Here is a 57671-nt window from a genome sequence, read left to right as displayed (position 1 = left end):
GCGACCGGCTGGTCGTCATGGGGGCGGATCAGGCGCAGGTTTTCGGCGACGAGATCTATCTGAGGGCCGATCTGATCGAGCAGCTTCTGCCCGTCCGGCTGACCGTCGACACCAGTGCGCAGGTGCTCAGGGTGCAGCCGACGGAAACCCTGCCCTTCCAGTCCCGGATGGAGCGTCGCGCCCGCGCGGCGGGTCTGGACGGCCGATCGGGAGCGCCGGACATCGTGCGGCTGGAGGCGCCGTATCAGGCGTTCAGCCCGCCCGTGTTCGACGTAAATGTGGGCGGCCTGATCACCCGGGACGGGACGGACAGCGCCCGCCGGTTCGACGTGCGCGCCGCCGGGGACCTCGCATGGGGCACGGTGCAGACGTTCGCGGGTTCGAACGACGAGGGCGAGCTGTCCGACGTACGACTGTCTTGGAGCCGGAAGGATCCCGGAAACCGGGCTCTGGGACGGTTCGGGGGCACGCGGGTCGGCTTCGGCGATGTGTTCACGCCGTCCATGCCGATCGGCGTCGCCGGGCTGGCGGGGCGGGGCGTCTATTATTCGTCGGCGTCGCTGGAGGCGCTGGACATCGCCACGCCGCTGAACCTGCGGGGTGAACTGGCGCTGGGCGAGGAGGTCGAGCTCTACGTCAACGAGGTGCTGCAAGCGGCGCAGGCGGCGCCGGATCAGGGTCGCTACGAGTTCCTCGATGTGCCGCTGACGCACGGCCTGAACACGGTCCGCCTGATCTTCTACAGCCCGGACGGGCGGACGCGGGAGGTCGTGCGCCGGATCAACTTCGGGGCCGGCCAGGTCGAGCCGGGGCGGCTGGTCGTCCGGTTCGGTGCGGTGGAGCAGGGACGGGCGCTGATCTCCGTCGGCGACAACGAGGACCCGTTCGCGACCGGCGAGCTGAGGCTGGCGCTTCAGGCGGACTACGGGCTCAGCGAGGCGTTGACGGTGACGGCGGGACTGGGCCTGCATGACCCTGCCGGCGAAGGCCAGCGCATGGTCGGGCTGGCTGGCCTGCGGGGCTCGCTGGGCGGCGCGGCCCTGCAGTTCGATCTCGGGGTCGATGATCTGGGCGGGTCCGGCGCGACCGGAGGCGTGTCAGCACGGCTGTTCGGCGCCTCGGTGGTGGCGCGGCATTCGGAGTATCGCGGCGGCTTCATCGACGAGACGCGGCAGCTGGGTCTGATCTCGGCCCTGCCGCTGCTGCGCGCCACGGATCTGAGGGCGGACTGGCAGGTGCGCTTGCCGTCGGGGCCGACGCTGCCGCTATCACTGGACGCGCGGCGTCTGGAGCGGGTCAACGGCGAGGCGGCGACACAGGTTTCGGCCCGGATGGGTGCGCCGATCGGGCGGTTCTATGCGTCCAACAGCCTGACGTGGGAAAAGATCGACGGCGCGCCGGATGGCGGCGCGCTGTTCGGGGCGACCGATTTCACCACCCTGATCAGCAGCGCCGTCCAGTTCAGGGGCGGCCTGAGCTACGAGTTGAGTCCGGAGGCGCGTGTGGTCACCGCCTTCGCGACGGCGGACGTGAACCTGAATGAGCGCCAGACCCTGAGATTCGGCGCGGTCCGCGTGGTGGAGACGGGGGACACCAGCCTGCAGGCGGCCAGTCTGTGGCGCACCCGGGCCTTCGATGTGGCGCTGAACGGCGCCTATGAGACCGACAGCGGCGAATGGCGCGTGGGCCTGCAGTTCGGCGCAAGCTTCGGCTTCGATCCGGAGCGGGGACGATACGCCGCCATCCGGCCCGGCGCGGCGACGGGCGGGGCGGCGCGGCTAAACGTCTTCGTGGACGACAATGGCGACGGGCTGAGACAGGTCTCCGAGGAGGGCGTGCCGGGCGTGGTGCTGGAAGGACCGGGTGGAGCGGTGACGACGGATGCGGGCGGCCATGGGTCGATCAGCGGTCTGGGCGACGCCGCGACGGCTCGCCTGCGGATTGATCTGACGGCCGTCGAGGATCCGTTCCTCGCGGGCGGCCCGACCGATCTGGAGGCCACTCCCCGGCCCGGCCACACCATCCAGATCGACTATCCGATGACGCGGACGGCCGAGGTTCAGGCCGTGGCCGAGATCGTGCGCGAGGACGGAGGGGCGCGACCGCTGTCGGCGCTGGATGTGGAGCTGGTTTCGGCGGATGGCGCGCGGGTCGTATCCGGACGTACTGACCATGCCGGACTGATCTATTTCGAAGGCGTGCGGCCGGGTTCATACTCGCTGCGACTGGCCGAGCAGGCGGGCCTGCTGGGTCTGGAGCTGGTCGAGCCGCTGACGGTCACGGTGGGGCCGACGGGCGGCTTTACCGATGCCGGACGGCTGCGGGTTCGACGGCAGGCGTCGCCGGCCGGACAGGGAGGACAGGAATGAGGCTCGCTCTCGCGACGATGGCTACGGCCCTGTTCATCGCCGGGCCCACCTGTGCGCAGGACGCGCTGGCGGGCGCGACGCTGGAGGTGCATTCGGGGCTCAGCGTCTCCACGCTGCGGCCCATGCGCGTGCCGGTGACCGAGGACGGCTCGATGCTGGGCCTGACGGCGCTGGAGCTGGCCAACGGACCCGCGCTGGTCGAGGTGACCGGCGACGCCAACCGCGTCTACCGCCTGCAGATCACAGGGGATCGTCTCGGGACGACATCATTCCAGATCTGGAGCAGCAACGTCGGCGATATCAGCGCCAGCTGGATTGCGGTTATGGATGACGAGGGGCGTGACCTGCTGCGCATCGGCGGCGATCCTGACGAACTGCGCCGCCTGTTCGGCGAGGCGGGACGGATACCGCTGAGCATTCAGTACGAGTAGCTCAGGCCCCGGGCGAGGTCGCGCTGACGGTCGCTGCGCGCTGGGCGAAGGTCGGAATGACCAGATCGTCGGCGGCCGGCTCGGGCGGGCTGCTGGCCACAGGCGAGGGCAGCGCAAGGACCGGAGCCGGGGTCGGGCGGCGCAGGCGAAGCCAGGCGAAGACGCTCCCCACCCCCGCCAGCCAACCGACGCCGAGCGCCAGAAGCCATGACAGGTCAGGCGTGTCCGAAGGCGGAGCCTTGGCGGCGGTGGTCTTCGGGGCGATCGGACGCGGGGCCAACGCAGGCGCGGCGGCGACAGGCGCGGCTGTGGCTCCGGCGGGCGCGGCGACCAGCGCGGCGCCTTGGGCCAGAGCCGCGGGAAGGGCTGCTTTCGGGATCAGCCACAGACCGTCGGAAGGACGCTCGATCAGGGCGACATCGGCGTTCCACAGGCGGTCGGCGAGTTCGCGCACGAGGGCGCGGGGGCCGTACAGGCCGTCGACCTTGAAGCTGATGCGCGCGGTGACGGCCGGGTCGACCTTGAATGGCAGACCCAGCGCGTCGCCGAGCACGGCGTCGGCCACGTCCTGAGCCGGCGTGTCGGTGAGCGACATCAGGTAGTATTGCGGCTCGGCCTGAACGGCGGCGTCGTCCAGCACATCGGCCATGGCCGGCGCCGTCGTCGAGAGGGCGAGGCAGGCTGAACAGACGGCAAGAAGGCGCAACGACATCAGGGAGCGCCTAGCACGCCAAGGTGACGGATCGTCGACAGTCGGTCACCCCAGGCCGATGGGGCCGAGCACCCACGTCAGCCATGCGCCGATCGCGATGAAGGGGCCGAACGGCAGGGGCTCATCGGCGGCGAGGGGGCGGCGCAGCAGGGCCCGGGACGCGACCCAGCTGAGCCCGGCTGCGCAGGCCCACAGCAGGACCGACGGCAGGCCCATCCACCCCACCCAGGCGCCGACCGCGCCGAACAGAAAGGGATCACCGCCTCCGAGGCCCTCTCGACCCCGCAGGCGGCGATAAACCTCGCGGACCAGCCATAGGGAGACAAGGCCCGCGACGGCGCCGACCATGGCGGCGAGCACGGTGGTCTGCGAAAGAAGGGCCGCAGCGGCGAGACCGCTCGCGGCGAGCGGCAGGGTCAGACGGTCCGGTATCCAGAGCGCGTCAGCATCCACCAGCGCGATCAGCAGAAGCTGCCAGCCAAAAAGGGCGGTCAGCGCCGCGTGTATTGGCGAGGCTGACGCGAGGGCCGCCCAGACGCCGATTGCGGCGCCGGTCAGCTCGACGAGCGGGTGACGGGCGGAAACGGCCTCTCCACACCGTCGGCAGCGGCCGCGCTGGGCCAGCCAGCTGAGGACGGGGATCAGTTCGATCGGCTGGAGGATCTGGCCGCAGCAGTCCGTCCGCGACCGCGCCATCGCGATCGGTTCGTCCTTCGGCAGGCGCATGGCGACGAGGTTGACGAAGCTGCCGATCACCAGACCGACGACGCCCAGAAGCGCGGCGAGCGCCATGGTCGTCGTGTCGATCATCAGGGGCCCCGCGAGCATCCGCCCTCGTTGCCCTTACCCGTCGCCGGGATCAACCGGCGGAGTAGCTGGTCTTTGTCTGCGTGAAAAACTCGACCGCCGCAAAACCCTGCTCGCGCGGACCGTAGCTGGACGACTTCGTGCCGCCGAAGGGCACGTGATAGTCGACGCCGGCCGTGGGCAGGTTGACCATGGTCATGCCGGCCTTCGCGCGACGCTGGAAGTCGCGGGCGTGCTTCAGGCTGCTGGTCACGATGCCGGCGGAGAGGCCGAATTCGACGCCGTTTGCGATGTCGAGGGCCTCCTCATAGCTCTTCACGCGGATAGTCGAGGCGACGGGGCCAAAGACCTCCTCGGTGTTGATGCGCATGGCGGCGGTGGTGTCGGCGATCAGGGTCGGCTGGACGTACCAGCCGGGCTTGTCGAGGTTCAGGCGGTCGCCGCCGGTGACGACGCGGCCGCCCTCGGAGGTGGCGATGTCGATGTAGCGATAGGAGGTCTCGCGCTGGTCCTCGCTGACCGCCGGGCCGATGTTGGTCGAGGGGTCGAGCGCATCGCCGACCTTCAGGCCCTTCAGCTTTTCGGCCAGGGCGGCGACGAAGCGGTCGTGGACGCCGTCGTGCACGATCAGCCGGCTGGAAGCGGTGCAGCGCTGGCCGGTGGCGAAGAAGGAGCCGTCCAGTGCGATCTGGACCGCGCGATCCAGATCGGCGTCGTCGAGAACGATCAGCGGGTTCTTGCCACCCATTTCCAGCTGGACCCGCGCCTGCCGCTTGACTGCGCCGGCCGCGACCCCCGCGCCCACGCCCTGCGAGCCGGTGAAGCTGACGCCCGCGACATCGGGGTGGTCGACAATCGCCTGACCGACACGACCGCGTCCGATCACCATGTTGAGCACGCCCTTCGGCAGGCCCGCTTCATGCAGGATCGCGACCAGCGCCTCTGCAGTGGCCGGGGTTGGCCCGGCGGGCTTGATGACCACGGTGTTGCCGAAGGCCAGCGCGGGGGCGGCCTTCCATGCGGGAATGGCGATCGGGAAGTTCCAGGGCGTGATCAACCCGTACACGCCGACCGGTTGCCGATAGGTCTGGATCTCGACGCCCGGCCGCACCGAGGCGAGGTTCTGGCCGTGCAGGCGCAGGGCCTCGCCGGCGAAGTACTTCAGGATGCGGGCCGCGCGGACGGTTTCGCCGATGCCCTCGGGCAGGGTCTTGCCCTCTTCCCGCGACAGCAGACGGCCGACCTGCTCGCGGCGCTCCATCAGCAGGGTGCCGGCCCGGTCCAGAACGTCGGAGCGGACCTCAGGGCTGGCCTCGGACCAGCCGGTGAAGGCGTCCCTGGCCGCCGCCACCGCCGCATTGACCTCGGCATCGCCGCCGTCCGGCGTGCGGGCGACCAGATCGCGGGTGTCCGAGGGGTTCAGGCTTTCCGTGGGCCGGTCCGACTGCACCTTCTCGCCATTGATCCAGTGAGTCAGGTCCAGCGTCTCGGTCATGGTCGGCGTCCTCGGGGAAGTGTCAGGCGGATGTAGGCGCGCCAACCGGCGTCGCGAAACACAAAATAGGCATGGATCGCGACGCCTGCCGTATTGATTGCCGGATCAGCCCGTCATGTCCTCCAGTTCGCGGCCCCGCGTCTCGTGCACCCAGCGCTGGACCAGGACGTACGAAACCAGCGCGCTGGCTGCGTAGAAGCCGTAGGTCAGGGTCAGGCCCAGACCCGACGCCATGGACGGGAAGCTGACGGAGATGGCGAAATTCGCGATCCACTGGGCGAAGCCGGCGATGGCCAGCGCCGAACCGCGCATCTGGTTCGGGAACATCTCGCCCAGCATGACCCACATCACCGGGCCCCAGCTGAAGTTGAAGAAGACGACATAGGCGTTGGCCGCGACCAGCGCGATCGGGCCAACCGCGCCGGGCAGGTGAGGGGCGCCGTCGACGAGCTGCGACTGTGAGAAGCACCAGGCCATGACCGCCAGCGTCACCGCCATGCCGGCCGAGCCGATCAGTAGCATCGGCTTGCGGCCGATCTTGTCGATCACGGAGATGGCGACCAGACAGGCGATGATCGACAAGGCGCCGGAGCCGATGTTGATCAGCAGGGAGTCGTTCTCGGAGAAGCCGACCGACTGCCAGAGCACCGCACCATAGTAGAAAACGATATTGATGCCGACGAGCTGCTGGAACACCGCCAGGATCAGGCCGGCCCACAGGATCGGGCGAACCTTCCTGCTGATGGGGTCTAGCACGTCGGACAATTTCGGCTTGTGGTCGCTGTCCAGCGTCGCGCGGATTTCGGCGACCTTGCGGGCGCCGGCTTGCGGGCCGAACAGGCGACTGAGCACGGCCTCGGCTTCGGCGTCGCGGCCCTTGACCACGAGGAAGCGCGGGCTCTCGGGAATGGCCAGCAGGGCCAACAGGTAGATGGCGGCCGGAATGACCTGCAGCCAGAACATCCAGCGCCACGCCGGATAGCCCATCCAGAACTCGGCGGTCGATCCTCCGGCCGTGGCCGCCAGCGCATAGTTGGCCACGAACGCCCCGGTCAGGCCGGTGATGATCATGATCTGCTGGACGCTGGACAACCGACCCCGGATCGAGGCCGGGGTGACCTCGGAGATGTAGGCCGGGGCCAGCACCGATGCGGCGCCCACGCCCAGACCGCCGATGAAGCGGGCGATGATGAAGTGGAAGGAGCTGTCCGCCGCGCCGGCCCAGATCGCCGAGACGATGAACATTCCCGCCGCCCAGAGCATGACGCCACGGCGACCGATCATGTCTGACAGCCGGCCCGCCCCGAACGCCCCGAAGGCGCAGCCCAGCAGGATGGCGCCGACGTTGAAGCCGGTCCCCAGCGCCGACAGGTTGAAGGCCACCTCGAGCCCGTCCTGGGTGCCGTTGATGACCCCGGAATCGTACCCGAACATGAAGCCGCCGATGGTGGCGACCGCCACGATCAGGGCCACGAAGGCCATGTTGACGCGGTCCCCGCCCGCGATGTCGGGGCCCGCGCCCCCTGTCGGTCCTGCCATCGATATCCTCCCCCGCCCGTCTGAAGCGCGGGCGCAGGTCAACGAAACCCGATCGTCCGTCCCCGTCCACGATTTTCAGCGGCCTGAAATGAAACGTGCGGTGGAGCGCGGGCGGCTAGGTCTTGCGGCGGAAATCGGCGGGGCTCAGTCCGTGCCGGGCCAACTTGTCGTAGAGCGTCTTGCGGGGCAGGCCGAGGGTCTGGGTCACGGCGCGCATATCCCCGGCGTGAGTGGTCAGGGCCTCGCGGATGATCTCGCCTTCGTAGAGCGCCACTTTTTCGGCGAGCGTGGGTGTGGCCGCTTCAGGGCTGAGCGACGGACGGATGCCGACCAGCACCTCGCTGGCGTAGTTGGAAAGTTCCCTCAGGTTGCCGGGCCAGTCGTGCTCGACCAGCCGGCGGCGCACTGCGTGATCCATCTCGGGAACGGACCGGCCCATGCGCCGGGCGGCCCGACCGAGAAAGCGGCTGTAGAGCAGGGGGATGTCCTCACGTCGTTCCCGCAGCGGCGGCACCCGCAGGCGGACGACGTTCAGGCGGTAGTACAGATCCTCGCTCAGCGCGCCCCGCGCGACGGCGGCGGCCGGGTCGGCCTTGGTCGCGGCCAGAACCCGCAAGTCGAGTCCCACGGGCTCGGAGGCGCCCAGCGGGAAGATTTCCCGCTCCTCCAGCGTGCGCAGGAGCATGCGTTGGACCGACCGCGGCGCCTGGTCGATCTCGTCGACGAACAGGGTGCCCAGGTGAGCGCGTGCGATCTGGCCTTCACGACGACGCGTGGCTCCCGGGAAGGCGCCGGCCTCGTGGCCGAACAACTGGCCCGGCGCGTCGGCCTCCGAAAGCGCATCGAAGGCGATGGGAACGAACTCTTTCAGGCGACGCCGACCGGACGTGTGTATCGAGCGGGCGACGGCTTCCTTGCCCACGCCGGTTTCACCCTCGATCAGGACGTCGACCTGCGCGTCCGCCAACTGTGAAATGGCGGCCCGAAGGTTCACCGCCGCACGGCTGTCGCCGTCGAGGGGGATGGCCACTTCACTTGCGCCCGCCAGAGCGGCGAGCCGGCGGTTGTCCAGCACCAGCGCCCGCTTCTCCAACGCCCGCAGGATGGTCTCGATCAGGCGCTCGGGGGCGAAAGGCTTGGTGATGAAGTCGTAGACGCCGAGCTTCATCGCCTCGACAGCCTCGGCGACGTCGCCGTGGCCGGTGATCATGACGACCGGCAGGTGGGGGTCCATCTCGAAAAGGCGGCGCGCGAGGTGGCGGCCATCCATGCCCGGCATTCGCAGGTCGGTGACCACGACGCCCTCGAAATCCGGACGCAAGGCCTTGATCGCGGACTCGGCGCCGGCGTGAGCGGACACGTCCAGACCCGAGAGTGACAGGCGTTCGACCAGCGCCTGACGGAAGGCGTCGTCATCCTCGACCAGCGCGACCTTCGACAGAGACTGGAAGGTCATTGCCGCGCCCGCTTCAGGGTCAGGCGGAAGACGGTGCCGCCGGGGGAGGGCTCATGCATCAGTTCGCCGCCGAACCCGCCGACGATGTCGCGGCTGATGACCAGCCCGAGGCCGGTGCCGCGTGTCTTGTCCGTCGCGAACGGCGTGAAGAGACGATCGCGAATGGCGGGGGACAGGCCGGCGCCGTTGTCGATGACGCGGATGGTCACGGCGTCCTCTTCAGCCCGAACGTCCACGATGACGGAGGGCGCGTCCACGCCCTCGACCGCCTCGACCGCGTTCTGGATCAGGTTGAGCAGGACCTGCTCCAGACGGTTGCGCTCGGCCATGACCAGAAGGCCGTGTGGCTCCGGGCGGGACAGGGCGACGCCGCGCTCTCGCAGCCGCGCGCCAAGAAGCATCAGGGCGCCGTCGAGGGCGGCGTCGACGTCGACCGCTACCGTGGCCGAGCTGGTCTTGCGCGAGAAGGCGCGGAGTTCGTCCGTGATGCGGCCGGCCCGGTCGGTCAGGTCCGCGATCTGGGCCAGGGAACGGTTCGTGGCGGCGGGGTCTCCGCGTTCAAGATGCAGGCCGGCGCTGTCGGCGTGGGTGCGGATAGCCGCCAGCGGCTGGTTGATCTCATGGGCCACGCCGGCCGCGATCTGGCCAAGGGTGGCCAGCTTGTTGGCCTGTATCAGGTCGTCCTGCAGCGCCTCTCGCACCCGCTCCAGCCGGCGCCGTTCGTCGGCTTCCCGGCGGAGCTTCTGGTTGGCGGACTTCAGCTCGCCGGTTCGCAGGTCGACCTGACGTTCCAGATCGGCGCGCGCCTGCTCGTCCTCGACCGCGCGGCGGGCGGCGCGGTGGCGTCGACGCAGCAGAAGGCCCGCGGCGCCGGCGAGCAGAAGAACGCTGAGCAGGGCCAGTCCCCGCGCCGCGCCGGTCGCGCGCCGGATCGTGGGGTCCGCCGGTGTCAGGATATGCAGGGTCCAGCCCAGATCGGCGGCGTCGGTCGCATGCGCATAGAGGCCGGGCGGCAGGTCGCCGGAGATGCGAACCATGCCCTCGGACCGCGCCTTGAACGGCAGGTCTATAAGGGGGCCGCCGGCGGTCTGATCGGCCGCGATCTCCTCGCGCCGCGCGGCGCTGAGGGGGCGGGTGGTGTGGAACCGCCAACGGGGCTGGGTGGTGATCAGGACGACGCCGTCCGCATCGGTGATATACGCCGGATCGCCCGCCGCCCGCCATTGCGCCTCCAGCGTGTCGAACTCGACCTTGGTCACGATCACCCCGGCGCGCTCGCCGGTCGGGGTGTCGATGCGCCGGGCGATGTAGAGCCCCGGCCGGCCGCTGACGGTGCCGAGCGCGAAGAAGGCGGAACGGCCGGTCGCCATGGCTTCGGCGTAGTAGGGGCGGAAGCCGTACTCCGACCCCACGAAGCTGGTCGGTTCGCGCCAGTTGCTGGCGGCGAGGGTCAGGCCGCGCGCGTCGAGCACATAGATCGCCGCCGAGCGCACCTCGCGGCTGAGGCGCTCCAGCTTGCGGTTCACCAGATCGACGCTGCCCGGAGAGGGGCTGGCCAAGAGGGTCAGCAGGTCGGGGTCGCGTGCGAGGATCGAGGGAACGGCCTGCTGGCGTTCCAGTTCGCTGCGCAGAACCGCGGTCTGGAGGGCGGAGGTCGCCTCGGCCTGTTGGCGAACCGCGGCCTCGGCGTCCCGCTGGGCCAGCCAGCCCGCGAGCAGGACGGCGCCGACCACCGCCAGAACGGTGAGGGCGGCGAAGAGACGCCATTGGGTCTGGACCGAGAGTCGACGTGGCATTTCCCTACTATGCGGAATTCCGCACAAATGGCGAGAGCGGCGTGCGGATCGCCGCACGACCAATTGGCGATCTGCAACGATTATCCATACAAAACAACATAATGACTTCCCGGCGCCATGTGCTTGTGAGGAGGCTTCTACCCGTTTGATAGTTCTTCCGACGACCCGCGTCAGACGGGTCGCGATCGCGGTGCAACGCACCCGAGGGAGGTTGAGTGATCCTGTCGCCTGCAAGCGCGAGCCCTGCTGCGCGCCGCCCGTTCTATCGAAGCCTGTATTTTCAGGTCCTCACCGCCATCGTGCTTGGCGGCGCGATCGGCCATTTCTGGCCCGAGTTCGGCGAGAGCCTGAAGCCGCTGGGCGACGCCTTCATCAAGCTGGTGAAGATGATCATCGCCCCCGTGATCTTCCTCACCATCGTCACCGGCATCGCCGGCATGCGCGACCTGAAGCGGATCGGGCGCGTGGCGGGCAAGGCCTTCGCCTATTTCCTGACCTTCTCGACCCTGGCGCTGATCATCGGTCTGGTCATCGCCAACCTGGTCCAGCCGGGTCGGGGCCTGAACATCGATCCCGCAACCCTCGACGCCGGCTCGGTCGCCCAGTACGCCGATGCGGCGCATGAGAGCACCGTCGTCGGCTTCCTGACCGGCATCATTCCCGACACCCTGATCAGCGCTTTCGCCACGGGCAACATCCTGCAGGTGCTGTTCGTCTCGATCCTGTTCGGCATCGCTATGGCGATCGTAGGGGATGCGGCCGCGCCGGTTCAGCGCGCTTTCGAGTCGCTGAGCCAGATCGTCTTCCGGCTGGTCGCGATCCTGATGAAGGCGGCGCCCATCGGGGCGTTCGGCGCCTTCGCCTTCACGATCGGCGCCTATGGCCTCGGCGCCATCGCCAATCTGGCCGCCCTGATCGCCACCTTTTATCTGACCTCGCTGATCTTCGTGCTGGGCGTGCTGGGCGCCGTGGCCTGGTTCAACGGCTTCTCGATCTTCAAACTGATCGGCTATCTGAAGGAAGAGCTTCTGCTGGTGCTCGGCACCTCGTCGTCGGAAGCCGCCCTGCCCAGCCTGATGCAGAAGCTGGAGCGCGCGGGCGCGCCCAAGTCGGTTGTCGGACTGGTCGTCCCGACGGGGTACTCATTCAACCTCGACGGCACCAACATCTATATGACCATGGCGGCCCTGTTCATTGCGCAGGCGATGAACATCGAGCTGTCGCTGTGGCAGCAGATCACCCTCCTGCTGGTCGCCATGCTGAGCTCCAAGGGGGCGGCGGGCATCACCGGGGCCGGTTTCATCACGCTGGCGGCGACGCTGGCGGTGGTGCCGGACGTGCCGGTCGCCGGCATGGCGCTGATCCTCGGCATCGACCGCTTCATGAGCGAGTGCCGGGCGCTGACGAATTTCGTGGGCAATGCGGTGGCGACCCTGGTCGTCGCCCGCTGGGAAGGCGAGCTGGATCGCGACGCGCTGAACGCGGCGCTCCGGTCAGGCCCTCGCCAGCTGGCTGCCCAGCCAGATCCGGCTGCGGGGCCGGGCGACAAGGAAGTCATAACGGCCGACTGAAAACGGGCCGGGTACTGGGAGGACTACAATGAAGCTGATCCAAAGGAGCGCCCTTCTGGGCGGAACGGCGAGCCTTGCCTTGTTGGCGTCGGCGGCGACGGCCTGGGCGCAAACCGCAACGCCGGCGCCGTCCGATGCGCAGGATCCGGAGGCCGTCGCTGTCGACGACGTCATCGTCGTTGGCAGCCAGATCCGCGGCGCCTCGACAACCGCGGCCTTGCCGGTGGTCGTGGTGGATCAGGACCAGATCGACGCCGTCGGCGCCAGCTCGGGCGACGACCTGCTGCGGTCGATCCCGCAGATGGGCGACGTGCTGTTCGACAGCGCCAACAACCCCCAGACCTCGAACTCGGCGCGTGGCGACGTGAACTCGGTCAACCTGCGCTCGCTGGGCGTGGGCAACACGCTGGTCCTGCTGAACGGCCGCCGCGTCGTCCAACACCCCACTAGCCAGGGCACGTCGGACACCGGCACGGTGCCGGTGTTGAGCTACAACTCCAACGCGATCCCGGTGGCGGGCCTGGAACGGCTGGAAGTCCTGCTGGACGGCGCCGCCGCCATCTATGGTGCGGACGCTGTGGCCGGCGTGGTCAATACGGTGCTGCAGGACGACTTCAACGGCCTGGAGATGGAGCTCCAGTACGGCGGCGCCGAGGGCACCGACTATACCGAGCTGGAAGCCAACATCTTCGCCGGCAAGGACTTCGAGCGCGGCAACGTCTCGCTGTTCCTCAACTACACCGACCGCACCAACCTGATGGCGGACGAGCAGGACTTCACACGCAGCGACGACATGCGGCCCTTCTTCCGCAACGTGCCGGGGTATGAGACCTCGACCGTGCCCGATGGCCGTTCGTCCCATTCGCCGTGGGCGCAAACCAGCATCCCCGCGACCACCACGGCGCTGCGCCCGCGATCCAACGGCGTGATCGTCACAACCGCAGCCGGCGCCTTCCACGTTCAGCCGCAAAGCTTCGGCTGTGCTGCCGGCGTGATCACCACGACGAACCTCTGTCTGACCAGCGGAACGGTGGCTTACACCGGCGTGAACCGCGACATGCGTTTCGACACCCGCGTCGGTACGACGGTCCGGCCGTCGGTCGAGCGTCTGAACGTCTATGCGACCGGCCGCTATGAGCTGACGCCGTCGATTGAGGCGTTCGGCGAGGTGGGCTTCTACGGCGCGGAGAGCGTCGCGATCCAGCCGCCGGTGGTCAATCTGAATGGCCTGTGGATCCCGGCGACCAACTATTACAACCCGTTCGGCCCGACGACCCTCAACGGAGCGCCGAACCCCAACCGTCTGCCGAACCTGACGAACGTTCCGGCCGCCGGGCTGGCCGTCCGTCTGGGCAACTATCGCTTCGCCGACACCGGCTTCCAGGAGGTGACGGTCAAGAACTTCCAGTCGCGCTTCGTCGGCGGCCTGCGCGGCGAGTGGCAAGGCTATGACTGGGAAACCGCGCTGCTCTATTCGGCCGCCGAGGCCGAGGACATCTCGCCCAACATCAACATGACCGCCCTGCAGCGTCAGTTGGCCCTGTCGACGCCGGACGCCTACAATCCGTTCAGCGGCGGCTGCGTCTCGACGCCCAGCTCGGGCGACTGCTCGCCGTCCTCGCAGGCGGCGCTCGACGCGATCACTTTCGACCTTCGGCGCTTCTCGCGGACTACCCTGACGATGGCGGACATCAAGATGTCGCGCACCGACCTGTTCTCGAACTGGGCGGGTCCGGTCGGCATCGCGTTCGGCGCCGAGCTGCGACGCGAGACCCAGATGGACGACCGCGACGAGAATCTGGACGGCACCTTCACATTCACCGACATGGTGACCGGCGAGACCAATCTGTCCAACGTTTCGGCCGTCAGCCCGAATCCCGACACCAAGGGCAGCCGCACCGTCGCCGCCGCCTTCGTCGAGTTCGCCATCCCGCTGGTGTCGCCGGAGATGAACATCCCGTTCGCCCGCAGCATCGATGTGCAGCTGGCCGGTCGATACGAGGAGTATTCGGACTTCGGTTCTGTGGCCAAGCCCAAGGTGGCTGTGGCGTGGGATGTCCTAGACGGCCTGCGTGTCCGCGCCTCCTATTCGGAAGGCTTCCGCGCGCCGAACCTCGAGCAGGTCAACGCCACCCAGTACGCCCGTCTTGCCAGCGGCCCGGACTTCATCCGTTGCGAGGCCGACATTCGCAACGGCACGATCGCCAACATGAGCCAGTGCAGCCGCACGGCCAGCGTCTCGCTGCTGATCGCCGGCAACCCGGACCTGCAGCCCGAAGAAAGCACCAACCAGTCCTACGGTCTGGTGTTCCAGCCGACGTTCATGCCGGAGAGTTGGGGCGACTTCACCTTCACCGTCGACCGCTGGAAGATCGAGCAGGAGCAGATCGTCGGCCTGCTGGGCGCCCAGACCGCGCTGGCGCTGGAGTATCTGAACCGCGTGCAGGGCGAGACCAATCCGAACGTGGTCCGCTCCGCGCCGAACGCGGACGACATCGCCCTGTTCGCCGGCACAGGCCTGACCCCGGTCGGAACGGCGCAAACCATCAGCGACCGCTTCATCAATCTGCTGCCGCAGACCGCCGAGGGCGTGGACTACGGCTTTTCATGGTCGAAGCGCCGGACGGAGTGGGGATCGTTCAACTTCCGTCTCAATGCGTCCCAGCTGCTGGAGTTCTCGCGCGCGCCGGGCGACATCGTGGACTCGCTGTACGCGGCCCGCGAGGCCGGCACGATCGATCCGCTGACCCCGCTGCCGGACTCGTCTCAGCTGATCGCACAGAACGGCCGCCCGGAATGGAAGGTTTCGGCCTCGTTCACCTGGCGCAAGGGACCGGTTCGCATCGGCCTGTCGACCCAGTATGTCAGCGAGATCGAACAGGCGAGCCTGCTGAGCAGCAGCGGCGACCCGTGGATCGTGGCGGACCAGATGGTCGGCAACGCCTTCATCCAGTACGACATCGAGGATGCAGGCTTCGCCTCGGGCACAGAATTGCGGCTGGGCGTGCGTGATTTCACCGACGAAGGCCCCTCGCTGGCTGACGGCGGCTATCTCGGCTCGGTGCATCGTCCCTATGGTCGGTACTGGTATGGCTCGATCAGCAAGTCCTTCTAGGTTCTTCCCCGGAGCTGTCCTCGCCGTTCTGGCCTTTCTGGCCGGCGGCGAGGCGGTTGCGCAGGCTCCGGATGCGGAGGCGACCCCGCTCGCCTGTCCGGGGGACGTGGGACAGGGCGTCGCCTGCTCGACCACGCGGGACGCCGACGGCGCCTGGGTGGTCATGGCCATGCCGGCTGAGTGGAACCGCAAGCTGATCGTCCACGCCCACGGCGGTCCGCGCACCGGCGAGCCCGACGTGCAGGACTCGCTCGACGACCTCAACCGCTTCGCCGTCTGGGTTCGGAAGGGTTACGCCTGGACCGGGTCCAGCTATCGCCGCGGCGGCTATGGCGTGCGGATGGCGGCCGAGGGCGTCGAGCATAGCCGCGAGCTTTTCTGGCGGCGGTTCGGACGACCGGATCGCACCATCCTGCACGGCCAGTCGTGGGGCGGGAACGTCGCCGCGAAGACGGCCGAGCTCTACGCCCTCGATGGCGAGGGCAGGGCGAACTACGACGGCGTCCTGCTGACCAACGGCGTCCTGACCGGGGGCACAAAAGCATATCAGTTCCGCGCCGATCTGCGGGCTGTCTATCAGTTCTACTGCCGCAACCACCCCTCGGCCGAGGATGGCGCCTATCCGGTGTGGCAGGGGCTGGCGGCAGGATCGCGCATGACCCGCGCGGAGCTCCGTCGGCGGGTCGAGGCGTGCACGGGCGCAGGCCTGTCGATGCGCCAGCGGACGGCGGACCAGAGTCGACGTCTGCGAGACATTCTGGCGGTGACGAGCGTGGCCGAGGACGAACTGGTCGCGCATCTCAGCTGGGCGACCTTCCTGTTTCAGGATCTGATCGGTCGGGTCGGCGGCAACCCGTTCGACAACAGCCGGACGGTCTACTCAGGCTCGTCGGACGACGCGGCGCTGAACGCGGGTGTCGAACGCTTTACGGCCGATCCGATGGCGGTGGCGCGGTTAGCCTACGACGCGGATCTGTCCGGCCTGATCGTCGCGCCCACCATCAGTCTGCACGCGCGGCACGATCCGACCGTGTCCTACACCGCCGACGCCGTATACGCCGCGACGGTCGAGCAAGCCGGTCGCTCGGCCCTGCTGGTTCAGGCCACAACGGACGAAGATCAGCACAGCAAGCTGGCGGACGGCGGGTATCTGACGATCCTCGATGCGCTCGAGGGCTGGATTTCCACAGGCGCAAGACCGGATCCAGCAGGCTTTCAGGGCCGTTGTCTGAGTCTGGTTGCCGCTCGCGAGTGCAAGTTTACGCCAACACAGTGAGCGGTTTGCCATCGGGAGAAACGCGCCGCGTGGTCACCTGATCGCGTATGCGTCTGCGTGGGGCCAAGGTGGTCGCACAGAACTCAGGCGTCTGATCGCCCATTGATCCAGGATCCGAGGATCCGCAGGTCATCGTCAATGACGAGCAGGCTGGCGACGCAGCCTTCCGCGATCCGTCCGTGATCCATCATGCCGAGGAATTCCGCAGGCCAGGTCGACGCCATGGCGACGGCGTCCTCGAGGGGGAGGCCGAGCTGGCCCCGGGCATTGCGGACGGCGCTGGCCATATCGAGGTCGGAGCCGGCGAGGACGCCGTCCGCGTCCCGGCAGATCCCGTCGCGCACATCAATGCGTCGACCCTGCAGGTAGAAGTGATCCTCGGTCGAGCCCACGCTCGGCATGGCGTCCGTGACCAGCATGAACCGGTTCAGCGGTCGACAGCGCAGGGCGAGCTTCAGGACAGTCGGATGAACGTGGTGGCCGTCGACGATCAGGCCGCACCAGCTGTTGATGTCTTCCAGCGCCGCCCCGACCGCGCCCGGCGCCCGGCTCGTCAACGGCGACATGGCGTTGAACAGATGAGTGAAGCCCGTCATGCCCGCCTCGATGGCAGAGCGGGTCTGGAGGTAGTCGGCGTCCGTATGCCCCGCCGCCACGACGGCGCCCGCGGCGACAAGTCGTCCGATCATGTCCGTTGTCGTCATCTCCGGCGCCAGGGTGACGAGGGTGCGGCCGCCCTTCAATCGGGTCAGACGGGCGATGGCGTCCGCATCAAGGGTGCGAAACTTCGAGGCGTCGTGCACGCCTTTGCGGGACGCATTCAGATAAGGGCCCTCGATATGAAGGCCGAGAACTCCCGGGACGCCTCCGGCGATAGCGTCCTCGACCGCGGTGATCGCCGTATCGATCACCGCAAGATCGTCGCTGATCAGGGTCGGCAGGAAGCCGGTGGTTCCGAACGTCCGGTGCGCACGGCCGATGGCGTCGATGCAGTCGACCGTGGGGCATTCATTGAACAACACCCCTCCGCCGCCATTGACCTGCGTGTCGATGAAGCCGGGGACGAGAATGGCGCCGTTCAGCTCGATGCGTTCGCCGTCGGGGGCGCCCGAAGACGGCCCGACGCGCACGATGCGAGGTCCATCGATCGTGACCGATGCGCCCTCGTCAAAGGCGCCGTCGATGAGGATGCGCCCGTTGGTGAAGGTCGTCGTCATCAGACGGTCTCCGTCACCTTGTTGAGGTAGGGAGGCCGGTCCGGATCATAGCCTCGCGCAACCGCAACCTCCGCCGCCAGTCGGTAGAAACTCTGGATCATGAGAATGGGCTGGATCGCCGGGTGAGCCTTCACGGTCGGAAGGCTGATGCCCCCGGGGGCGGCGGTTTCGCCCGCCAGCATGACCTGCGCGCCGCGCGCGGCGAACTCGGCGGCGAGGGCGAGCGTATCGTCACGACTTTCGTCGTCCTGGGGAAGGACCAGCACCGGGAAGCCTCGCTTGACGAGGGCCATGGGTCCGTGGCGAACCTCGGCCGCGCTGAAGGCCTCGGCGTGCAATCCCGCCGTTTCCTTGAGCTTGAGGGCCGCCTCGCTGGCGACGCCAAGCCCCGGTCCACGCCCGACCACATAGAGGTTTGAGGCACGGGTCAGGGTGTCCCGGGCTGCAGACCAGTCCAGTCGGCTCGCGGTTTCCAACCGGGCGGGCAGGGCGTCGAGTGCGTCCGTCAAGGCGTCGTCCCGGACCCAGCACGCCGTCAGTTGAGCGACGGCCGCAAGGCTGGCGATGAAGGTCTTGGTCGCCGCCACGGAATTCTCGGGGCCTGCATGAAGCGGCAGGACGACGTCGGCCAGATCGGCAAGCGGCGAAGTCTCGACATTGACCAGTGCGATGACGAAAGCTCCACCCTGTCTGGCGGCGCCGACGGCGGCGAGGAGGTCGGGGCTCTGTCCGGACTGGGAGATTGTGATGCACACCGTGTTCCGGAGCTGCGGCTTTCCGGCGTAGATCGAGGCGATCGAGGGGGCGGCGGCGCTGGTCATCAGTCCCGTCCCCGTTTCGATCAGGTAGCGGGCATAGAGGCCGGCGTGATCGGAACTGCCGCGGCCGCACAAAACGACTCCCCGGGGCTCCATGGCGCGCAGTCGGGCGCCCAGATCGACCGCCAGCGAGCGGTTGCGTCGTAGCAACTCATCGACCACGTGACTTGCAGCGGCCGCCTCCTGGAACATAAGGGTGTCCTGCGCGCGCATCAGCCGGGGCCGTCATTGAGTTCTGCGACGAAATCATAGGCGTCTCCGCGGTAGAAGGACTGGGTGACCTCGACGGCCTGTCCCGTGCGGGAAAAGGCGCGTCGTTCGATCAGCAGCCCGGCCGCGCCCGGCGCCACGCCGAGCAGTTCAGCCTGCTCCGTCGTGAAGAGGATCGCCCGCAGGCGCTGGAGCGCGCGCACCGGACGTTGCCCATGGCTGTCGAGGGCGGAGTAGAGCGACAGGTCCACGGCCTCTACCGAAGGCAGGCATGACGCGGGCACGGTCGAATATTCCAGCGCCATCGGCATGCCGTCGGCGTAGCGGATCCGATGATACCGATAGACCGCCGACCCGGGGCTGAGGCCGAGGGTCAGCGATTCCTCGGGGGTTACGGCGCCCTCTGTACGGTTCAGCCACGAGCTGGTCGCCTTCCGACCGCGGGCCGCCATGTCCTCGCTGAACGAGGTCAGTCTTGAGAAGCTTTTCTCGACCCGGACGGCGACAAAGGTGCCGGCGCCCTGACGCCGCGACAGCAGTCCTTCGGCGACGAGACCGTCGAACGCCTTGCGAACCGTGATCCGGGAGACGGAAAGCTCGGCGGCGAGATCGCGCTCGGCCGGGAGCGCCTCATCAGCCTTGAGGGTCTTGCGCTCTATCGCTTCGCGCACGGCCTGTTGCAGCTGTTGATACAGCGGGGCAGGGCGTCGCGCATCCAGCGTTCCAATCAGTTCAGAGAATGACATGGGCTCCCCGATCGATACGCATGCATCGCCTATCGACGACCGCATCACAACCCATCTGACCAAACCAATCAAGAACCAATATCAAATTTAACAGGTCCAATTGTCATATTTGGGCTTGTCACTGACGATGTTTCGATGACAACTTCTGTTTCGCGGCCGCCATTGGGGAGGTCGAGAACATTCTGAAGGTCTTTAGTGGTCTTCTATTGGCATTGCTGATCCGCTGGGGAGCGGACGGCGTCTCGGAGGGACAGGTCATGCGTAAAGGTCGTACCTTGATGATCGGCACGGTCAGCGCCCTCGCGCTGTCGGCCGGAGCAGCCATGGCCCAGGACGGCCAGGTCGCGGAGGTGGACGAAGTCGTCGTCACCGGCATTCGCGCCTCGATCGAACAATCCATCAGCACCAAGCGCAACGCCGATGCTGTCGTTGACGTCATCACCGCCGAGGATGTCGGCAAGTTCCCGGACAAGAACGTCGCGGAGGCGCTGCAGCGCGTGCCGGGCGTCGTCATCAATCGCGAGTTCGGGGAGGGGGAGCGCGTCTCCATTCGCGGCACCTCGCCCAATCTGACCCGGACCCTGATCGACGGCCATGGACTGGCGACCGCCGACTGGTTCATCCTTGAACAGCTGTCCGCGACGCGCAGCTTCAACTTCCTGATGCTGCCGTCCGAAATCATCGGCCAGTCGCTGGTCTACAAGAGCCCGATGGCGGATCTGGAAGAGGGCGGCATCGGCGGCACGGTCGACACCCGGACGCGGCTGCCGCTCGACCTGAAAACATTCGAAGCCTTCGGCTCAATTCAGGGCGCGTACAACGAGAACGCTGGCGACATTGACCCGAACGCGTCGGCGCTGGTGAGCTGGCGCAACGAGGATCGCACGTTCGGCGTGCTGGTCGCCGGCATCTATCAGAAGCGCAACATCCGTCGGGACGCCGTTGAGGTGCTTGGCTATTTCGACAGCGATCCGGGCGCGGGCGAACTGCTGACGCCTTCGCTGATCGGCTCCGCCCTGTTCGAACAGGAGCGGATCCGGCAGGGCGCGAACTTCGCGATCCAGTGGCGGCCGAACGATCAGGTCGAGCTGGCGCTGACCGGCCTCTATTCCAACTTCGGCGCGGACAACTTCAACCAGAACTTCCTTGCCTGGGGCTCCAACGCCCTGGGCGGCGGGGGGACGCTGACCAACACCACGGTTGTCGACGGTACCGCCGTGGCCGGCACCATCACGTCCACGCCCGGGGGCCGCGGCGCGGTGTTCGACGCCATCGACCGTGACGCCGAGGCGACCACCAGCAACCTGGCGCTGGACGGCAAGTTCACGCCGAGCGACCGCCTGACCGTCGACTTCAAGGTCGGTTACACCGAGGCCAGCGGCGACACGACCAACCAGCCGTTCGTGGAGTTCGGCGCGCCCGCCGCCTTTACCTATGATCTTCGTGGAGGCACGCCGCAGGTCGAGTTCCTGAATCTGGATCCGACCGACCCATCGGACATGGTCTTCGACTTCGCCTCGCTTCACGAGGTGACCAATGACGACAACGAGACCTACGCCTATCTGAACGGTGAGTATGAGCTGGATCTCGGGCCCTTGCGGTCTGTGAAGGTCGGTCTGAAATACACGGACCACAACCGCGAGACGGACTTCCAGGCCACGACCTATGGCGGCTTCTTCCTGCCTCTGGCGGCGACGGGTTGTGGCGGCGGCGCCTGTGGCCCCGCCGACTTCGCGGGGGGGCTGACGCCCGGTGACTTCCTCGACGACGTGGCGCAGGCGGGAACGCTGGACCAGTTCTGGCAGGTCGACCGCGGAGCCCTGCAGGACATCCTGTACAACCTGCCCGCCACGGTACGCGAGCGCGTGTCGAACTATCCGGAGATCTTCTCGGTCAGCGAAGAGGTGTTCGGCGGCTACATGATGGGCCGGTTCGAGGGGGACGGCTGGCGCGGCAACCTCGGCGTCCGCATCGTGGAAACCGATCAGACCTCGACCGGATACAGCACCGCTGTCCTGTCGCTCCCCGAAAATGTCTCCAACGCCTTCGGGACCTTCACTCCGGTTTCGGCCAGCCGCAGCTATACAGACGTCCTGCCAAGCGCGAACTTTGCGTTCGACCTGACCGAGGACCTCGTTCTTCGCTTCGCGGCGGCCCGCGTGATGGCGCGCCCCGACTTCACGGATGTCGCGCCGCGCACCTCCCTCAACCCCGGCTCGTTGACCGGCGTGGGCGGCAATCCCAACATCGATCCCTACCGCGCCAACCAGTACGACATCTCGCTGGAGTACTATCCGGAGAACGGCGCGATCTTCTCGGCGGCCTATTATTACAAGGACATCGAGAGCTTCATCACCGACGCCCCGACGCTCGAGACCTTCGCCATCGAGACGACCACGCCGAACCTGTCTCTCTGCACGCAGGTCGCGCCGGGCAATCCGGTTCTGTTCAACTGTCAGTTCACGATCAACCGGCGGTCCAACGGTGGCGGCGCTCGCCTTCAGGGGCTGGAACTGGGCGTGCAGAAGCCTCTGTGGAACGGCTTCGGCGTCCAGGCCAACTACACCTACTCGGACGTGGAGACCCAGAGCGGCGATCCTCTGCCGGGCAACTCGCGGAACTCGTACAACGCTGCGGTCTATTTCGAGAACGACCTGATCTCGGCCCGTCTCGCCTACAACTACCGCTCCGAGTTCTTCGTCACCTTCGACCGGTCGACGCAGTTGAACCAGGAAGAGATGGGCTCGCTGGACGGCTCGTTCGCGTGGAACATGACCCCGCAGGTCGCCATCACCGTCGAGGCGCAGAACATACTCGACGAAGAGATCAATCAGTTCGCCGGCAGCACGGTGCGTCCACGCGCGGTCTACGACAACGGCCGGGCGCTCTTCGCAGGCGTCAGATACCGCTACTGATCTCCTGAGGTAGCGGACTGGGCGGGTGGCGAAACCTCGCTCCCCGCCCGTTTTTCTCATGGACAGTCTTCGTCTGCTGACGGAGCGTCTGACGATCGCTGACTGGAAGACCATGATGCCAAAGGCCCTCGTCGCCCTGTTGTGTTTCGCGGTTCTGGCCGGCGCGGGTTGCGCTTCGGCCCAGGATCGATCCCAAGCGACGGCCCCCGCCATCATTCCCCAACCGCTCGCCATCTCATCGGGACAGGGAAGCTTCGTCCTCAGCGACGGCGACCGGATTTCGGTCCCGTCAGGAGACGCCGTCGCCCGCGCCCACGCCGACCGGTTTGTGGACCTGATGGCCCGGACCCGCGACCTGCGCCTGACGGTCACCGAAACCGCGAACGGAAAGGTCCGCCTGCAACGTCGTGCGGCGACGGAGGCAGGATCTTACGAGCTCGATGTCGAGCCGGACGGCGTCACCATTTCGGCCGGCGACGACGCGGGCTTGCAGTATGGACTCGTCACCCTGTGGCAGCTGGCGACGCCCGGATCGGGCGGGCCGGCTGTTATCGAGGCCGTTCGCATCGCCGACGCGCCGCGGTTCGCCTGGCGCGGTGTAATGCTGGACTCCGCGCGGCACTATCAGTCGCCGGAGTTCATCAAGGGCTTCCTCGACTGGATGGCCCTGCACAAGCTGAACGTCTTCCACTGGCACCTGACCGACGATCAGGCCTGGCGGCTGGAGATCCGCGCCCATCCGCGACTGACCGAAGTCGGCGCCTGGCGGGTCCCGGAGGGAACTGCGGCGCGGAATGACCTTGACCCGGCGACTGGCCAACCCCGTCTGTACGGCGGGTTCTATACGCAGGAGCAGGTGCGCGAGATTGTCGCCCACGCTGCGTCGCTTGGCATCACCGTCGTTCCCGAGATCGACGTGCCGGGACATGCAAGCGCGGCGGTCGCGGCCTATCCGGAGCTGGGCGTTCAGGACGCGCCGAACAGCGCGGTCACCGCCGTGCCCTCCGACTGGGGCGTTTATCACACCCTGTTCAACACCCGGCCCGAGACGATCGCCTTCCTGACCTCGGTGCTGGATGAGGTGATGGACCTGTTCCCTGGCCAGTACATCCATCTCGGAGGAGACGAGGCGGTCAAGGATCAATGGAAGGCGTCGCCTTCCGTTCAGGCCCACATGCGCGCTCTCGGTCTGACCGACGAGATGCAGATGCAGGGCTGGTTCATGAGCCAGATGGAAGCGCATCTGAACGCTCATGGACGCCGGATGATCGGTTGGGATGAAATCCTCGAGGGCGGCCTGGAGGGGTCAGCCGCCGTCATGTCATGGCGTGGCGTCGAGGGTGCGATAGAGGCGGCGCGACTGGGGCACGACACGGTGCTGACACCGGGCCCGACCTTCTATTTCGACTATCGCCAGAGCCCGAACGATGGCGCTCCCGGACGGGTGACGATGTCGCGGATGCAGGACATCTACGACTTCGATCCATGGGCGGGGATGACGCCGGAGCAGGCCGGACACGTCCTCGGCGTGCAGGGGAATATCTTCACCGAACACATGATCGACGAAGGCCGCGTCGAGTACATGGCCTACCCGCGGATCGCCGCTCTGGCCGAACTGGCCTGGTCGGCGCCGGAGCGGAAGCAATTCGCTGACTTCAACAGGCGGCTCGACCCCCAGCTGGCCCGCTACAGGACGCTGGGCATCGACTATGCCGAAAGCGCGCTGGATACGGTGGCCGCCCCCCCGCCCCCGGACGGACAGCGCCGGCAAGATCACCAGATGACGCTGTGCAGCAATGCGATCGGCCTGACGTTGATCGACGATGCGCCGATCGGGGGCGAGCGGGCGGGCTTCACCATGGACATCATGAATCCCTGCTGGATCTATCAGCAGGCGGATCTGACCCATGGCGCGAGCGTCAAGGTCGCGGTCGGTCAGGTTCCCTTCAACTTCCAGATCGGGGCGGACATCGAGAAGGTGAAGGTTCGCCCGGCGACCGGCGCGGTTGGTGATCTGGAGGTCCGCGCCGACGGTTGCGAAGGCCCGGTTGTGCTGGCGATCTCTCTCACTGACGCGGCGCGATCGGACAGCGTGACTGTCCTTGATGGCGTGCTGCCGAAGCTGCCCGGACGACACGACCTGTGCCTCACGTTCACGCAACACGGGATCGATCCCATGTGGGGGCTGGACTGGGTCGAGCTGTCGCCGGGTAAGGGCGACTGACATGGCTTCGCTGACCCTTCTCGCGCCGATGACCGGCTGGGCGTCATCCCTCGACGAGGTTCCGGACGCGGTCTTCTCCCAACGGATGCTCGGCGACGGACTGGCGATCGATCCCACGGCGGGCGAGGTGAGGGCGCCGTTTGACGGGATCATCACGGTCGTGCCGGCGTCACGCCACGCCGTCAGCGTCCGGAGCGATCTGGGTATCGAGGTTCTGATCCACGTGGGTCTGGAAACGGTCGCGCTGAAGGGCGCCGGGTTCGTCGCCCATGTGTCTGAAGGCGACCGCGTTCGAGCGGGAGATCTGCTACTGACCTTCGACCTCGACACGGTCGCAGCGGGATCCTCCAGCCTTATCTCGCCGGTGATCGTCACGGGTGAAGGCTGGAGTCTGTCGGAACAGGTTCTGGACCGGTCCGTGACGTCGGGTGATCCGGTGCTTCGGATCGAACTGTCAGAAGCCAGGGTGGGTCAAGCTGACGCCGGCCCGGTCGTCAGCCGTACGGTGCGGTCCAGCCTGCCTCATGGCCTGCATGCCCGCCCCGCGGCCCGGCTGGCGGCCGCCGCCTCCGCGTGGACCTCGCGCGTAACCCTGAGCGTCGGCGAGCGAACCGCCAGCGCGGCGAGCCCGGTCTCGATGATGACTCTGGGTTTGAAGACGGGCGACGAGCTGGTCCTGACTGCGGCTGGCGTGGACGCAGCCGAAGCGGTCGATGCGCTCGCCGCGCTGATCCTCGACGGTCTGGGCGAGGTGGGGGATGCGGCGCCCGCGGTCGCCTTGCCGTCTACGGGCTTCTCGGCGCCTGTAGAATCCGATGAGGGGGAGCTGATTTTTACAGGCGTTTGCGCCGCGCCGGGACTGGCCATCGGAAAGGCGATCCGTTTCGGGATGGCCGAGATCGAGGTGGCGGAAGCCGGGCGGGGCGCGGCCTTGGAAGGGGCAGCGCTGGACGCGGCCTTGAAAGCCGTCGAGGCGCGGCTCAGGAAAGACGCCGCCGCGGGATCAACTGAACGCCGAGGCGTTCTCGCCGCCCATCTCGCCCTTCTGGGCGACCCCGAACTGACCTCGGCGGCTCGTGCGACGATCGCCGAAGGCCGCAGTGCGGGCTTCGCCTGGCGTGCAGCCTGCAGCGCCACAGCTGAGATCCTCCGTGCGCTTCCGGACAGCCGCATGGCTGAAAGGGCCGCCGACCTGCTGGACATTGAGCGTCAGGTGCTTCTGGTGCTTGCAGGTGAAGCGCAGGCCGCCGCGCCACGTCTCGGCCCGGGCGACATTCTGATCGCCGATGATCTGCTGCCCTCGCAACTGATCGCGCTCGAAGGGCTCAAGCCATCCGGCATCTGCACGGCGCGAGGCGGTCCTACGTCCCACGTGGCCATTCTGGCCGCCGCCATGGGAATCCCTGCGCTGGTTGCGGTGGGCGGTCTCGATCGGGTCGTGGATGGCGCACTCGTTATTCTTGACGCCGATGGGCTCCGGCTGACGGCGTGGCCGTCGGCAGCGACCCAGGCGATGTCCGAAAGCCGCGTCGCCGCGGACCGTCGGCGTCGGTCTGAGACACGAGCCGCCGCTGCTGAACCTTGCCGAACCGCGGACGGCGTCCGGATCGAGGTGTTCGCCAATCTCGGATCGGCCGCCGAAACGGCGGGCGCGGTCGACGGCGGAGCTGAAGGGTGCGGCCTGTTGCGCACCGAGTTTCTGTTCCTCGATCGCCCGACCGCGCCGGATGAGGCCGAGCAACTCGCGCAGTATCAGGCCATAGCCGACGATCTGGACGGGCGTCCCCTGATCATCCGCACCCTCGATGCGGGCGGCGACAAGCCGATGCCCTATATGCCCCTGCCCGACGAGGAGAACCCCGCCCTCGGCCTGCGGGGCGTTCGGTCGGGCCTTCGTCATCCGGAGCTGTTGCTGACCCAGATGCGCGCGGCGTGCCGCGTGAGCTCCACAGGGTCTGTCGCGCTCATGCTGCCGATGATCGCCTCGGTCGAGGAGGTTCGTCAGGCCCGCGTTCTGCTGGACCACGCAGCGACCGCAACCGGTCGGCCCGCGCCGCGTCTCGGCGTGATGATCGAAACGCCGGCGGCCGCGATGACGACGGACCTGCTACGCCCGCACATCGATTTCATTTCGATCGGCACCAATGACCTGACCCAGTACGCCCTCGCCATGGATCGCCAGAACCCGCATCTGGCGGCGCAGCTGGACGGGCTGCATCCCGCGGTGCTGAGGCTGATCGCCGCCGCCGTGGCGGGCGCCGGCGACCTCCAGACGATTGGCGTGTGCGGCGCGCTGGCGTCCGACCGGCTGGCGGCGCCTGTGCTTGTCGGCCTTGGCGTCACCGAGCTGTCGGCCGCCCCGGTTGTGATCGCCGACATCAAGGCAGCGGTCGGCGCCATGACCCTTGGCGAATGCCGTGCGCTGGCGTCCGCAGCGCTCGCGGTCGACAGCGCCACCGCCGTGCGCCGCCTCGCGCGTGAGGCCGCAGACAGCCGAACCTCCACCCAGCCTGCAGGAGCCGTCGCATGAAGATCGGATTGTCCAGCCTGCAGCCTCTCGGCCGGGCGCTTATGCTGCCGATCGCGGTCCTGCCGGTCGCGGGGCTTCTTCTGCGGCTGGGGCAGCCCGATCTGCTGGACATCTCGTTCGTCGCGGCCGCCGGCCAGGCGGTTTTCGCCAACCTCGGACTGATCTTCGCCATTGGCGTGGCTGTCGGGTTCGCGCGGGACAACAACGGCGCCGCCGGTCTCGCGGGCGCGATCTGTTTTCTGATCGCCTCGGAGGGGGCCAAGGCGCTGATCGCGGTTCCGCCCGACGTGGTGGCGGATGTGGCGGAGGCATCGTGGGGCCTTGCCGAGGCTGCGTTCAAGGACACGGCCATCGCCAAGCTCGGCGTGCCGATCGGCATTCTTTCGGGCCTCATCGCCGGCGATTTCTATAACCGGTTCTCGACCTTCAAACTGCCGGAGTATCTGGCTTTCTTCAGCGGTCGCCGCTTCGTGCCGATCGTGTCGGGCTTCGCCGGTCTGGTGCTCGCGCTCGCGATCGGGCTGAGCTTCACTGGCCTGAACCACGGGATCGACAGCTTCAGCCGCGCCATTGTCGGGTCCGGGGAGTTTGGCCTGTTCGTCTATGGCGTTCTCAATCGCCTGCTGATCATCACCGGGCTTCATCACATCCTGAACAACGTCGCCTGGTTCATCGTGGGAGACTACGGCGGCGCCACAGGCGATCTGAACCGCTTCTTCGCCGGCGACCCGGCAGCGGGCGGATTCATGAGCGGCTTCTTCCCGGTCATGATGTTCGGACTGCCGGCGGCGTGTCTCGCAATGTATCGCAGCGCACGGCCCGAACGGCGCAAGGCGGTGGGCGGGATGCTCGCCTCGCTCGCGCTCACGGCCTTCCTCACCGGCGTCACCGAGCCGATCGAGTTCACCTTCATCTTTCTGGCGCCGGTTCTCTACGCCATTCATGCGATCCTGACCGGCGTTGCGATGGTGGTCATGAGCCTGCTGGATTCGCACCTCGGCTTTTCGTTCTCGGCGGGCCTGTTCGACTACATCATCAACTATGGCCAGGCGGCCCGGCCGTGGGTGCTGCTGCCGGTCGGGCTCGTTTATGGCGCCATCTATTACGGCCTGTTCCGCTTCTTCATCGTCCGCTTCAATCTCAAGACCCCCGGTCGTGAAGCCGACCCATCGGAGGCGGGGGACGCTGCTGGCGTTCCCGTCGCTGTCGCGGCCTCGGACCGGGCAACAGCGTTCGTCGCGGCGCTGGGTGGAGCCGCCAATCTTCGCTCCGTAGCCGCCTGCACGACGCGTCTCCGCCTGGTAATCGGAGATCGCCAACACGTCGACGAACTCGCCCTGAAACGACTGGGAGCCCGAGGCGTGATCTCGCCCTCGCCGGAAAACCTGCAGGTCATCCTCGGGCCGATGGCCGACAGCGTGGCGGACGAAATCAAGGCGCTGCTGGCGAAGCCGACGGCGAATGCCGGACAGGGCGATCTCGCCGCGCTTGGCGGACGGGAGAATGTCCGGTCAGCCGTCGCGCGCGGATCCCGCATTCTGGTCGAACTGGTGGACGCAGAGCTTGTGGATTGGACTGCCCTCACCCGATCTTTCCCGAGAGGTCATGCGTCTACAGGACCCAACTCGGTGCACCTATTGGCGGGCCGCGATGCCGCCGATCGTGCTCTCGGACTGGTTGGCGCTGGCGGAATCTCAGCCGATTAACCCGCGACGCACACGACCAGCGAAATTGTCAATTTCGAGCAGGGCAGGCTGGGCGCGCGGGGCTAGAGCCGCTGCGGCGGTGCCGTCGGACAGGCGCGAACTTTTCTCTGTGAAGGTCTCAATATCTGACGACAGGCTGTCGCGACGAGTTCAGGTGACGGAGAGGAAGCTGGCCACCGTCAGCCGGCCAGTGGCCGGATCGTCATACAGTGCGGCATCTCTCGGAATGCGGGCGCAGTGGAGCAAGCTGCTGCGATAGATGAGAGCGCGGTTGAAGACGCCGTCGTAGCGGGCGATTTGCTCGAAGACCGGCGTGTCGCCGGAAATGTATTCGGCCGGCGGCTCGCCCAGTCGGTGGAAGTCCGCCTTGAGCGTGTCGAGATAGGTATGGTGATCGCTCGCGGCGATCGTCTCGAACCCCGTGGATCGATGACGGTAGAAGGCCGTGCCGCCCTGATCGTCGGGCGACAGATAGTGGATGATGGCCAGCATGCCCTCGGCGACGGCGTCGATGTGGGGAATGCGCTGCGCCAGACCGAGTGCTTCTGGCGGGGTCGTGGTCAGGGAATAAAGGGCGCGGGTGACGGACAGGCGGTCATGGGCCCCGAAGACCTCGCGGGCGACCGTTGCCAGCATCTGGTCCATGCCGTGGAAATAGTCGGGCGGGGCCGGGGCGCGGACGCCGGGATAGTATTCGCCCATTGGCCGGAAGGTGGCCGCCGCAGCCGCCTCGACCAAGCGGGCGGGGTCGGGCGCGAAGCCGTCGATCACGACGACCGGCTGGCCCTCGCGGCCGATGCGATCGACCCGGATCGAACGTTGCTCCATTCCACTCCGCCTTGGTACGCTGGCCCGGCCACGGGCGCGTGCGAAAGGCCTTGTTACAGCCGATCGGGCGTCGCATCCACGTGACTTTGGGAGCGCTTCCGCCATGCAGCCGACACACGAATGGCGGGATGTCGCCCCGGCGGGCTTTCAGGACATCCGCAAGGCCGGAGAACCGGCCGTTATGCGCGGGCTGACGGCGGACTGGCCGATGGTCCGGGCGGCGCGGGCAGGGCAGGGGGCGAAGTACCTGAAGGATCTGGCGGGCGAAGGGCCTGTGCCGTTCATGCGGGCGCCGGCTCAGGTCGAGGGGCGGCTGCACTACGCCGAAGGAGCCGCGGGACGGAACTTCAGGCAGCAGACCGGGACACTGGCGGAGTTTCTGGATCAGCTGGAAACGGAGGCCGGAAAGTCGCGGCCGGACGCGCTGGCGCTGCAGGGCCTGCCCGCGCCGGAACGGCTGGCGGCGTTCGCAGAGCAGAATCCGATGCCCGTGCTTCCGCCGGCGATCATTCCCCGCCTCTGGATCGGTAACGCGGCCAAGGTGGCGATCCATCATGACCCGTCGGAGAACATCGCCTGTGTCGCAGCGGGCCGGCGGCGCTTCACCCTGTTTCCGCCTGAGGCGGTAGGCGATCTGTACATGGGGCCGTTCCATGAGACGCCGGCCGGGGTGCAGGTCAGCATGGTGCACCTGACCGATCCCGATCTGGACCGGTTTCCCCGGTTCGCGCGGGCGATGGAGGTCGCGCAGACCGCCGAGCTCGAACCGGGCGACGCCATCTATATCCCGTACCAGTGGTACCACCATGTGGAGTCGCTGGAGCCGTTCAACGTGCTGGTGAACTACTGGTGGGACGCCGCGTCGGCGGGCGCGGGCTCGCCCTGGGATGCGATGATGCACGGGATGATGAGCCTGCGGACGCTGCCGCCGGACCAGCGGCGCGCGTGGAAGGCGATGTTCGACCACTACGTCTTCCAGACCAACGGCGACCCGGGAGCGCACCTGCCCGAGCAGAGCCGGGGCGTGCTTTCGCCGCCGACAGCACAGTCGATCGCGCAGATGCGGCGGATGCTGCTGGACCGGCTGGGGCGCGGTTAGACGGCGGGGCAGACCTTGGCCACATAGGCGGCGTGGTCCGGCATCAGGCTGGCGCACTTGCCGACGACCTTGCGGACATTGCCGAGAAATTCGTCGATCTCGCCATTGGTCTTGATGTCGACGAGGGGGTCGTAGCCACGCGGGATCATCCCTTGGCCGATTAAGACCTGGATCCAGCTCTCCTCGGCGAACAGCTCGTCGTCCTCGCGGAAGACCCGGCCGTTCGACATCCACAGATCCATCTTGCGCTGGAGGGTGGCGGGGACCTCCATGTCGCGGCAGTGACGCCAGAACTCCGTGTCGTCCCGCTCGGTCGCCTTGTAGTGCAGGATGATGAAGTCGCGGATTCGCTCGTATTCGAAGTCGGTCTGGCGATTGAATTCGGCGATGGTGGCCGGGTTGAAGCTGGCGTCCGGCAGCAGGCGGACCATCCGGACCAGACAGGACTGGATCAGGTGGATCGAGGTCGACTCCAGCGGCTCGAGGAAGCCCGAGGCCAGACCGAGGGAAACGCAGTTGCGGTTCCAGACCTGCTTCCGCTTGCCTGTCACGAAGCGCAGGCGATTGGGCTCGGCCAGCTGCTCCCCGTCGAGGTTGGACAGCAGGATCCGCTCGGCGTCGTCGTCGTCGATAAAGCGACTGGAATAGACGTGGCCGTTACCGGTGCGGTGCTGCAGGGGGATGCGCCACTGCCAGCCGGCCGTCCGCGCGGTGGCGCGGGTGTAGGGGGTGAAGGGCTCAATCCGGGCGCAGGGCACGGCCATTGCGCGATCGCAGGGCAGCCAGTGGGTCCAGTCCTCGTAACCGGTCTTCAGGGCCTGCTCGATGATCAGGCCGCGGAAGCCGGAGCAGTCGATGAACAGGTCGGCATCGATGACCTCCCCGTCCTCCATCGTGACGGACTCGACGAAACCGTCCTCGGCGCGCAGCGAGACGTCGCCCACCTTGCCCTCGCGCCGACGGACGCCTTTCGCCTCGGCCAGACCCCGCAGGAACTTCGAATAGAGGGCCGCGTCGAAATGGAAGGCGTGGCCGATATGGCCCAGCGGCGACTCGACCATCTTGGGGTCGGCCCGCATGAATTTGTTGTCGTGGCAGGCGGCGGTGTTGATCGAATAGTCGGAAAAGTCCGCCGCGGCGCCCCGGCCCTGGGCCTGCAGCCAGTACTGGTGGCACGGCAGCCAGCCCAGCTCGCGGCCTATGACGCCGAAACCGTGGATGTAGCTGTCGCCCAGCTTCAGCCAGTCAACGAACTGGATGCCCAGTTTGAAGCTGCCCTGCGTCTTCCGCATGAAGTCGTTTTCGTCGAACCCCAGCAGGTTGTTGTATTTCTTGATCGCCGGGATGGTCGCTTCGCCGACGCCGATGATGCCGATAGCCTCGGACTCGATCAGCGTGATCTCGTAGAGGCCCTCGAACAGTTTCGACAGCAGGGCGGCCGCCATCCAGCCGGCCGTGCCGCCGCCGACGATCAGGATCTTCTTCAGCTGCCGCATGCCCGGCTCCTTGCGGGCCTAGTTCTGGCAGGTGGCGGGCGTGGCGGGCAAGGGGAGCTGTCCGACGGGACGCGACTGGCGATAGCTGAGGCCATAGCCGCGCGGGAACTGGATGACCTGACCCTCACCCTCGCCGGTCGAGCAGGCCGAGCCGGGCCAGACGAACGACAGACGGCCGGTGAAGTCGTTGCGTCCGCCTATCAGCAGATCGGCCAGACCGGCCCCGCCCTCGGTTCCGGGCAGGAAGCCGGCGACGAAGGCGTCGGACAGGTTGATCAGGTCGTTGGCGTAGGACGGACGGCCTGAATAGAGCACGGTGATGACGGGCGCGCCTTTGCCGCTGACCGCCCGCAAGGCGGCGAGGTCGGCGGGGTGCTGTACGCTGTGCTGGACCGGGGTCGGGAAGCGGACGTCGCCGTTGTATTCGGCGTAGGGCGTCTCGCCGAGGACGGCGATCACGGCCGAGAACTGCGAGGGATCCACGCCGGCGCCGTCGACCGAGAAGACGACGTTGTCGGCGCCCAGCGTCTCCCGCAGGGCGCTGAGGACGGTCGAGCCGCCGCCGAACTGCTCGTTGGTGTTCTCCGTGCCCTGCCAGGTCAGGGACCAGCCGCCGGACTGATTGGACAGGCTGTCGGCGCTGGCGCCTACGACAAGCACCTTCGCGCCAGCGCGAAGGGGCAGGGCAGCGTTCTCGTTCTTCAGCAGGACCACGGATTTGCGCACGGCCTCGCGGGCCAGGTCGCGGAACTGGACGGCGTCCTGACGGCCGTTGAAGGGGCTGGCGGACGCGGGCTGGTCGAACAGGCCGGTGCGGATCTTGGTGCGCAGGATGCGGGTCACGGCCTCGTCGATGCGGGCCATGGGGATGCGGCCCTCGTTCACGTCGGCGACGGTGTTGGTGATGAAGGCCTTCCAGTCCTCGGGCACCATGATCAGGTCGAGGCCGGCGTTGATGGCCTGCGGGCAGTGATCCTTGCGGCAGCCGGCGACCTGCTCGATGCCGTTCCAGTCGGAGACCAGCAGGCCGTCGAAGGCCATGCGGTCGCGCAGGATGCCGGTCAGGACATCGCGGCTGCCGTGCAGCTTGCCGTAGTCGCGGCCCTCGGACTGATCGTTCCAGCTGTTGTAGGTGGCCATGACCGTTTCGACGCCGGCGTCCAGCGCGGCGTAGTAGCCGGCGGCGTGGGTGCGGGCCATGTCGGCCTCGTTCGCCCGGTTCTCGCCCTGATCGACGCCGTTGAAGGTGCCGCCGTCGCCGAGGAAGTGCTTGGCGGTTGCGACCACGTCGTCTCCGCCGCGCAGGTCGCCCTGCAGGCCTTCGACCATGGCCGTCGCATAGCGGGACACCAGCGCGGGATCGCTGGAATAGCTCTCATAACTGCGGCCCCAGCGGCGGTTCTGTCCGACGGCGACGGTGGGGGCGAAGACCCAGGTGATGCCGGTGGCGCGGACCTGCTGGGCCGTCGCGCGGCCGATGCGGCGGATCAGGTCGGGGTCGTTGGCGGCGCCAAGGCCGATGTTGTGCGGAAACAGGGTCGCGCCGCGGACATTGTTGTGCCCGTGCACGGCGTCCGTGCCCCAGATGACCGGGATAACCACGCCGCCGTTGGTGGCGACGCGGGCCTGGGTGTAGGCGACGGCCTGATCGGCCCATTCGGACACCGGGGCGGCCTTGTTGTTGTTCGGCCAGGCGCCGCCGCCGTTGAGGACGGAGCCGATGTGGTATTGCGAGACTTCCTGCGCCGTGATGTTGCGGATGTCTGGCTGGGTCATCTGACCCACCTTCTGCTCCAGCGACATGCCCGCGACGATCCCGGCGATGCGACGCTCCATGGCGGCGTCCAGCGGACGCGCCGTGCGCTGGGGCCAGGCGCCGGCTTCGGCGACAGTAGGCGAGGGCGCGGCGACGGGCGCGAGCGGGGCGGAGGCGCATCCCGCCAGCAGAAGAAGGGCAAGACCAAGCTTGGCTTTCACAGGCGTCATCCGATCACTCGCTAACAAGGCAAAAGGAAACGACGGGCGCGAACGCCCGTCGTCAGGCTGGAGACGGGGCCGAAGCCGTCGTCAGAAGCGGTAGTTGATCCCGAACAGGAACTGCCGACCGTACTCCTCGTAGGTTTCGGGAAGCACCGCGCCATCCGCGGTCGTCACCCCGCCCGAGTCGAGGCCGACCCGTGTGCGATACGGCGAGTTGGTCAGGTTGTTGACCTGCAGAAGCAGGCCCAGCCCTTCCATCGGACCCGTTTCGAAGGTGTAGCCGATCTGCGCGTCGATTTGCTCGTCGTCGAGAATCTCGGTGTAGCCACGGTTTGTGAACAACTGGACCACTTCGCCCTTGAAGGCCTCGCGGAAACGCTTGGACACCCGCGCCTGGAAACCGCCGCGCTCGTAATAGGCAGTCATGTTGTAGACCATACCCGAGAGGCCCGGGATGCGGACTTCCTGACCGTTGTCGGCCGGGTTGAGATCGGACTCTGTGAACGAGATGCTGCCCAGGGCGCCGAAGCCTTCCAGCGGGCTCCAGAGGTTGCCGAAGTCGATCGCGCCGCTGACTTCCAGGCCCTGGATCGTGCCGCCATCACCGTTGGCCGGCGTCGTGATCTGGCCGATCGGGCTGATAATCACACCCGCAGGCACGCCGGTGGTGGTTGGAAGGGGAATTCCAGTGAAGTCAAAGGTGTCCGTGCGGTTGTAGATGTAGCTGTCGAGGTCCTTGTAGAAGGCGGCGACCGAGAAATAGGTCGTGGAGTCGACGTACCATTCATAGGCCAAGTCGAAGGCGCTCGCGCGCCACGGATCCAGCAGGGTGTTTCCGCCCGACGCCGACCACGGATTGACAGTCGATCCCGGAGCACAGCCGTTGTTGCAAACCGAGGTGTTGAAGCCCGGAACCACGCTCGCGCGCAGGTCATCCATTCGGGGACGGGCCATCGTCTTGGACGCCGCAAAGCGCAAGCGATGGCCGCTGCCGAGGTCGTAGATCAGGTTCAGGCTCGGCAGGAAGTCGACGTAGTTTTCGCTGACAACGATGGGCGTTGGAACGATCGGCACCCCGGGCTCTGACACGGTCAGAACCACACCATTGGACTCCTGACGCTGACTGACGACCTGGAAGCCGAAGTTTCCGCGGAAGCGGCTGAACTCGAAATCCGCCTTGGCGAACAGGGTCGCGACCCGCTCGGAGATGTCCCAGTTCTTGTCGAAGTTATTCTGGTCGAGGATGGGAGTCTGATCCCAATACACGTCCAGCGCCCGGGGAATGTCGATGCTCAGCACGTCGCCGAAGCCGGCGTAGTCGAGCGAGGTCGGGTCGACCAGATACTCGTCGGCGACGCGAACCTGCTGACGCCCGTTCTTGAGCATCAGATCGAATTCGTTGACCCGTTTGGTCTTGTCGCGGTCGGTGACGTTGATGCCGCCGGTGACCGTGTGGATCGGGCCTTCGAAGGTGACTTCACCCTTCAGGTCGATCGCGTAGATGCTTTCCTCGACGTCCGGGAAACGGATCGCGCCGTCATGGCCCCAGCCGCCCCAGGGCGCGCGGTCACCCAATGACATCTGTGAGGCGTCAGCATAGTTCAGGCCTTCGCCGTAGGTCGGGAAGTCGTCGTCACGCAGTTCGTAGGTGATGTTGTCGAAGGTCCGGCCCACGTCCGGCGTGGCGCCAGTGACGCCGCCGATGCCCAGACCATAGCCGGCATAGGTCTCAATGACCTCTTCCTCGCGGCGGTTGTTCGAATACGACAGGTCCGCCACGAAGCGGACGCGTTCGTCCAGCTGGAACTCGTTGTTCAGGCCAATCGAGAAAATCTCGTCGTCCCGGGTGTTGTGGTCGTTCCGGATGATGGGCACGACCCGATTCTGCGTGCCGGCTGAAGCGAAGGGGGTGCCGCCGCGGTCCTCGAAGGTGGTGTTCGAGAAGAACGCGTTGTCCGCGTAGGGATTGGAGAACCACTGCGCGCCGCGCGTCGTCTCTTCCTGATTGAACTTCGAATAGTAGACGTCGAGCGTGGAGTGGACGACCTCGTTCGGACGCCATTCCAGAATGCCGATCACCGCGTCGCGGGTGTTCAGGCGGGACGTCGCGAATATCTCCTGCCCGTTCAGGAAGAAGCCGGGCGGGGGCGCGGCCGGCGAGGTCGAGAAGTCCTCGTAGCTGTAGGCTTTGAAATGCCGGTTCTGGGACGGAGAGTCGAGGTGGGCGTAGCCGATGGCGATGCCCAGGGTGTCGTCCATGAACTGGTCGATATAGCTGACCGAGAAGCGCCCGCCGTAGCTGCGCATGTCATCATTCAGGCCGCCGTCTTCCAGCACTTCGCCACGCAGGTTCAGGGCGATAGCCTGATTGCCGAAGGTCAGCGGACGCACGGTGCGCAGGTCGGCGGTGCCGGACAGGCCCATGCCTGAGATCTCGGCGTCGGGGGTCTTGTAGATGACCACGCCGGACAGCAGTTCCGACGGATATTGGTCGAACTCGACGGCGCGGTTATCGCCGGAGCTGGCTTGCTGGCGCCCGTTCAGAAGCGTGGTGGTGAAGTCGGGCGCAAGGCCCCGGATCGAGATGACCTGGGCGCGGCCGTTGACGCGCTGGGCGGCCAGACCGGGCAGGCGAGCGATCGACTCGGCGATCGAGACGTCGGGCAGCTTGCCGATGTCCTCAGCCGAGACGGCCTCGACGATCGAGGTTTCATTGCGCTTGACGCTGATCGAGTCGGCCAGACCCCGGCGAAGACCGGTGACGATGACCTCGTCCAGTTGGGCGGCGTCAGGATCATCCTGCGGCGGCACAGGCTCCTGCGCCAGCGCCGCGCCCGGCACGGCGACCGCCATCGCGAGGGCCGACACCGTCAGGCCCAGTCGCGTGCGCGAGCTGGTGATGGATTGGAAAACGCCCGCGTTTGCGTTGCGCATGTGGCCCCCTGTGCTTCCCCGGCGTGGGCCGCATCGACCGCACGTCCTTATTCGTTATGGACGCTCCGACCCCATCGTAACCGAGACACGATTGGAAGCGCTTCCAATGGCTAACCGATTTGCCGTTTACACACAATCCGTAAGTTCAGTTGTCGCGGTTCACATCCTGTGACCGCCAGACGTAGGTGGCGGTGCTTTTCGGCGGCAGCTCGACGCGGGCGTGGCCGCCGCCCTCGCCGATGTCGAAACTCTTGGCCTCTGCGCCGTCATTGAGGGCGATCAGCACGCGTTCGCCGTCGGGGTTGATGAAGGCGACCGAGTGAAGGCCTTCAGGGGCTTTCGACTCGATGCGTCGCGCGCCCGGGCGGACGAAGCGGCTGGCGTGCCCGAAGGCGTAGTATTCCTGATTTCGCTGCACTTCGCCCGTGCGGCTGTTGATGGTGACGACGCCCCGACAGTCGCTACAGCCGCCCGCGTGGGGTCCGTAGGATTCGTCCAGCGCCAGATTCCACATCAGGACTCCGCGCGCCGAGTTGTCGACCGAGCCGATAATCAGGCTGCGCATCGTCCATGTGAAGCTGTCGGCGAAGTCCGCGGCCCACTCGCCGCCCGAGCATTCGGTGAAGAAGACGTCCTTGTCGGGATACGCCTCTCGCACCGGCGTCTGGGCGGACACGTCTCCGGCGTAGCAATGCCATGCGACTCCGGCGACAAACTGGCGCGCGACCGGATCGGCGAGCACGCCCAGCGGCTGCTCCGGCTTGTCCCAGTTGTGGTCCCAGTCGAGGATGCGGGTCCGGATACCGGCGTCTCGCAGGAGCGGGCCGAGGTTTCGGCCGATGAACCGTGCGCGTCCTTCCGGTCCCCAGCGCATACCGGGATAGCTGTCGGGTTCGAAGTCTGGCTCGTTCTGGATGCTCAGATAGTCGGTCGGCACGCCCTGTTCGCCAGCCTCGACGATATAGCGCCGGAGATACTCGGCGTAGGTCGGATAGAACTCGGGCTTCAGCTGGCCCTGGATCATGTTCCCGGTCGTCTTCATCCAGCCCGGCGCGCTCCACGGCGAGGCCATGACCTTCAGGTCCGGGTTGATCGCCAGCGCCTGCCGCACGGTGGGGAAGACGTACTCGGCCATCCGTTCGGTCGAGAAGGTCGCCAGCGACGGGTCGGGCGCATAGGCGAGGCTGTAGTGGTCCAGTGAGAAGTCCGATGCGCCCACGGTGACGCGGGTGAAGCTGAAGCCCAAACCGTCGCCATCGCGCCCGAACAGTTCATGCATCAATGCGTCCCGTTGGGCGGCGGACATCTTCGTCTGGATCAGCCAGGCCGAAGCGTCGGTCACGGAGGCGCCGAAACCGACCATTTCCTGATAGGTGCGAGACGGATCCACGGTGATGGCCTGCGAGGAGGGCCCACCTGCGGTAAACGACAGCGGCGCGGGGGCCAGCAGTCGGCTGCGGTCGCCGCTGGTGATCCATGCGCCCGGCTCAGCGGTCGCCGACGACGCCGTCAGGGCCAGTCCAGCGGCAAGAACCCAGCCGCACGCCATCGCTCGATGAGACATCGCCATCCTCCGTCTGCTCCCTGTGCGCCCGCGCCGTGAACCGGCGACTTTGGAAGCGCTTCCAATCAAGCGCTCGAACCGGGGGCGTCTGTCAAGCTTTGGCGCTGACGAGCGTCGGCATCACGCGGTCGGCCGAGCGCCGGGACACCACGGCGTGGGGCAGGGTGACGAAGCGCCAGCCGGGCTCGCGCGCGGCGCCGTTCAGACGCCCGGCGAGCACCTGCACCGCCTCGCGACCCATGTCCTTCAGCGGCTGGTGAACCGTCGTCAGCGGGGGCCAGACGATCTCGGAAACGGGCGTGTCGTCGAAGCCGGTAATCGAGAGATCGCCCGGCACGTCCAGTCCGCGCCCATGCGCAGTCGACAGCGCGCCGGCGGCCATGTCGTCGTTGGCGCAGATCAGGGCGGTCGGCGGCGTCGGTCCATCCAGCAGACGGCCTGCGATCATGCTGCCCGAGCGGAAGGTGAAGTCGCCTCGTGTGACCTCGACGTCGGCGGGATCGAGACCCTGCTCGACCAGGGCCCGCTTCAGGCCGTCGAACCTGCGCTCCGCCGAAAGGTGGCCCTCGATGCCGCCGATGAAGGCGAGCCGACGGTGGCCGAGATGGAGCAGGTGCCTGGCGATGTCATAGCCCCCGACCTCGTCATCGATGCCGACGCCGTCGGCCAAGGCGCGGCCGGGCTCGCCGGGCGAGATGCTGACCACCTCCACGCCCTGACGGCGGATGTCCTCGATCAACTGGCGGTCGTCGCTGAACGGCGGGGTCAGGATGACGCCCTGACAGCGCTGGGTGGTCACCAGCTCCAGCACCTGTTGCCGGCGGTCGGGACTGTGCTGCGGCACCGGACGGGCCATCAGCTGATAGCCGAGGGACAAGCATTCGCGCAGAGCGCCCAGCTCCAGCGCGGATGCGTAGAAGGAGTTGGGTTCGGCCTCCAGATCGGACGCGAGGATGAGGGCCAGCATTCGGCTGGCTCCGCCAGCCAGCGAACGTGCCTGCGGATTGACGCGGTAGTTCAGCGACGCCACGGCTTTCAGAACTCGATCGCGGACCTCGTCACGGACGTTTGGTCCTCCGTTCAATACGCGGGACACGGTCGTGCGGCCCACGCCGGATGCGCGCGCGACATCGTCGATCGTTGGCGTTCTCGCTTTCAAATCAGGTCCTCAGGTGCTGCCCCAACGATGGCGGCGTGGCGTCAAGCTTTCAATAGACTCATATGCTGCGTCATATGGGCGGAATGTACGACGCTCCCACGCCCAAGACGCGCGCACTGTCCTGGCGGTTCATGGTCGGTTACGGGCTTGCCCAAGCGGGCGCCTTTATCTGCTTCATTCCCTTGCTGACCCTTCTGCTGCCCATGAAGGCGGAGGCAATCGGTGCGGATGACAAGGCTGTTCTGCTCGGTCAGGTCGCCATGATCGGGGGATTGGCGGCCGCCGGAGCCAATCTGCTGTTTGGCGTGCTCAGCGACCGGACGCGCGGTCCATTCGGTCGCCGCAGGCCATGGATCATCGTCGGCGTCATGGCTTTCGCCGTAGCCATGGCCCTGATCGGCTGGGCGCAGGACAGGATCGCGCTCATCCTCGCGGTGGTCGTGTTCCAAATTGCGGTGAACGCGGTCTACGGGCCACTTACGGCGCTGGTGCCGGACATGGTGCCAAATGCGCGCAAGGGTCTGGTCTCTGCCTGGGCCGGGGCGGCTTTACCGGTCGCAACCTTCTTTACCGCCACCGTGGTGGCGACCATTCCAGGGCCAATCGGGGCGAGGCTGCTGGTCGTGACGGTCGTGGCCGCGCTTCTGATACTTCCCTTCGCACTCACCGTGCGCGAGCCCCGGCCAACATCGGAGACACCCGGGCTATCGCGCTTTTCGTTCGCTGCCCTGCGTCGACGGAACTTCGGTCTGGCCTTCCTGTCACGCCTGTTGATGGAAAGTGCGATTGCGATCCACACCCTGTATCTACTGTTTTTGATCCAGAGTCTGGACAGCCGCCCGTCCGGTATGGAGGCGACAACCACGTTCAGTCTCCTGCTAGTCGTCGGAACGGCCTCCGCAATGCTCAGCGGCTTCGCCGGCGGCGTGCTTTCAGATCGGATAGGCGCGAGACGTCCGCTGGTGGTGATCGGGGGACTGGGTATGGCGGCCGCTCTGATGTTGTTGGCCGCCCCTTTCAGTTGGCCGATGCCGTTCATCGCTCAGGCGCTGTTCGGCATTGGACACGGCCTTCACGCGACCACCGTCGCGGCGATGACAGCGGAAATTCTACCCGATCCCGGGACGGCAGGCCGCGATCTTGGCGTTATGAACCTCGCCGTCGCCTTGCCTCAAAGCCTGGCTCCGGCGCTTGCTGTGGGGGCGTTCACCTTGGGGGCCTCGCTGGTAACGGTTTTCGCGCTCGCGGGGGTCGGAGCGTTGATTGCATGCGTGATGCTGGCGCCTATGCGTTTCCCTGCGTCTGTCTAGCTATCGGTCCTTCGGTGCTGTCAGTCTAACGCTAACAAGTCTCCACGCTGGGCTAGGTGTGGCTCGCTTGTGAGCTACGAGACCATCCGCTGCCGGACGATCAAGTTCGGTCCTCAGATCGCCAGAAACCTGTAACGCAGCGCCTGAGCCGATGTAGTGTGGGCGGCGGCGACCGCATGAGAGCACCGGGGTAGGGGAAGTTGTGAGCGTTGGCGATTACCATGACAGCGCTGCCGGCGTTTCAGGTGCTGGTAACGAGTAGCTGATAGCGCTCAGCAAGACGGTGGCGGAGAGGGGGGGATTCGAACCCCCGGTACCCGTTAAGGCACGCCGCATTTCGAGTGCGGTACATTCAACCACTCTGCCACCTCTCCGCGGGGCCGTAAGTGTTCTGGTCGAACGGACGGCCTCTCTAATGGGAGGGGGGCGCGTCCGCAAGCGGCAGACGGATGATTTTCCTCAGCGCTGGGCGGGAAGCGGCAGGCCCATGGTCTCGGCGGCCGAGAGGTCGGCTTCGGCGACCCGGAAAAGCTCGGCGGGTCGGCCGCCGGTGGCGGAGGACAGGCGGCCGGTGGGCTGGACGAGACCGGTGCGTTCTACGCCGCGGCGGAAGTTCTGCTTGTGCAGCGACAGGCCGGCGACGGCCTCGGCGGCGGACTGGAGGTCGGACAGGGTGAAGGCCGCCGGCATCAGGTCGAACAGGACGGGACGGTACTGCAGCTTGCTGCGCAGGCGGCCGAGGCCGGTGGCGAGGATGCGGCGGTGGTCGGACGCCATGGCGCGGCCGGGGGCCGCAGGCGCCGGTGGTTGGTCGTGGTCGCGGGCGGCCTCGGAGACCAGACCGGCTTCGTAGAGCAGTTCGTAGCGCTCAAGCACACGGCCCTCGTTCCAGCGGCCGCCGTCGATGGCGAACAGGATGTCGACGCGGGCGCGGCGGCGGGCATCCGAGGCGGCCCAGCGGTCGAGGGCGGAGGCAAGCTCGGAGACGCAGGCGGCGGGGCCGGCGCGACGGTCTTCCCAAGGGAAGAAGTCGAGGACGGGCGTCCATTGGGCGTCGGCGGACGCGTCGGCGGTCAGGGCGAGATAGCTGACGGAGACTTCGCGGCGGCGGTCGGGGCCGGGCGTAGCGCGGGGGCTGTCGCGGTTCAGGTCGCCGAAGGTGTAGAGCTGCTCGACGAAGCCGAGGCGGAAGCCGGTCTGGGCGGTGACGAAGTCGCGCAGGGCCCGCTCGAAGGTGCGATCCTTCGAGGGGTCGAAGGGGCCGAAGGGAAGGGCGGCGAGGCCGTCCTCGCCCGTTGTGGTCAGGACGCAGGCCCGGCGGTCGCGCAGCGCGAAGACGACGGCGGACAGACCGATGCGGACCCCCGGTTCGGCCATGGCTATTCGGTGTGCCAGGCGTCGGGACCGGCGACGACGCCCGTGGCCTCCGCGAGGACGCGGTATCGCTCGAGATAGCGCTGCTGGGCGACCGGGGCGGGCAGGGGGTCGATGACGAGGTCGTAGCCGGCGGGCGGCCGGCCGAAGAAGCCGAGGGACTCCTTTTTGGTGAAGCCGGCCAGCTGTGTGGCTTCGAAATAAGCGCACGCGCGATCGGCCTGTTTGATCAGGACCTTGATCGCCGTCGGCGTCTTCGGAGGAAGGCCGAAGCGGATGTGGATGGCGTTTTCCAGCCGCGCCTCGAAGGCCTTGTAGTTGACGCCCAGCGCCGCCTTGAAGGGCGAGATCATGTCGCCGATGACGTATTCCGACGCGTCGTGCAGCAAGGCGGCGAGACGCCATTTCGGGTCGAGGCCGGGCTGGATGTGGGCCGCGATCTCCTCGACGACGCAGGAGTGCTGGGCGACGGAGAAGGCGTGCTCGCCGATGGTCTGGCCGTTCCAGCGGGCGACGCGGGCGAGGCCGTGGGCGATGTCCTCGATCTCGATGTCGAACGGCGAGGGGTCAAGCAGGTCGAGACGGCGGCCGGACAGCATGCGCTGCCAGGCCCGCGGGGGCTGGGCGGCGGCTTTGGAGGCGGGGCGGGCAGCGGCCAAGGGAACGTCCTTCGGTTGGCCGGACGTGGCAGCACATCGCGCTCGACCGATCAAGGGTCGGAGGCGGTTATTCCCCGACGTTGAGGGCGACGAGGGCGCGGGCGTCCTCGAAGGCGCGGTCGTGGTTGCGGTCCTTGGAGCGAACGGTCGCGACGACGATGGGACCGCCGACGGGGCCGCGCGCCTCATAGCCGACCACACGCCAGCCCTCGGCCGAACCGCGGCTGTCGGTCAGGATCCAGCGCGAGCGGGTGGCGGCGCCGGGGGAGTCGCTGCGGATCTCGGCGGCATCGTTATGGGCCTGGATCGAAACGTTCTCGCCGTCGTCGCCGCCGTCGATGTTGACCGAGCCGTTGGTGTCGTCAGCGTCGATCTTGATGCCCGCGATGTCGACCGTGGCCTTGTCGCCGTCGGCCTCGATACGGATCCCCGGCATGCGGACGCTGGCCTGATCGCCCTTGGCGTCGACCGAGACCCCCGGCATGCGGACCGAGGCCTGATCGCCGCCCTGTTCGACACGGGCGGCTTCGGCATCGGCCCGGGCGGCCTCGGCGTCCGCCTCGGCGCTGGCGGCGGACAGCTGTGAGACGGCCTGCGGCATGCTGGTCGAGAGGCTGTCCTCGAAGGATTTCAGCATCTGCGCCGGAGTGTTGCCGTCCAGCGCGACGAGATGAAGCGTCACCATGGCCCCCCGCGGACCGACGTAGGTGCAGACCGTCCCGCCGTTGGTGGCCGTGCCCTTGCGGGTCAGCTGGCCCTGCCGGTCAGGGCACTGAAGGGTGTCGACGACCTTCAGCGCGCCCTTGCCCTCGCCGTCGTCCACGGTGGTCGTGGAGGAGACGCGCACCCCGCCGCCGTCACAGGCGGCGACCGACAGCGCCAGAGCGCAGACGGCGGGCAGAAGGATGAGGCGGTGGGTCATCGGGCTAGAGGTCCTTGTCGAGCGCATCCTGCGCGCGATCAGGCTGGAATCCAGTGAAATCGCGGTAATCGGCGTGTCAGAACCCGTCCGATCCCGTGTCGGTGCGGTGTTCAGCCGCCCGGACGTGAGCCCTCGCGGCGGTTCAGGAAGGCGAGGCGTTCAAACAGGTGCACGTCCTGCTCGTTTTTCAGCAGCGCGCCGTGAAGCGGGGGGATGAGCCTGTTCGGGGAGGTCTCGCGCAGGGTCTCGGGGTCGATGTCATCGACAAGCAGAAGCTTCAGCCAGTCCAGGAGTTCCGAGGTCGAAGGCTTCTTCTTCAGGCCCGGCGTGTCGCGGATTTCGTAGAAGGTCTTCAGCGCCTGCGAGACCAGCCGAGGTTTGATGCCGGGGAAGTGGACCTCGACGATCGAGGCCATCGTGTCGGCGTCGGGGAAGCGGATGTAGTGGAAGAAGCAGCGGCGCAGGAACGCGTCGGGCAGCTCCTTCTCGTTGTTCGAGGTGATGACGACGACGGGGCGGATTTCGGCGCGGATCGTCTCGTCGATCTCGTGCACATAGAACTCCATGCGATCGAGTTCCTGCAGCAGGTCGTTGGGGAACTCGATGTCGGCCTTGTCGATCTCGTCGATCAGAAGGACGGGACGGACGGGGGAGGTGAAGGCCTCCCACAGCTTGCCCTTTTTCAGATAGTTGCGAACGTCGTGGACCCGTTCCTCGCCCAGCTGGGAATCCCGCAGACGGCTGACCGCGTCGTATTCATACAGGCCGTTATGGGCCTTGGTCGTCGACTTTACGTGCCAGGTGATCAGGGGGGCGTTCAGCGCCTTGGCCATCTCATAGGCCAGCACGGTCTTGCCGGTGCCGGGCTCGCCCTTGATGAGCAGCGGACGCTCCAGCGCAACGGCTGCGTTGACGGCGATCTTCAGATCGTCGGTGGCGATATAGTTCGATGTGCCTTCGAACCGGGACATGGTCGCTCCGGGTTGTGTCTGGAAACGCCTAGCGAAGGCGGGGCAGGTTAACAACGATCATGCTTACAGGCGTGTGGAAACGCCGCTTCGGATGAAGCGGTGAATGGGAGGCTGTGGCGGAGCGCCGGGCCTTCGCCCGGTGACCGTGTGGGTTAGATGTTTCGGCAAAGACTGACGCTCCGCGCGGGGGGTTATCCGGAAGCTTGCGTCGGGTGGCCGTGTTCGGGCCTTACCGCAGCGCCCCCGGCGGGCGGGTGGTTCGGCGTGAACCATCCCCGGAACGGCCGAGTATCCCCCTCGACCCTCCCTGACCCCCGGCCGGGTGATGATCGCCGCCGGTGAGGTTGCGACCGTCCGACCGGGGCGGCGGCAGTCCGAAGACCACCTCCCGCTCCCTCCGCTCCCGACGCCGCTTGGTTCGCCGGCCTAGCGAGCCTCCCTTGCGACGGGACGGGCCTATTGTGTGCGCGGTTCCAGGGCCGGGGCGCAGGACGCTGGAAGATTCTGCACCGGCGTTGATCGGGTTGGGGAAATCCGGCTCAGGGATCACACCTGAGGGATCGCAGGGATCGGGCGAAATTCCCTTCTCCCCTTGCGGCAGAAGGAAAGCGTCTGGTCGGCCCTCCCATTGGCGGAGGGAGTCAGTTAGAGCATCGCTTCCTTTCAACGAGACCGACCATGCACGACATCCGCGCCATCCGAGACAATCCCGAAGCCTTCGTGGCCGGGTGGTCGTCGCGTGGCGTGGCGGAGGCGGACGGGCTGGTGGCCGACATCCTGCGGCTGGACCGCGAACTGCGCACCGCACAGACCACCGGGCAGGAGGCGCTGTCGAAGCGCAATGCGACGTCGAAGCTGATCGGCGCGGCCATGGCGAAGAAGGACATGGCCGAGGCGGACCGGCTGAAGGCCGAGGTCGAGGCGCTGAAGGCCGACATCGCGGCGGCGGAGAAGGTCGAGGCGGAAGTCGGCAAGGAGCTGCGCGACCTGCTGGCGGCGCAGAAGAACATCGCGGCCGACGACGTGCCCGAGGGCGAGGACGAGACGGGCAACGTCGAGACCGGCCGGTGGGGCGCGCCGCGCGAGGGCGGTCCGGCCAAGGACCACGCCGATCTCGGCGAGGCGCTGGGGCTGCTGGATTTCGAGGCGGCGGCGCGGATGAGCGGCGCGCGGTTCGCGGTGCTGAAGGGCGGGCTGGCCCGGTTGGAGCGGGCGGTCGGCCAGTTCATGCTGGACGTGCAGACGGCCGAGCACGGCTATCTTGAGGTCAATCCGCCGTATCTGGTGCGCGACGAGGCGATGTTCGGGACGGGGCAACTGCCGAAGTTCGAGGAGGATCTCTTCCGGGTCCGCGAACACCTGCTCATTCCCACCGCCGAAGTCTCCCTGACCAATCTCGTCCGCGAGCAGATCCTGCCCGAGAGCGAGATCGCCACCCCGATGCGGCTCACCGCCCTGACGCCCTGTTTTCGGGCCGAAGCGGGCTCGGCGGGGCGGGACACGCGCGGGCTGATCCGGCAGCACCAGTTCCACAAGGTGGAGATGGTCTCGATCACGCGGCCGGAGGACTCCGAGGCGGAGCACGAGCGGATGACGGGGTGCGCCGAGGCGGTGCTGCAAAAGTTGGAGCTGCCGTATCGCCGGATGCTGCTGTGCAAGGGCGACATGGGCTTCTCGGCAAGGAAGACCTTCGATCTGGAGGTCTGGCTGCCGTCGCAGGGGACCTATCGCGAGATTTCGAGCTGCTCGAACTGCGGGGACTTTCAGGCCCGGCGTATGGACGCGCGGTTCAAGCGGGACGGGGAGAAGAAGACCGAGTTCGTGCACACGCTGAACGGATCGGGTCTGGCGGTCGGTCGTACTCTGGTCGCCATCATGGAGAATTATCAGGATCAGGACGGGCGGATCGCCGTTCCGTCGGCGTTGCTGCCCTATATGGGCGGCGTCACCCATGTTGGAGGCTGATCCATGCGTATTTTTCCCCTGACTCTGGCCCTGCTGGTTGCTGCGGGCGCCGCGCAGGCGCAGAGCCGCGTGCCGGTTCCGACGGCCGAGCAGACCGAGTTCGTCGGCTGGATGAAGCTGTCGAACGGCGAGTTTCAGCTGTACTTTGATCAGGACGACGTGCGTCGGCCGCTGGCCGGCCGGGTCTGTATCTCCGGCGCGGCGGATAATGGCGAGATGCATCAGGCGCGGGACCTGGCCGGTCAGAAGGTCAGGATCGTCGGGCGCACCGCGCCGTGGACGGACGCCGTGAACGGGCGGATCGAACAGGGGCGGTCGAACATCCGCAATGACTGCGCCGGCGCCTTCGTGATCCTGGCCGACGACATCCGTCCGTCGAACTAAGCGGAGCCGGCTTGAGGATTCTCCTGACCAACGACGACGGGATCGAGGCCGAAGGTCTGGAGTGTCTCGAGCGGATCGCGCGGACCCTGTCCGACGACGTGTGGATCGTCGCGCCGCACGTGGAGCAGTCGGGCAAGGGGCGGGGCATCACCCTGACCGAGCCTCTGCGGGTCAACCGGATCGGCGAGAAGCGGTTCGCAGTGACTGGCACGCCTACCGACTGCGTCGTGCTGGCCGTCAACGACCTGATGCCCGAGAAGCCGGATCTGGTGCTGTCTGGTGTGAACCGCGGGCACAACGTCGGTGAGGACTGTTCGTATTCCGGCACGGTGGCGGGCGCGTTGCAGGGGATGGCGTTCGGCATCCGCTCGATCGCGCTGAGCCAGTCTCTTGAGCGGTTCCACGATGAGGTGACGGCGCACTGGGAAACGGCCGAGACCTTCGCACCGGCGATCATCCGGCGGTTGCTCGACCAGCCGTGGCGGTCGGGCGTGGTGATGAACCTGAACTTCCCCAACCGGGCGCCGGACGACGTGAAGGAGGTCGAGGTGACGCGGCAGGGCTTCCGTGACATCGGCGAGATGCATGCCGTGCGACGCACGGACCTTCGCGGCCGCGACTATTACTGGATGAGCTTCCGCGGGACGAAGCAGGAGCACGCCGAGGGCACGGACCTGAGGGCCATGGACGACGGGAAGATCTCGGTCACGCCATTGCATATCGACCTGACGCATATGTCGAGCGTGCATGATCTGAAGGGCGTGCTGGGCGGGGCCCCTCCCAAATGAAGCTGAACGACGACAGGGCGGGACGGCTGATCCTCGGGCTGCGGCAGCAGGGGGTGACGGACGCGCGCGTGCTGGCGGCGATGGAGTCGATCGACCGCGCCGTCTTCGTGCATGAGCGGTTTCTGGATCAGGCGTGGGAGGATCAGGCCCTGCCGATCGACTGCGCCCAGACGATCAGCCAGCCCTATATCGTCGGCCTGATGACGCAGGCGCTGGACGTGCAGCCGCGCCACCGGGTGCTGGAGATCGGCACGGGGTCCGGCTACCAGGCCGCGGTGCTGAGCCGGCTGGCGCGGTATGTCTACTCGGTCGAGCGCTATCGCAGCTTGCTGGTCGAGGCCGAGGCCAAGCTGAAGACGCTGAAGATCGACAACATCATCACCCGCCACGGCGACGGCGGGCAGGGCTGGCCCGAGCAGGCGCCGTTCGACCGCATCATGGTCACCGCCGCCTCGCCCGGCGAGCCGACGGAGTTGCTGAAACAACTGAAGCCCGGCGGCGTGCTGGTGGCGCCCGTGGGACGGACGTCGGTGCAGATGCTCCACCGCTACGTCGGACAGGACGACGGCAGCTTCCGCCGCGAAAGCCTCAGCGAGGTCCGGTTTGTGCCGCTGGTGGAGGGGACGGCGAAGGAGGGTTAGGGGCAGTCCGGCCGGGGGCCGCGGGACGATTGGCCAGATGCGTCATAAAGTCGTCGACCAGCCTGTCGTTATCGGCGTGAGAAGCCGATAGCCGCGCGCCGAGTGTCGGATCGGTGTCGTCGGATTCCCTGGCTTCCACCAAAGCGTTGATTTCCTCGTAGCTAGCCAGGATCCGGGCGCTTTTGTTGATGGCGCCTGCCAACCAATCCTGATCGGCCACGGTCGCCCCACGCTCCGCCTCCAGCCGCTCATGCAGTTCGCCTATATTTTGCTGCACAACGTCTCGCGCGTTGTAGATCACACGATAAATGCCCGGGTTGTCACTGCCGGCGGCGCCCTCACCCTGTCGCGCTCGCAGAATTTCGACCGAATTCTCGAGGTCGTCGATTGCCGAGGCGACTTGTGCATTCCAGGCCGCCTGGGCGTCGGCGCTCTGATCGGCAGTCGCCGCTGCGCTGCCGCCACCGCTCGCTGCGCCGCCGCCGCCGCCGCCGCTGGCGGCGCCGCCGCGACCGCCAGCCCCGGTGCGACCTCCTGCGGCTGCACCAGCTCGCCCGGGACCGGCCGACTGCTGCGCCGACCGGCGCAGTTCCGCCTCCACGTCCTCGGCGGTGACCCGATACTGGTCGAACAGGTTCTGCTCTTCCACGTTGTGGCGGTCACGGACGGGCTTGGTGATGGCGTCGCACTGTGCCTCGGCTTCCCTCATGGCGGCGGAGTTGCGGACGCCGTTAAGATGGTCACGGGCCACGCGAACGTGTGCTTCCTGACCGATCGCCTCGCAGCGCTCATCGACGATGCGCAGCTCGTAGCGATGGCGCGCTTCCATCTGATCGAAGGCCGCGGCGAAGCCGGCGCGCACGCCGCCGTCCTTTTCCTCGAGGAGCCACTTCAGCTGGCGCATCCGGACGGCTTGGATACCTTTCCGGGCCGCCTCGAGACGACGCAAGGCGCTTTTGACCTGTTCGGTATAGGCGGCAAGTTCGGCGTCGGTCATCTCCCTATCCATCGCCCGTTGGACGATCTGGTCGTAAGCTTGATTGGCTTCATCAAAGACCCGGAATGCATCCTCCATCGCCGCACTGATGACGTCGCCCGGCTCGTTGATCAGGACCTGCTGGAAGGCTTCCGCGGTTGCGATGGTCTCGTTAGCGGATTGGGCGATCTCTCCGGCCTTGTTGGGCAGGCTGCCGTCAAGCGCCGGCGGCGCGGCGGCGTCGGCCTCGGCGGCCACGCGAACGGCGGCGAGACCGGATTCGCGGACAGCCTCGACCATCTCGGCCATGGCTTCCATCTCAAGCCGGCGAACGGGCGGCATGAACTCCAGATGGGAGGGCATGTTCTGCGAGAACGGCGTCGGCGGCGTGATGGCGGGCAGTGGCGCTCGCGGGGCGGGGGAGGCCTGACTGCCGCCGGATGGTGCGGCAGCCGAGGCCGCAGGCGACGGGCCGCGCGCATCGCCGCCGCCTAATCCACCACCACCACCGCCTGAACCCGGCTGCCTTTCCCGGATCAGCGCCTCCAGTTCCGCCAGCTTTCTCAGACAGGCGGCCTCGTCGACGCCGATAAGCGCCATGCCTTCGCCGAATACGGTCCCGATCCGTTCGGAGTTCGGGTGGGGCTGGCTGTTCAGGGCGATCGCCGTGGGCATCAGCGCCTGAATGCGCGGGCCGCACTGCTGGGCCATGGCCGGTTGCGCGATGAGGAAGGCGAGCACTCCGGTGGCGACACCGAAATGAAGGGAGGAACGCATGGGAGCATGAGCCTGGGAGTTCTGTTCGCCCCCACGGTGGCGACCGGCGCGCCTGACCTGAAGCGCTCATCGACCAAGCCCGGCGGGGTCGCGACGAGGGCGGTCGGAAAGGTTCGGTTAACCTTCCCGCCCAACTTTGGCGCGGTTTTCCGGTCAGTTCGGGCACAGACGGGCGGTCAGACTCAGGATGAAGGCGGGCGTATGATGCGGATGGCGACGGGACTGAAGGCGCTGATCGTGATTGGCGCGATGAGCCTGACGGCGGCGTGCGCCTATCCGCGCGAGCCGCGCTATTCGATTTACGCCGATGCGGCGCCGCAGCCGACCTATCCGACGGCCGCGGCGCCCGCGACCTATGCTCCCGCACCGAGCGGGGAAGGCGTACGCGGACCCACCAACCCGGCCACGGAATCGCCGCTTCCGGCCGCCGTGTCGCCCGTCGAGCAGATCGAGGGCGGGGCGCTGGACCTGCCGACGCTGTCGAGCCCGCCGCCGGTCAGCGGCCCTGTGTCCGCGGCCGGACCGGCCTCGGGGGCATTCACCAGCCCGCCGCCGCCCGCACGGGGGACAGCCGTGGTCGGCGCGACCTATGCGATCCAGTCCGGCGACACGCTGTCCGGCGTCGGTCGTCGGTTCCAGACGCCGGTCCAGACCCTGATCGACCTGAACAATCTGGGCCCGCGCGGATCGATCCAGCCGGGGCAGCAACTGATCCTGCCGCAGGGCGCGGTGGACATCGGCGGCGATCCCTATGCGACCGGGCCTTCGCCGATCGGCGTGGTGCTGGCGGGCGGGGCGACGCCCCCGCCGCCTCCGCCTCCGCCGCCGTCGGGCAACGCCGCCGTGCCGCGGGCGCCGATGGCGGTGGCGCTGGAATGGCCGGTGCGGGGCGATATCCTCCGGCGCTTCGGCCCTGCGGGCATGGGCGAGCGCAACAACGGCGTGAATATCGGCGCGTCGGCCGGAGAGGTCGTGCAGGCCTCGGCCGGCGGCACCGTCGGCTACGTCGGCGACGACCTGGCCAATCAGGGCCTGACCGTGCTGGTCGTGCACCCCGGCGGCTGGCGCACCGTCTACGGCCATCTGGGCTCGACTACCGTGCGGGATGGCGACGTGGTGCGCGCGGGCCAGCAGATCGGCACCGTCGGCAACACGGCCGGGGACGGGCGCCCCTCGATCCACTATGAGACCTGGCAGATGCGCGGGGACGAGCCGGTGGCGGTCGATCCGCTGACGGTGTTGCCGCGCTGACGCAGGGTGTGACCCGCGACCGCGGATCGCGTTGCAAAGTGTGACGGCGCGCCCTAGGTTCCGCGCCTCATTTTCAGGGGGCGCCGGCGACCGGCAGCCTTACGCAGGAATACGACATGCCCGTTGCAGACGGCGGCCCGATGGCCCTCATCATTCAGTTCGCCCCGTTCGCCCTGATCATCATCGTCTTCTATTTTCTGATGATCCGCCCGCAGCAGCAGCAGATGAAGAAGCACCAGCAGATGGTGACGGCGCTGAAGCGCGGCGACAACGTCACCCTGTCCAACGGCATGATCGGCAAGGTCACGCGCGTCGAGAACGACGAAGCCATGGTCGAGATCGCCCAAGGCGTGAACGTCCGCGTCATCAAGTCGATGATCAGCACGGTGCAGACCCGCACCGCCATCGCCGCCAACGACAAGTCCTGACCGGCTAGCCGGCAAGGTCGGGAGAGGCCCGCATGATCCATCTGTCACGCTGGAAGGTCATCCTTCTGGCCCTGTCCGTCGTTTTCGGGGTGCTGTTCGCCTACCCGAACATGCTGAGCCAGTCCCAGCGCGAGGCCTTGCCCGGCTGGCTGCCCAAGAGCGTGCTGAACCTCGGCCTCGACCTGCAGGGCGGATCGTATCTGTTGCTGGAAGTCGACGTGCCGGCGATGCGCGAGAAGCGGCTGTCGAACCTCGGTGAAGACGCCCGCACGGTGCTGTCCGAAGCCGGCGTGGCGGTGAACAACATCTCGCGTGACGGCAACGGCGTGGTGGTGACGCTGGCTGAGCCCGCGCAGCAGGACATGGCCCGTCGCTCGATGCAGGCGCTGATCGGGCTCGGCACGAACGGCCGGCCGGACCGTATCGTTCAGCAGCAGGGGTCGGATCGCCTGCGTTACGCCTTCACCGACGACGCCCTGAGCGCGATGGGCCCCGATGCGGTGGCCCAGTCGATCGAGGTCGTCCGCCGTCGTCTGGACTCCAGCGGCACCAAGGAAATCTCGATCACCCGTCAGGGCGCCGACCGGATTGTGGTGCAGGCGCCGGGCCAGAGCGATCCGGCCGAGCTGGAACGCCTGATCGGCCAGACTGCCCAGCTGACCTTCCAGCTGGTGGACGTGCAGAACTCGGTGCAGGACGCGCTGGGCGGACTGGTTCCGCCGGACTCCGAACTGATCCCGGATGAGGCGGGAAACCCCTACCTCGTCAAACGCCAGATCCTCGTCTCGGGCGAGAACCTGACCAAGGCCGAGGTCACGACCGACCAGAATCGCCAGACCGCCATCGGCTTCCGCTTCGACGGCGTTGGCGCGCGGCGCTTCGGCGAGGCGACGGCCGCCAACATCGGCAAGCCGTTCGCGATCATTCTGGATGGAAAGGTCATCTCGGCCCCGAACATCAACAGCGCCATCACCGGCGGCTCGGGCATCATCCAGGGCAGCTTCTCGATCACGGAAGCGTCCGAGATGGTGAACCTGCTCAACGGCGGCGCCCTGCCTGCGCCCCTGAAGGTCGAGGAGCGTCGCACCGTCGGCGCCGAGCTGGGCGCAGACGCGATCCGCAACGGCGCGATCTCGGCCGCCATCGGCGCGGCGATCATCGTCCTCTTCATGCTGCTGGCCTACGGTATCCTGTTCGGCGGCATTTCGGTGATCGGGCTGGCCCTGAACGGCTTGCTGATCGTGGCCTGTATGTCGCTGTTCGGAGCGACCCTGACCCTGCCCGGCATCGCCGGCCTGATCCTGACCTTCGCGGTCGCGGTCGACGCCAACGTGCTGATTTATGAGCGGATGCGCGACGAGGCGCGGAGCGGACGCAGCGTCGTCGCCTCGATGGACGCGGGCTTCTCCAAGGCCATGACGACCATCATCGACGCCAACGTGACCACACTGGCCGCGGCGGCGATCATGTTCGCCTTCGGCGCGGGTCCTGTTCGCGGGTTCGCCTGGACGCTGTCCATCGGGGTGTTCACTTCGGTCCTGTCGTCCGTGCTGGTGGCCCAGGTGCTGCTGGCGTTCTGGCTGAAGTCGGCCAAACCCAAAAAACTGCCGATCGCGGAGTGATGGCGATGCGTGGATGGCCTCTCATCAAACTGCTGCCGCAGGTCACGACTTTCCGGTTCGTGCGCTACGCCAAGGCGTTCGGCATCATCTCGGCGATCCTCTCGATCGCTTCGATCGTGGGCGTCTTCACCCCCGGCCTGAACATGGGCATCGACTTCCGCGGCGGCGCGACCATGGAAGTGATCCAGCCCCAGGGCCAGCGACTCGATGTCGAGTCTATCCGGGAGGGCATGGAAGGCCTGGGTATCGGCGACGTCGGCGTGCAAGAGGCCGGCGGACCGAGCCTCGCCATGGTCCGGTTCCAGATTCCGCAGGGTCAGGACCAGGCGACGGTCGTCAATCAGGTCAAGCAGACTGTCGCCGAGGCGGCGGGCGAGGTTCGCTTCTCCGCCCCGAGCGTCGTCGGGTCGAAGGTGTCCGGCGAGCTGTTCACCAAGGGCCTATGGGCGCTGGCGTCCGCGATCGGCTTGATGTTCCTCTACATCTGGTTCCGGTTCGAGCCGCAGTTCGGTCTGGGCGCGGTCGTGGGCCTGCTGCACGACGTGGTGCTGTGCTTCGGCCTGATCGTGATCATGAAGCTGGAGTTCAACCTGAACATGGTCGCGGCCATCCTGACGGTCATCGGCTATTCGATGAACGACACCGTCGTCGTGTTCGACCGCCTGCGTGAGAACCTGCGCAAGTACAAGCAGATGCCGTTGCGCGAGGTGATCGACCTGTCGATCAACGAGACGCTAAGCCGCACGATCATCACCGGCATGACCGCCGTGATGGTGCTCGCGGCGCTGGCCTTCTATGGCGGTCCGGCCCTGTTCGGCTTCTCGGTCATCCTGATGTTCGGCATCATCGTTGGCACCTACTCGTCGATCTACGTCGGCGCGCCGATCATCCTGCTGTGGGGCGTGAAGCGGGGCGGCGAACGCAAGGACAAGGACGACCTCAAGCCCGTCAAGCTGGGTATGGCGTCGCGGCCCTGACATCGAAACCGGCCCGGCCTGACCCTGTCAGGTCGGGCTTAGGCTTCCCGGCGTTCCCGGCGTAAGGTCGCGCTTGTCGAATCAAGGGCCGGGGAGGGCCTTCATGGGCAAGCTGCTGTCGAATTTCCGCACCACGATCCTGCTCAGCCTCGTGCTGGCCGGGGTCATGATCTTCTCGTTCGGCCGGATAGCGCCGGGAGGTTATGACCTGAGCTTCTGGCAGGCGGTGTTCCGCTGGGCCCACGTGGCCGCGGGCATCCTGTGGATCGGGCTGCTGTACTATTTCAACTTCGTCCAGATCCGGGTTATGCCGACGATCCCGGCCGAGCTGAAGCCGGCGGTGGGCAAGCATATCGCCCCGGAGGCGTTGTTCTGGTTCCGCTGGTCGGCGCTGGCGACGGTGGTGTTCGGCGTCATCGTGTTGTTCCTGCGCGGACACAGCTATGCGCACGAGGTGCTGAGCTTCGGCTTCGCCGGCGGGCTGGTGCAGGGCGATCAGGGCTTCACCCTGATGGGCGTCGGCGTCTGGCTGGCCATCGTCATGTTCCTCAATGTCTGGGGGATCATCTGGCCGAACCAGAAGCGGGCGCTGGGCATCGTCGCGGTGGACGATGAGAAGAAGGCGAAGGCCGCGCGTATCGCCATGCTGGCCAGCCGGACCAACCTGCTGCTGTCGCTGCCGATGCTGACCTCGATGGCGATGTACCAGACGCTGTTTGGCTGATCTGGACGCACAGGTTCGCGCGGCCGACCCCGACCGCTGGCTGTCCAGCCGGTTCGTCGGCGACGCGCAGGCGCGCTCGGACCTGATCGCGCTCTACGCCTTCGAGGCCGAGTTGAACGCGATCCATAGTCGGGTGAGTCAGCCGATGCTGGCCGAGATGCGCTTCGTCTGGTGGCGTGAGCAGATGGACGAGGTGTTCCGCGGCGCGCCGAGGAAGGGCCATCCGGTACTGGAGGCGCTGGCCGATGTCGTGGCGCGGCGCGGGCTGATGCGGACGCCGTTCGACGCCTTGATCGAGGCGCAGATCGGGAGGGCCCACCGCGAACCGCACGATCTGACCGCGCTGTTCGTGGGGCCAATGCGGCTGGCCGCGCGCGTGCTGACGGGGGCGGATCAGGATGCGGCGGTCGACGAAGCCGCCATGCTTTGGGCGGAGACGCAGACGGGGCAGTTTGCAGAAGCACGAAGCCGGCGCGGGGCTGCGAACGCAGCGCTGAAGCCGCTGCCCGCCGCGGGGTTTCCGGCCGTCGCTCATGCGGCGCTGATCCGGCCGGACGAGCCGGAGCCCTTGAAGCGGCTGCGGCTGGTCTGGGCGACGGCGCGGGGGCGGATTTGATGGCGAAGACAGTTCCGATCGACGAATGGTTGGCCGCATTGGACCCCGACGCGCGTGAAGATGTGGAGCAACTCCGGCGGATCGTGCGGACCGCAGCGCCCGCTCTTGTTGAAAGCATCAAGTGGAACGCCCCCAACTATGCACTGGCGGGGCGGGACCGGGTCACGCTGGGCCTGAACCGGAAGAGCGGATATCGGGTCGTGCTGCACCGGGGCGTCGAGAAGCGGGTCGCGGACGGCTTCATCTTCGAGGACCCGGACAGGATAGGGGTCTGGCCGACGCCGGATCGTGGTGTGGTGACCCTGCCGAACAGCGCCGACATTGCGTCGCAGGCAGGGCGTCTTGAAACCCTGATCCGTCGGTGGATCGCGGCGACCGAAGATTAGGCTGGTCGAGGGCTGACGACGGGACCATATCTCGCCCATGGCGAGACTGGGTGAGCGGAGCGGGCGGCGCGGGGATTCCATGGCGAAGGCGGCGCAGGGACTGCCTCCGTCCGAGCCGCCGCAGGGGCCCTCGACGCTGGCGGCGCTGACGGATCTTCTGAGGCTGGTCGTGCGATCAAACGCGCCGCAGCTGAAGCTACGGTTGATCGGGGCGATCGCCATGACGCTGGCAGGCAAGGCGCTGGGTGTCCTGGCGCCACTGGTGCTGGGGGCGGCGGTGAACCGGCTGGCGGCGGATCAGCCGACGGCGGTCGAAATAGCGCTGGGCTTTGCAGGCTTCGCGGTCGGATGGGCGGTGGTGCGGCTGCTGTCGGCCATCGCGCCCAACGCGTCAGACGTCGTGTTCGCGCCTGTGCGGTCGGCGGCGCAGCGGACGGCGGCGGCGGAGACGTTCGCGCATGCACTGAGCCTGTCGCTGGATTTCCACCAGACCAAGCGGTCGGGGTCGCTGTCGAGGACCATGGATCGCGGGGCGCGGGCGGTGGATTTCCTGCTGCGCATCCTGGCGTTCAATCTCGTGCCGACCGGGGTGGAGCTGGTGCTGGCCGCGGGGGTGCTGGCGGGCAAGTACGACTGGCGGTTCGGGGCGTTGGCGATCGGAGTGGTGGCCGTTTACGCGGTCTCGACCTTCGCCCTGTCGAACTGGCGGATCGAGCATCGGCGGGAGATGAACGCGGCGGATACGCAGGCGGCCGGCGTGTCGGTGGACGCCCTGCTGAATTACGAGACCGTCAAATCGTTCGGGGCCGAGGCGCGGGCGGCGCAGAGCTATGACGCGGCTCTGGGCGACTACACACGGGCGGCGCTGAAGGCGAACAGCTCGCTGGCGCTGCTGAACGTCATACAA

Annotated in this window: 43 protein-coding genes and 1 tRNA gene (2 of these 44 only partly in view); 23 read left to right on the top strand and 21 right to left on the bottom strand. The window is 67.2% G+C overall.

Going from position 1 to position 57671, the window contains the following annotated elements:
• On the top strand, positions 1 to 2369 hold the 3' portion of the coding sequence (locus ACIQC9_RS08525; protein WP_400614433.1) for a hypothetical protein. It extends 334 nt beyond the left edge of the window; only the last 2369 of its 2703 coding nucleotides appear in the window; its start codon lies off the left edge, out of view; its stop codon occupies positions 2367 to 2369.
• Positions 2366 to 2800, top strand: a complete 435-nt coding sequence (locus ACIQC9_RS08520; protein ID WP_400614431.1) for a hypothetical protein — start codon at positions 2366 to 2368, stop codon at positions 2798 to 2800. The genes ACIQC9_RS08525 and ACIQC9_RS08520 overlap by 4 nt, the downstream gene beginning before the upstream one ends.
• Position 2801: 1 nt before the next feature.
• On the opposite strand, the gene ACIQC9_RS08515 is transcribed toward ACIQC9_RS08520, so the two are convergent.
• From ACIQC9_RS08515 to ACIQC9_RS08490, 6 genes are all read right to left on the bottom strand, one after another.
• Positions 2802 to 3512 carry a hypothetical protein gene (locus ACIQC9_RS08515; protein WP_400614429.1) on the bottom strand — a complete coding sequence of 237 codons (711 nt, stop codon included), beginning with the start codon at positions 3510 to 3512 and terminating at the stop codon, positions 2802 to 2804.
• 45 nt (positions 3513 to 3557) lie between these two features.
• Positions 3558 to 4322: a prepilin peptidase gene (locus tag ACIQC9_RS08510; RefSeq protein ID WP_400614427.1), complete on the bottom strand. Its 765-nt coding sequence runs from the start codon at positions 4320 to 4322 to the stop codon at positions 3558 to 3560.
• 49 nt (positions 4323 to 4371) lie between these two features.
• On the bottom strand, positions 4372 to 5814 hold the full coding sequence (locus ACIQC9_RS08505; RefSeq protein WP_400614425.1) for an aldehyde dehydrogenase family protein: 1443 nt from the start codon (positions 5812 to 5814) through the stop codon (positions 4372 to 4374).
• A 105-nt stretch (positions 5815 to 5919) separates the two neighbouring features.
• The gene (locus ACIQC9_RS08500; protein WP_400614422.1) at positions 5920 to 7353 is read right to left on the bottom strand and encodes a sugar porter family MFS transporter; all 1434 of its coding nucleotides are present in this window, start codon (positions 7351 to 7353) and stop codon (positions 5920 to 5922) included.
• Between the two features lie 115 nt (positions 7354 to 7468).
• Positions 7469 to 8809: a sigma-54-dependent transcriptional regulator gene (locus tag ACIQC9_RS08495; protein ID WP_400614419.1), complete on the bottom strand. Its 1341-nt coding sequence runs from the start codon at positions 8807 to 8809 to the stop codon at positions 7469 to 7471.
• Positions 8806 to 10605, bottom strand: coding sequence for an ATP-binding protein (locus tag ACIQC9_RS08490; RefSeq protein ID WP_400614416.1), 1800 nt, complete (start codon positions 10603 to 10605; stop codon positions 8806 to 8808). Before ACIQC9_RS08490 ends, ACIQC9_RS08495 begins: the two co-directional genes overlap by 4 nt.
• Positions 10606 to 10823: 218 nt before the next feature.
• Here ACIQC9_RS08490 and ACIQC9_RS08485 point away from each other — a divergent pair, with 218 nt between their 5' ends.
• Genes ACIQC9_RS08485 through ACIQC9_RS08475 form a run of 3 tightly spaced genes read left to right on the top strand, consistent with a single transcriptional unit; the run spans position 10824 to position 16567 of the window.
• A complete protein-coding gene (locus tag ACIQC9_RS08485) occupies positions 10824 to 12176 on the top strand; it encodes a dicarboxylate/amino acid:cation symporter (protein ID WP_400615442.1) in 1353 nt (450 codons plus the stop codon).
• A gap of 28 nt (positions 12177 to 12204) precedes the next feature.
• Positions 12205 to 15291 carry a TonB-dependent receptor plug domain-containing protein gene (locus tag ACIQC9_RS08480; protein WP_400614413.1) on the top strand — a complete coding sequence of 1029 codons (3087 nt, stop codon included), beginning with the start codon at positions 12205 to 12207 and terminating at the stop codon, positions 15289 to 15291.
• Positions 15266 to 16567, top strand: a complete 1302-nt coding sequence (locus ACIQC9_RS08475; protein WP_400614411.1) for a hypothetical protein — start codon at positions 15266 to 15268, stop codon at positions 16565 to 16567. The genes ACIQC9_RS08480 and ACIQC9_RS08475 overlap by 26 nt, the downstream gene beginning before the upstream one ends.
• Positions 16568 to 16650: 83 nt before the next feature.
• On the opposite strand, the gene nagA is transcribed toward ACIQC9_RS08475, so the two are convergent.
• From nagA to ACIQC9_RS08460, 3 genes are read right to left on the bottom strand one after another with little or no spacing between them, the layout of a single operon-like run.
• Complete coding sequence (gene nagA / locus ACIQC9_RS08470; protein ID WP_400614408.1) at positions 16651 to 17784, bottom strand: N-acetylglucosamine-6-phosphate deacetylase; 1134 nt, start codon at positions 17782 to 17784, stop codon at positions 16651 to 16653.
• Positions 17784 to 18794, bottom strand: coding sequence for an SIS domain-containing protein (locus ACIQC9_RS08465; protein WP_400614406.1), 1011 nt, complete (start codon positions 18792 to 18794; stop codon positions 17784 to 17786). Before ACIQC9_RS08465 ends, nagA begins: the two co-directional genes overlap by 1 nt.
• Positions 18795 to 18814: 20 nt before the next feature.
• Complete coding sequence (locus ACIQC9_RS08460; RefSeq protein WP_400614403.1) at positions 18815 to 19558, bottom strand: GntR family transcriptional regulator; 744 nt, start codon at positions 19556 to 19558, stop codon at positions 18815 to 18817.
• Positions 19559 to 19815: 257 nt separating this feature from the next.
• Here ACIQC9_RS08460 and ACIQC9_RS08455 point away from each other — a divergent pair, with 257 nt between their 5' ends.
• The 4 genes from ACIQC9_RS08455 to nagE are packed head-to-tail and all read left to right on the top strand — an operon-like array spanning position 19816 to position 28933.
• A complete protein-coding gene (locus ACIQC9_RS08455) occupies positions 19816 to 22473 on the top strand; it encodes a TonB-dependent receptor (RefSeq protein WP_400614400.1) in 2658 nt (885 codons plus the stop codon).
• A 58-nt stretch (positions 22474 to 22531) separates the two neighbouring features.
• Entirely contained in the window at positions 22532 to 24697 is a 2166-nt protein-coding gene (locus tag ACIQC9_RS08450; RefSeq protein WP_400614397.1) for a family 20 glycosylhydrolase, read from the top strand.
• Between the two features lies 1 nt (position 24698).
• Positions 24699 to 27227: a phosphoenolpyruvate--protein phosphotransferase gene (gene ptsP / locus ACIQC9_RS08445; RefSeq protein WP_400614395.1), complete on the top strand. Its 2529-nt coding sequence runs from the start codon at positions 24699 to 24701 to the stop codon at positions 27225 to 27227.
• Positions 27224 to 28933, top strand: a complete 1710-nt coding sequence (gene nagE / locus ACIQC9_RS08440) for an N-acetylglucosamine-specific PTS transporter subunit IIBC (RefSeq protein ID WP_400614392.1) — start codon at positions 27224 to 27226, stop codon at positions 28931 to 28933. The genes ptsP and nagE overlap by 4 nt, the downstream gene beginning before the upstream one ends.
• Positions 28934 to 29083: 150 nt before the next feature.
• On the opposite strand, the gene ACIQC9_RS08435 is transcribed toward nagE, so the two are convergent.
• Positions 29084 to 29761 (bottom strand): DUF6445 family protein, encoded by a 678-nt coding sequence (locus tag ACIQC9_RS08435; RefSeq protein ID WP_400614390.1) that lies wholly within the window; start codon positions 29759 to 29761, stop codon positions 29084 to 29086.
• 103 nt (positions 29762 to 29864) lie between these two features.
• Between ACIQC9_RS08435 and ACIQC9_RS08430 the strand changes: the two genes are divergently transcribed.
• A complete protein-coding gene (locus ACIQC9_RS08430; RefSeq protein WP_400614387.1) occupies positions 29865 to 30860 on the top strand; it encodes a cupin-like domain-containing protein in 996 nt (331 codons plus the stop codon).
• Here ACIQC9_RS08430 and ACIQC9_RS08425 read toward each other — a convergent pair.
• From ACIQC9_RS08425 to ACIQC9_RS08405, 5 genes are all read right to left on the bottom strand, one after another.
• Entirely contained in the window at positions 30857 to 32356 is a 1500-nt protein-coding gene (locus tag ACIQC9_RS08425) for a tryptophan halogenase family protein (RefSeq protein ID WP_400614385.1), read from the bottom strand. The two genes, ACIQC9_RS08430 and ACIQC9_RS08425, sit on opposite strands and share 4 nt — an antisense overlap.
• A gap of 18 nt (positions 32357 to 32374) precedes the next feature.
• Positions 32375 to 34342 carry a glycoside hydrolase family 3 protein gene (locus ACIQC9_RS08420; RefSeq protein WP_400614382.1) on the bottom strand — a complete coding sequence of 656 codons (1968 nt, stop codon included), beginning with the start codon at positions 34340 to 34342 and terminating at the stop codon, positions 32375 to 32377.
• Positions 34343 to 34423: 81 nt separating this feature from the next.
• Positions 34424 to 37270: a TonB-dependent receptor gene (locus ACIQC9_RS08415; RefSeq protein WP_400614380.1), complete on the bottom strand. Its 2847-nt coding sequence runs from the start codon at positions 37268 to 37270 to the stop codon at positions 34424 to 34426.
• A 145-nt stretch (positions 37271 to 37415) separates the two neighbouring features.
• Positions 37416 to 38834, bottom strand: coding sequence for a glycoside hydrolase family 30 beta sandwich domain-containing protein (locus ACIQC9_RS08410; RefSeq protein WP_400614377.1), 1419 nt, complete (start codon positions 38832 to 38834; stop codon positions 37416 to 37418).
• Between the two features lie 91 nt (positions 38835 to 38925).
• A complete protein-coding gene (locus tag ACIQC9_RS08405; RefSeq protein ID WP_400614374.1) occupies positions 38926 to 39993 on the bottom strand; it encodes a LacI family DNA-binding transcriptional regulator in 1068 nt (355 codons plus the stop codon).
• A 62-nt stretch (positions 39994 to 40055) separates the two neighbouring features.
• Between ACIQC9_RS08405 and ACIQC9_RS08400 the strand changes: the two genes are divergently transcribed.
• On the top strand, positions 40056 to 41303 hold the full coding sequence (locus ACIQC9_RS08400; protein WP_400614372.1) for an MFS transporter: 1248 nt from the start codon (positions 40056 to 40058) through the stop codon (positions 41301 to 41303).
• 284 nt (positions 41304 to 41587) lie between these two features.
• Here ACIQC9_RS08400 and ACIQC9_RS08395 read toward each other — a convergent pair.
• The 5 genes from ACIQC9_RS08395 to ACIQC9_RS08375 all read right to left on the bottom strand — a co-directional run bounded on the left by ACIQC9_RS08395 (position 41588) and on the right by ACIQC9_RS08375 (position 45229).
• Positions 41588 to 41677, bottom strand: a tRNA-Ser gene (locus ACIQC9_RS08395).
• 85 nt (positions 41678 to 41762) lie between these two features.
• Positions 41763 to 42680: an NrtR DNA-binding winged helix domain-containing protein gene (locus tag ACIQC9_RS08390; protein ID WP_400614370.1), complete on the bottom strand. Its 918-nt coding sequence runs from the start codon at positions 42678 to 42680 to the stop codon at positions 41763 to 41765.
• A 2-nt stretch (positions 42681 to 42682) separates the two neighbouring features.
• The gene (locus tag ACIQC9_RS08385) at positions 42683 to 43276 is read right to left on the bottom strand and encodes a YfbR-like 5'-deoxynucleotidase (protein ID WP_400615440.1); all 594 of its coding nucleotides are present in this window, start codon (positions 43274 to 43276) and stop codon (positions 42683 to 42685) included.
• A gap of 127 nt (positions 43277 to 43403) precedes the next feature.
• Entirely contained in the window at positions 43404 to 44258 is an 855-nt protein-coding gene (locus ACIQC9_RS08380; RefSeq protein ID WP_400614367.1) for a methyltransferase type 11, read from the bottom strand.
• 110 nt (positions 44259 to 44368) lie between these two features.
• On the bottom strand, positions 44369 to 45229 hold the full coding sequence (locus ACIQC9_RS08375) for an AAA family ATPase (protein WP_400614364.1): 861 nt from the start codon (positions 45227 to 45229) through the stop codon (positions 44369 to 44371).
• A gap of 678 nt (positions 45230 to 45907) precedes the next feature.
• Between ACIQC9_RS08375 and serS the strand changes: the two genes are divergently transcribed.
• The 4 genes from serS to ACIQC9_RS08355 are packed head-to-tail and all read left to right on the top strand — an operon-like array spanning position 45908 to position 49007.
• Positions 45908 to 47194 carry a serine--tRNA ligase gene (gene serS / locus ACIQC9_RS08370; RefSeq protein ID WP_400614362.1) on the top strand — a complete coding sequence of 429 codons (1287 nt, stop codon included), beginning with the start codon at positions 45908 to 45910 and terminating at the stop codon, positions 47192 to 47194.
• A 3-nt stretch (positions 47195 to 47197) separates the two neighbouring features.
• A complete protein-coding gene (locus tag ACIQC9_RS08365; protein ID WP_400614359.1) occupies positions 47198 to 47578 on the top strand; it encodes a hypothetical protein in 381 nt (126 codons plus the stop codon).
• 11 nt (positions 47579 to 47589) lie between these two features.
• Positions 47590 to 48366, top strand: coding sequence for a 5'/3'-nucleotidase SurE (gene surE, locus ACIQC9_RS08360; RefSeq protein ID WP_400614357.1), 777 nt, complete (start codon positions 47590 to 47592; stop codon positions 48364 to 48366).
• Complete coding sequence (locus ACIQC9_RS08355; protein WP_400614355.1) at positions 48363 to 49007, top strand: protein-L-isoaspartate(D-aspartate) O-methyltransferase; 645 nt, start codon at positions 48363 to 48365, stop codon at positions 49005 to 49007. The genes surE and ACIQC9_RS08355 overlap by 4 nt, the downstream gene beginning before the upstream one ends.
• Here ACIQC9_RS08355 and ACIQC9_RS08350 read toward each other — a convergent pair.
• Positions 48955 to 50583, bottom strand: a complete 1629-nt coding sequence (locus tag ACIQC9_RS08350) for a hypothetical protein (RefSeq protein WP_400614353.1) — start codon at positions 50581 to 50583, stop codon at positions 48955 to 48957. The two genes, ACIQC9_RS08355 and ACIQC9_RS08350, sit on opposite strands and share 53 nt — an antisense overlap.
• Positions 50584 to 50766: 183 nt before the next feature.
• Here ACIQC9_RS08350 and ACIQC9_RS08345 point away from each other — a divergent pair, with 183 nt between their 5' ends.
• From ACIQC9_RS08345 to ACIQC9_RS08310, 8 genes are all read left to right on the top strand, one after another.
• Positions 50767 to 52011: a peptidoglycan DD-metalloendopeptidase family protein gene (locus ACIQC9_RS08345; RefSeq protein WP_400614351.1), complete on the top strand. Its 1245-nt coding sequence runs from the start codon at positions 50767 to 50769 to the stop codon at positions 52009 to 52011.
• A 116-nt stretch (positions 52012 to 52127) separates the two neighbouring features.
• Positions 52128 to 52439, top strand: a complete 312-nt coding sequence (gene yajC, locus ACIQC9_RS08340; protein ID WP_400614349.1) for a preprotein translocase subunit YajC — start codon at positions 52128 to 52130, stop codon at positions 52437 to 52439.
• Positions 52440 to 52471: 32 nt separating this feature from the next.
• Positions 52472 to 54061, top strand: a complete 1590-nt coding sequence (gene secD / locus ACIQC9_RS08335) for a protein translocase subunit SecD (protein ID WP_400614347.1) — start codon at positions 52472 to 52474, stop codon at positions 54059 to 54061.
• Positions 54061 to 55038: a protein translocase subunit SecF gene (gene secF, locus ACIQC9_RS08330; RefSeq protein WP_400614345.1), complete on the top strand. Its 978-nt coding sequence runs from the start codon at positions 54061 to 54063 to the stop codon at positions 55036 to 55038. Before secD ends, secF begins: the two co-directional genes overlap by 1 nt.
• A 103-nt stretch (positions 55039 to 55141) precedes the next feature.
• Positions 55142 to 55762 (top strand): hypothetical protein, encoded by a 621-nt coding sequence (locus tag ACIQC9_RS08325; protein WP_400614343.1) that lies wholly within the window; start codon positions 55142 to 55144, stop codon positions 55760 to 55762.
• On the top strand, positions 55755 to 56378 hold the full coding sequence (locus tag ACIQC9_RS08320; protein ID WP_400614341.1) for a squalene/phytoene synthase family protein: 624 nt from the start codon (positions 55755 to 55757) through the stop codon (positions 56376 to 56378). Before ACIQC9_RS08325 ends, ACIQC9_RS08320 begins: the two co-directional genes overlap by 8 nt.
• Positions 56378 to 56764, top strand: coding sequence for a DUF1801 domain-containing protein (locus ACIQC9_RS08315; RefSeq protein ID WP_400614339.1), 387 nt, complete (start codon positions 56378 to 56380; stop codon positions 56762 to 56764). The genes ACIQC9_RS08320 and ACIQC9_RS08315 overlap by 1 nt, the downstream gene beginning before the upstream one ends.
• 79 nt (positions 56765 to 56843) lie before the next feature.
• A protein-coding gene (locus ACIQC9_RS08310; RefSeq protein WP_400615438.1) for an ABCB family ABC transporter ATP-binding protein/permease crosses the window boundary here: on the top strand, positions 56844 to 57671 show its 5' end (the start). 1017 nt of this gene lie beyond the right edge of the window; only the first 828 of its 1845 coding nucleotides appear in the window; the start codon lies at positions 56844 to 56846; the stop codon falls past the right edge of the window.

This window comes from Brevundimonas sp. NPDC092305, assembly GCF_044755415.1.
Taxonomy (GTDB): Bacteria; Pseudomonadota; Alphaproteobacteria; order Caulobacterales; family Caulobacteraceae; genus Brevundimonas.
This window is presented reverse-complemented; position numbering and strand designations above follow the sequence as displayed.

Coding starts and splice junctions, on each gene's coding strand:
- ACIQC9_RS08520 (WP_400614431.1), top strand. CDS start 2,366: ATGAGGCTCGCTCTCGCGACGATGGCTACGGCCCTGTTCATCGCCGGG.
- ACIQC9_RS08515 (WP_400614429.1), bottom strand. CDS start 3,512: ATGTCGTTGCGCCTTCTTGCCGTCTGTTCAGCCTGCCTCGCCCTCTCG.
- ACIQC9_RS08510 (WP_400614427.1), bottom strand. CDS start 4,322: ATGATCGACACGACGACCATGGCGCTCGCCGCGCTTCTGGGCGTCGTC.
- ACIQC9_RS08505 (WP_400614425.1), bottom strand. CDS start 5,814: ATGACCGAGACGCTGGACCTGACTCACTGGATCAATGGCGAGAAGGTG.
- ACIQC9_RS08500 (WP_400614422.1), bottom strand. CDS start 7,353: ATGGCAGGACCGACAGGGGGCGCGGGCCCCGACATCGCGGGCGGGGAC.
- ACIQC9_RS08495 (WP_400614419.1), bottom strand. CDS start 8,809: ATGACCTTCCAGTCTCTGTCGAAGGTCGCGCTGGTCGAGGATGACGAC.
- ACIQC9_RS08490 (WP_400614416.1), bottom strand. CDS start 10,605: ATGCCACGTCGACTCTCGGTCCAGACCCAATGGCGTCTCTTCGCCGCC.
- ACIQC9_RS08480 (WP_400614413.1), top strand. CDS start 12,205: ATGAAGCTGATCCAAAGGAGCGCCCTTCTGGGCGGAACGGCGAGCCTT.
- ACIQC9_RS08475 (WP_400614411.1), top strand. CDS start 15,266: ATGGCTCGATCAGCAAGTCCTTCTAGGTTCTTCCCCGGAGCTGTCCTC.
- nagA (WP_400614408.1), bottom strand. CDS start 17,784: ATGACGACGACCTTCACCAACGGGCGCATCCTCATCGACGGCGCCTTT.
- ACIQC9_RS08465 (WP_400614406.1), bottom strand. CDS start 18,794: ATGTTCCAGGAGGCGGCCGCTGCAAGTCACGTGGTCGATGAGTTGCTA.
- ACIQC9_RS08460 (WP_400614403.1), bottom strand. CDS start 19,558: ATGTCATTCTCTGAACTGATTGGAACGCTGGATGCGCGACGCCCTGCC.
- ACIQC9_RS08455 (WP_400614400.1), top strand. CDS start 19,816: ATGCGTAAAGGTCGTACCTTGATGATCGGCACGGTCAGCGCCCTCGCG.
- ACIQC9_RS08450 (WP_400614397.1), top strand. CDS start 22,532: ATGGACAGTCTTCGTCTGCTGACGGAGCGTCTGACGATCGCTGACTGG.
- ptsP (WP_400614395.1), top strand. CDS start 24,699: ATGGCTTCGCTGACCCTTCTCGCGCCGATGACCGGCTGGGCGTCATCC.
- nagE (WP_400614392.1), top strand. CDS start 27,224: ATGAAGATCGGATTGTCCAGCCTGCAGCCTCTCGGCCGGGCGCTTATG.
- ACIQC9_RS08435 (WP_400614390.1), bottom strand. CDS start 29,761: ATGGAGCAACGTTCGATCCGGGTCGATCGCATCGGCCGCGAGGGCCAG.
- ACIQC9_RS08430 (WP_400614387.1), top strand. CDS start 29,865: ATGCAGCCGACACACGAATGGCGGGATGTCGCCCCGGCGGGCTTTCAG.
- ACIQC9_RS08425 (WP_400614385.1), bottom strand. CDS start 32,356: ATGCGGCAGCTGAAGAAGATCCTGATCGTCGGCGGCGGCACGGCCGGC.
- ACIQC9_RS08420 (WP_400614382.1), bottom strand. CDS start 34,342: ATGACGCCTGTGAAAGCCAAGCTTGGTCTTGCCCTTCTTCTGCTGGCG.
- ACIQC9_RS08415 (WP_400614380.1), bottom strand. CDS start 37,270: ATGCGCAACGCAAACGCGGGCGTTTTCCAATCCATCACCAGCTCGCGC.
- ACIQC9_RS08410 (WP_400614377.1), bottom strand. CDS start 38,834: ATGTCTCATCGAGCGATGGCGTGCGGCTGGGTTCTTGCCGCTGGACTG.
- ACIQC9_RS08400 (WP_400614372.1), top strand. CDS start 40,056: ATGCTGCGTCATATGGGCGGAATGTACGACGCTCCCACGCCCAAGACG.
- ACIQC9_RS08390 (WP_400614370.1), bottom strand. CDS start 42,680: ATGGCCGAACCGGGGGTCCGCATCGGTCTGTCCGCCGTCGTCTTCGCG.
- ACIQC9_RS08385 (WP_400615440.1), bottom strand. CDS start 43,276: ATGCTGTCCGGCCGCCGTCTCGACCTGCTTGACCCCTCGCCGTTCGAC.
- ACIQC9_RS08380 (WP_400614367.1), bottom strand. CDS start 44,258: ATGACCCACCGCCTCATCCTTCTGCCCGCCGTCTGCGCTCTGGCGCTG.
- ACIQC9_RS08375 (WP_400614364.1), bottom strand. CDS start 45,229: ATGTCCCGGTTCGAAGGCACATCGAACTATATCGCCACCGACGATCTG.
- serS (WP_400614362.1), top strand. CDS start 45,908: ATGCACGACATCCGCGCCATCCGAGACAATCCCGAAGCCTTCGTGGCC.
- ACIQC9_RS08365 (WP_400614359.1), top strand. CDS start 47,198: ATGCGTATTTTTCCCCTGACTCTGGCCCTGCTGGTTGCTGCGGGCGCC.
- ACIQC9_RS08355 (WP_400614355.1), top strand. CDS start 48,363: ATGAAGCTGAACGACGACAGGGCGGGACGGCTGATCCTCGGGCTGCGG.
- ACIQC9_RS08350 (WP_400614353.1), bottom strand. CDS start 50,583: ATGGCGCTTATCGGCGTCGACGAGGCCGCCTGTCTGAGAAAGCTGGCG.
- ACIQC9_RS08345 (WP_400614351.1), top strand. CDS start 50,767: ATGAGCCTGGGAGTTCTGTTCGCCCCCACGGTGGCGACCGGCGCGCCT.
- yajC (WP_400614349.1), top strand. CDS start 52,128: ATGCCCGTTGCAGACGGCGGCCCGATGGCCCTCATCATTCAGTTCGCC.
- secD (WP_400614347.1), top strand. CDS start 52,472: ATGATCCATCTGTCACGCTGGAAGGTCATCCTTCTGGCCCTGTCCGTC.
- secF (WP_400614345.1), top strand. CDS start 54,061: ATGGCGATGCGTGGATGGCCTCTCATCAAACTGCTGCCGCAGGTCACG.
- ACIQC9_RS08325 (WP_400614343.1), top strand. CDS start 55,142: ATGGGCAAGCTGCTGTCGAATTTCCGCACCACGATCCTGCTCAGCCTC.
- ACIQC9_RS08315 (WP_400614339.1), top strand. CDS start 56,378: ATGGCGAAGACAGTTCCGATCGACGAATGGTTGGCCGCATTGGACCCC.